General features: G+C 62.7%; 49 protein-coding genes and 1 riboswitch (2 of these 50 cut by a window edge). Of the genes, 26 read left to right on the top strand and 23 right to left on the bottom strand.

The window, feature by feature from the left end; translation table 11 throughout:
- The 4 genes from F0M18_RS01500 to F0M18_RS01485 form a co-directional block, all read left to right on the top strand.
- Positions 1-242, top strand: the 3' end of a protein-coding gene (locus F0M18_RS01500; protein ID WP_149609611.1) for a glutamate-cysteine ligase family protein. It extends 1,240 nt beyond the left edge of the window; 242 of the gene's 1,482 nt are visible here — the last part of the coding sequence; its start codon lies off the left edge, out of view; it ends in the stop codon at positions 240-242.
- Positions 239-1,273 carry a M14 family metallopeptidase gene (locus F0M18_RS01495; RefSeq protein WP_149609610.1) on the top strand — a complete coding sequence of 345 codons (1,035 nt, stop codon included), beginning with the start codon at positions 239-241 and terminating at the stop codon, positions 1,271-1,273. The genes F0M18_RS01500 and F0M18_RS01495 overlap by 4 nt, the downstream gene beginning before the upstream one ends.
- 74 nt (positions 1,274-1,347) lie before the next feature.
- Positions 1,348-1,872, top strand: a complete 525-nt coding sequence (locus F0M18_RS01490; RefSeq protein ID WP_149609609.1) for a winged helix-turn-helix transcriptional regulator — start codon at positions 1,348-1,350, stop codon at positions 1,870-1,872.
- A 308-nt stretch (positions 1,873-2,180) separates the two neighbouring features.
- Positions 2,181-4,529 (top strand): TonB-dependent receptor, encoded by a 2,349-nt coding sequence (locus tag F0M18_RS01485; RefSeq protein ID WP_149609608.1) that lies wholly within the window; start codon positions 2,181-2,183, stop codon positions 4,527-4,529.
- Positions 4,530-4,684: 155 nt separating this feature from the next.
- On the opposite strand, the gene F0M18_RS01480 is transcribed toward F0M18_RS01485, so the two are convergent.
- The 16 genes from F0M18_RS01480 to F0M18_RS01405 all read right to left on the bottom strand — a co-directional run bounded on the left by F0M18_RS01480 (position 4,685) and on the right by F0M18_RS01405 (position 25,510).
- A complete protein-coding gene (locus F0M18_RS01480) occupies positions 4,685-5,956 on the bottom strand; it encodes an O-acetylhomoserine aminocarboxypropyltransferase/cysteine synthase family protein (RefSeq protein ID WP_149609607.1) in 1,272 nt (423 codons plus the stop codon).
- A 91-nt stretch (positions 5,957-6,047) separates the two neighbouring features.
- A complete protein-coding gene (locus F0M18_RS01475) occupies positions 6,048-6,929 on the bottom strand; it encodes a cobalamin-binding protein (RefSeq protein ID WP_149609606.1) in 882 nt (293 codons plus the stop codon).
- On the bottom strand, positions 6,929-7,705 hold the full coding sequence (locus F0M18_RS01470; protein ID WP_149609605.1) for a heme ABC transporter ATP-binding protein: 777 nt from the start codon (positions 7,703-7,705) through the stop codon (positions 6,929-6,931). The genes F0M18_RS01475 and F0M18_RS01470 overlap by 1 nt, the downstream gene beginning before the upstream one ends.
- Entirely contained in the window at positions 7,705-8,742 is a 1,038-nt protein-coding gene (locus F0M18_RS01465) for a FecCD family ABC transporter permease (RefSeq protein WP_149609604.1), read from the bottom strand. The genes F0M18_RS01470 and F0M18_RS01465 overlap by 1 nt, the downstream gene beginning before the upstream one ends.
- Positions 8,739-10,184 (bottom strand): cobyric acid synthase, encoded by a 1,446-nt coding sequence (locus F0M18_RS01460; RefSeq protein WP_149610086.1) that lies wholly within the window; start codon positions 10,182-10,184, stop codon positions 8,739-8,741. The genes F0M18_RS01465 and F0M18_RS01460 overlap by 4 nt, the downstream gene beginning before the upstream one ends.
- A 17-nt stretch (positions 10,185-10,201) precedes the next feature.
- Positions 10,202-10,810, bottom strand: a complete 609-nt coding sequence (cobO, locus tag F0M18_RS01455) for a cob(I)yrinic acid a,c-diamide adenosyltransferase (protein WP_149609603.1) — start codon at positions 10,808-10,810, stop codon at positions 10,202-10,204.
- 11 nt (positions 10,811-10,821) lie between these two features.
- Positions 10,822-12,660: a TonB-dependent receptor plug domain-containing protein gene (locus tag F0M18_RS01450; RefSeq protein ID WP_149609602.1), complete on the bottom strand. Its 1,839-nt coding sequence runs from the start codon at positions 12,658-12,660 to the stop codon at positions 10,822-10,824.
- A gap of 98 nt (positions 12,661-12,758) precedes the next feature.
- A riboswitch (cobalamin riboswitch) is annotated at positions 12,759-12,905 on the bottom strand.
- 235 nt (positions 12,906-13,140) lie between these two features.
- Positions 13,141-13,956, bottom strand: coding sequence for an SDR family NAD(P)-dependent oxidoreductase (locus tag F0M18_RS01445; RefSeq protein WP_149609601.1), 816 nt, complete (start codon positions 13,954-13,956; stop codon positions 13,141-13,143).
- A 46-nt stretch (positions 13,957-14,002) separates the two neighbouring features.
- Entirely contained in the window at positions 14,003-15,133 is a 1,131-nt protein-coding gene (locus F0M18_RS01440) for a DUF819 family protein (RefSeq protein WP_149609600.1), read from the bottom strand.
- Positions 15,130-16,518: a CapA family protein gene (locus F0M18_RS01435; protein WP_149609599.1), complete on the bottom strand. Its 1,389-nt coding sequence runs from the start codon at positions 16,516-16,518 to the stop codon at positions 15,130-15,132. The genes F0M18_RS01440 and F0M18_RS01435 overlap by 4 nt, the downstream gene beginning before the upstream one ends.
- Entirely contained in the window at positions 16,518-17,750 is a 1,233-nt protein-coding gene (locus F0M18_RS01430; protein ID WP_149609598.1) for a metal-dependent hydrolase family protein, read from the bottom strand. Before F0M18_RS01430 ends, F0M18_RS01435 begins: the two co-directional genes overlap by 1 nt.
- Before the next feature lie 25 nt (positions 17,751-17,775).
- Positions 17,776-19,656, bottom strand: a complete 1,881-nt coding sequence (locus F0M18_RS01425) for a serine hydrolase domain-containing protein (protein ID WP_149609597.1) — start codon at positions 19,654-19,656, stop codon at positions 17,776-17,778.
- A complete protein-coding gene (locus tag F0M18_RS01420) occupies positions 19,646-21,907 on the bottom strand; it encodes a TonB-dependent receptor (RefSeq protein WP_188109546.1) in 2,262 nt (753 codons plus the stop codon). The genes F0M18_RS01425 and F0M18_RS01420 overlap by 11 nt, the downstream gene beginning before the upstream one ends.
- A 59-nt stretch (positions 21,908-21,966) precedes the next feature.
- Positions 21,967-22,941, bottom strand: coding sequence for a PLP-dependent cysteine synthase family protein (locus tag F0M18_RS01415; protein ID WP_149609595.1), 975 nt, complete (start codon positions 22,939-22,941; stop codon positions 21,967-21,969).
- Positions 22,938-24,827 carry a CocE/NonD family hydrolase gene (locus F0M18_RS01410; RefSeq protein ID WP_188109545.1) on the bottom strand — a complete coding sequence of 630 codons (1,890 nt, stop codon included), beginning with the start codon at positions 24,825-24,827 and terminating at the stop codon, positions 22,938-22,940. The genes F0M18_RS01415 and F0M18_RS01410 overlap by 4 nt, the downstream gene beginning before the upstream one ends.
- Positions 24,828-24,856: 29 nt before the next feature.
- Complete coding sequence (locus F0M18_RS01405) at positions 24,857-25,510, bottom strand: TetR/AcrR family transcriptional regulator (protein WP_149609593.1); 654 nt, start codon at positions 25,508-25,510, stop codon at positions 24,857-24,859.
- Positions 25,511-25,640: 130 nt separating this feature from the next.
- Between F0M18_RS01405 and F0M18_RS01400 the strand changes: the two genes are divergently transcribed.
- The 6 genes from F0M18_RS01400 to F0M18_RS01375 all read left to right on the top strand — a co-directional run bounded on the left by F0M18_RS01400 (position 25,641) and on the right by F0M18_RS01375 (position 32,328).
- Positions 25,641-26,855 carry an alpha/beta hydrolase gene (locus tag F0M18_RS01400; protein WP_149609592.1) on the top strand — a complete coding sequence of 405 codons (1,215 nt, stop codon included), beginning with the start codon at positions 25,641-25,643 and terminating at the stop codon, positions 26,853-26,855.
- A gap of 14 nt (positions 26,856-26,869) precedes the next feature.
- Positions 26,870-28,030: an alpha-hydroxy acid oxidase gene (locus F0M18_RS01395; protein WP_149609591.1), complete on the top strand. Its 1,161-nt coding sequence runs from the start codon at positions 26,870-26,872 to the stop codon at positions 28,028-28,030.
- Between the two features lie 3 nt (positions 28,031-28,033).
- Positions 28,034-29,299 (top strand): NAD(P)/FAD-dependent oxidoreductase, encoded by a 1,266-nt coding sequence (locus F0M18_RS01390; RefSeq protein ID WP_149609590.1) that lies wholly within the window; start codon positions 28,034-28,036, stop codon positions 29,297-29,299.
- A 100-nt stretch (positions 29,300-29,399) separates the two neighbouring features.
- Positions 29,400-29,912: a DUF501 domain-containing protein gene (locus tag F0M18_RS01385; protein ID WP_149609589.1), complete on the top strand. Its 513-nt coding sequence runs from the start codon at positions 29,400-29,402 to the stop codon at positions 29,910-29,912.
- The gene (locus tag F0M18_RS01380) at positions 29,909-31,171 is read left to right on the top strand and encodes a DSD1 family PLP-dependent enzyme (protein WP_149609588.1); all 1,263 of its coding nucleotides are present in this window, start codon (positions 29,909-29,911) and stop codon (positions 31,169-31,171) included. The genes F0M18_RS01385 and F0M18_RS01380 overlap by 4 nt, the downstream gene beginning before the upstream one ends.
- A gap of 104 nt (positions 31,172-31,275) precedes the next feature.
- Positions 31,276-32,328 carry a 3-deoxy-7-phosphoheptulonate synthase gene (locus F0M18_RS01375; RefSeq protein ID WP_149609587.1) on the top strand — a complete coding sequence of 351 codons (1,053 nt, stop codon included), beginning with the start codon at positions 31,276-31,278 and terminating at the stop codon, positions 32,326-32,328.
- 29 nt (positions 32,329-32,357) lie between these two features.
- Here the strand turns inward: F0M18_RS01375 and F0M18_RS01370 are convergent, their stop codons facing one another.
- The gene (locus F0M18_RS01370) at positions 32,358-34,397 is read right to left on the bottom strand and encodes a TonB-dependent receptor (RefSeq protein ID WP_262500792.1); all 2,040 of its coding nucleotides are present in this window, start codon (positions 34,395-34,397) and stop codon (positions 32,358-32,360) included.
- Positions 34,398-34,410: 13 nt separating this feature from the next.
- Positions 34,411-34,836 (bottom strand): group II truncated hemoglobin, encoded by a 426-nt coding sequence (locus tag F0M18_RS01365; RefSeq protein ID WP_149609586.1) that lies wholly within the window; start codon positions 34,834-34,836, stop codon positions 34,411-34,413.
- Between the two features lie 170 nt (positions 34,837-35,006).
- Between F0M18_RS01365 and F0M18_RS01360 the strand changes: the two genes are divergently transcribed.
- The 3 genes from F0M18_RS01360 to F0M18_RS01350 are packed head-to-tail and all read left to right on the top strand — an operon-like array spanning position 35,007 to position 37,386.
- The gene (locus tag F0M18_RS01360; protein ID WP_149609585.1) at positions 35,007-36,110 is read left to right on the top strand and encodes a phosphoribosylaminoimidazolesuccinocarboxamide synthase; all 1,104 of its coding nucleotides are present in this window, start codon (positions 35,007-35,009) and stop codon (positions 36,108-36,110) included.
- Between the two features lie 38 nt (positions 36,111-36,148).
- Positions 36,149-36,955 (top strand): enoyl-CoA hydratase-related protein, encoded by an 807-nt coding sequence (locus F0M18_RS01355; protein WP_149609584.1) that lies wholly within the window; start codon positions 36,149-36,151, stop codon positions 36,953-36,955.
- 23 nt (positions 36,956-36,978) lie between these two features.
- A complete protein-coding gene (locus F0M18_RS01350; protein ID WP_149609583.1) occupies positions 36,979-37,386 on the top strand; it encodes a TIGR01244 family sulfur transferase in 408 nt (135 codons plus the stop codon).
- A gap of 16 nt (positions 37,387-37,402) precedes the next feature.
- Here the strand turns inward: F0M18_RS01350 and F0M18_RS01345 are convergent, their stop codons facing one another.
- Both F0M18_RS01345 and F0M18_RS01340 read right to left on the bottom strand, forming a co-directional pair.
- Positions 37,403-39,472: a DUF3604 domain-containing protein gene (locus F0M18_RS01345; RefSeq protein ID WP_149609582.1), complete on the bottom strand. Its 2,070-nt coding sequence runs from the start codon at positions 39,470-39,472 to the stop codon at positions 37,403-37,405.
- Between the two features lie 104 nt (positions 39,473-39,576).
- Positions 39,577-41,784: a TonB-dependent receptor gene (locus tag F0M18_RS01340; RefSeq protein ID WP_188109544.1), complete on the bottom strand. Its 2,208-nt coding sequence runs from the start codon at positions 41,782-41,784 to the stop codon at positions 39,577-39,579.
- Between the two features lie 229 nt (positions 41,785-42,013).
- Here F0M18_RS01340 and F0M18_RS01335 point away from each other — a divergent pair, with 229 nt between their 5' ends.
- Complete coding sequence (locus tag F0M18_RS01335; RefSeq protein ID WP_149609580.1) at positions 42,014-42,736, top strand: NUDIX hydrolase; 723 nt, start codon at positions 42,014-42,016, stop codon at positions 42,734-42,736.
- Positions 42,733-43,389 carry a cytochrome b/b6 domain-containing protein gene (locus tag F0M18_RS01330; RefSeq protein ID WP_149609579.1) on the top strand — a complete coding sequence of 219 codons (657 nt, stop codon included), beginning with the start codon at positions 42,733-42,735 and terminating at the stop codon, positions 43,387-43,389. The genes F0M18_RS01335 and F0M18_RS01330 overlap by 4 nt, the downstream gene beginning before the upstream one ends.
- A 46-nt stretch (positions 43,390-43,435) precedes the next feature.
- Here the strand turns inward: F0M18_RS01330 and F0M18_RS01325 are convergent, their stop codons facing one another.
- Positions 43,436-43,915 (bottom strand): c-type cytochrome, encoded by a 480-nt coding sequence (locus tag F0M18_RS01325; protein WP_149609578.1) that lies wholly within the window; start codon positions 43,913-43,915, stop codon positions 43,436-43,438.
- A gap of 216 nt (positions 43,916-44,131) precedes the next feature.
- Here F0M18_RS01325 and F0M18_RS01320 point away from each other — a divergent pair, with 216 nt between their 5' ends.
- Positions 44,132-45,850: an FAD-dependent oxidoreductase gene (locus F0M18_RS01320; protein ID WP_149609577.1), complete on the top strand. Its 1,719-nt coding sequence runs from the start codon at positions 44,132-44,134 to the stop codon at positions 45,848-45,850.
- 25 nt (positions 45,851-45,875) lie between these two features.
- On the opposite strand, the gene F0M18_RS01315 is transcribed toward F0M18_RS01320, so the two are convergent.
- Positions 45,876-46,796: a LysR family transcriptional regulator gene (locus tag F0M18_RS01315; RefSeq protein WP_149609576.1), complete on the bottom strand. Its 921-nt coding sequence runs from the start codon at positions 46,794-46,796 to the stop codon at positions 45,876-45,878.
- A 121-nt stretch (positions 46,797-46,917) separates the two neighbouring features.
- Between F0M18_RS01315 and F0M18_RS01310 the strand changes: the two genes are divergently transcribed.
- The 3 genes from F0M18_RS01310 to F0M18_RS01300 all read left to right on the top strand — a co-directional run bounded on the left by F0M18_RS01310 (position 46,918) and on the right by F0M18_RS01300 (position 49,765).
- Positions 46,918-48,258 (top strand): aspartate aminotransferase family protein, encoded by a 1,341-nt coding sequence (locus tag F0M18_RS01310; RefSeq protein WP_149609575.1) that lies wholly within the window; start codon positions 46,918-46,920, stop codon positions 48,256-48,258.
- Positions 48,259-48,288: 30 nt separating this feature from the next.
- Positions 48,289-49,260, top strand: coding sequence for an AEC family transporter (locus F0M18_RS01305; RefSeq protein ID WP_262500791.1), 972 nt, complete (start codon positions 48,289-48,291; stop codon positions 49,258-49,260).
- Positions 49,261-49,378: 118 nt separating this feature from the next.
- A complete protein-coding gene (locus tag F0M18_RS01300; RefSeq protein ID WP_149609574.1) occupies positions 49,379-49,765 on the top strand; it encodes a PilZ domain-containing protein in 387 nt (128 codons plus the stop codon).
- On the opposite strand, the gene F0M18_RS01295 is transcribed toward F0M18_RS01300, so the two are convergent.
- Complete coding sequence (locus F0M18_RS01295; protein WP_149609573.1) at positions 49,762-50,898, bottom strand: acyl-CoA dehydrogenase family protein; 1,137 nt, start codon at positions 50,896-50,898, stop codon at positions 49,762-49,764. The genes F0M18_RS01300 and F0M18_RS01295 overlap by 4 nt on opposite strands.
- A 133-nt stretch (positions 50,899-51,031) precedes the next feature.
- On the opposite strand from F0M18_RS01295, the gene F0M18_RS01290 reads away from it, so the two are divergent.
- The 7 genes from F0M18_RS01290 to F0M18_RS01260 all read left to right on the top strand — a co-directional run.
- Complete coding sequence (locus F0M18_RS01290; RefSeq protein WP_149609572.1) at positions 51,032-52,459, top strand: aldehyde dehydrogenase family protein; 1,428 nt, start codon at positions 51,032-51,034, stop codon at positions 52,457-52,459.
- Between the two features lie 15 nt (positions 52,460-52,474).
- Positions 52,475-53,965: a glycerol kinase GlpK gene (gene glpK, locus F0M18_RS01285; protein ID WP_149609571.1), complete on the top strand. Its 1,491-nt coding sequence runs from the start codon at positions 52,475-52,477 to the stop codon at positions 53,963-53,965.
- A gap of 3 nt (positions 53,966-53,968) precedes the next feature.
- Entirely contained in the window at positions 53,969-54,154 is a 186-nt protein-coding gene (locus F0M18_RS01280) for a hypothetical protein (protein ID WP_149609570.1), read from the top strand.
- Positions 54,151-54,963 carry an FkbM family methyltransferase gene (locus F0M18_RS01275; protein ID WP_262500790.1) on the top strand — a complete coding sequence of 271 codons (813 nt, stop codon included), beginning with the start codon at positions 54,151-54,153 and terminating at the stop codon, positions 54,961-54,963. The genes F0M18_RS01280 and F0M18_RS01275 overlap by 4 nt, the downstream gene beginning before the upstream one ends.
- A 72-nt stretch (positions 54,964-55,035) precedes the next feature.
- A complete protein-coding gene (locus tag F0M18_RS01270) occupies positions 55,036-55,593 on the top strand; it encodes a nitroreductase family protein (protein WP_149609569.1) in 558 nt (185 codons plus the stop codon).
- A gap of 45 nt (positions 55,594-55,638) precedes the next feature.
- Positions 55,639-56,571, top strand: a complete 933-nt coding sequence (locus F0M18_RS01265) for a peptidyl-prolyl cis-trans isomerase (protein ID WP_149609568.1) — start codon at positions 55,639-55,641, stop codon at positions 56,569-56,571.
- Positions 56,568-57,501: the 5' portion of a HupE/UreJ family protein gene (locus F0M18_RS01260; RefSeq protein ID WP_149609567.1), read on the top strand. The gene runs 68 nt beyond the window's last position; 934 of the gene's 1,002 nt are visible here — the first part of the coding sequence; the start codon lies at positions 56,568-56,570; its stop codon lies beyond the right edge, outside the window. Before F0M18_RS01265 ends, F0M18_RS01260 begins: the two co-directional genes overlap by 4 nt.

Raw genomic sequence — 57,501 nt, 5'->3', positions numbered from 1 at the left:
GCATGTTGCCGGTGGCCCGCGTTGGCCTGGGTACAATAGGAATCAGCGCAGCGGAGATAGATCGTTACCTCGGCGTTATCGAAGAACGCCTGCAGAACAGGCAGACGGGGGCCGTTTGGCAGCAGCGCAAGTTGCAGAAATTGAAACAGCAGATGCCCGCAGACAGGGCTATGCACGAACTACTGGAGAACTTTATCGGCCTCAGTGCGCAGAACCTGCCTGTGGCCCGGTGGCCTGTATGAGACGATTCAAGTTTGTACGCGATCCCGACCCCAAAGACCTCGGCTACAACATCGAGGAATTTCTGCACTGGATGGATGGGCCCACCTGCTTCCTGCTCACCGGTGATGACCCGTCCCGAACACGCGCCCTGGTGACCCTGCTACATGGCAATGAACCCTCGGGCACGATTGCACTTTACCGCTGGCTGAAAAGCGGCCGCCGGCCGGCGATCAATATCGTCTGTATCGTGGCCTCGGTTGGCGCCGCGCTGGAACCCCCTGTTTTCAGCCACCGCATGCTGCCGCGGGCGCGGGACCTGAATCGCTGTTTCCGTCCGCCTTTCGACGATGCCCAGGGTATCCTGGCAGAGGAGATACTGGAAATTCTCAATCTGCACCGTCCCGAGGCGGTGGTCGATATGCATAATACCTCCGGCTCCGGGCCCGCCTTCGGAGTGTGCACGTATATGGATCGCCAGCACGATGCCCTGGTGTCACTGTTCACCCAGCGCCTGATTATCTCCAATCTCGGTCTCGGGGCACTCATGGAGCGCAGCGAGGCGGATTGCCCCACGGTGACAGTGGAGGTAGGTGGCCGCCTGGATGACGAAGCCCATGAACTGGCCTTCGAGGGTATGTGCCGGTATTTCCAGACCGAGGTGGTGCTCAGCCCGGGTGATACCGACTGGGGCCTGGAACTGTTGCGCGACCCGATTCGCCTGGAGCTCAATGACAATGTCACCCTGACCTACGCGGAAGAGCCCTGCGACAACTACGACATCACCCTCAAGCCCGACATTGAGCACCACAATTTCGGTGGCGTGAAGCCCGACACACTCCTGGGCTGGGCCCGCGCACCCGAGAAGCAGTTGTTCAGCGCCCTGGACGCCGGTGGACGCTGCGCGGTGACGCAACTGGTGCGCATCGAGAATGGCGAGATGTACCCGGCGCAGCCGCTGAAGCTGTTCATGATTACCAACAATGCCGCCATCGCACACTCCGATTGCCTGTTTTATGCCGTCTCTGACGATGGCTCCACCATCTGTGCATGATCGTGTGAGTGCTCGCCATTCCATTACCGAATGAGTGTGCTACATTGGCAGCGGACGTACGCTGAGATGACGCAATGCGCTGGGACGAAATTGACAAACAAACCTGTTCAGTAGCCCGGGCCCTGTCTGTCGTGGGCGAGCGCTGGACCATGCTGATCATCCGCGACGCCTTTCTCGGCACCCGCCGCTTCGACCAGTTCCAGGGCAATCTGGGCATTACCCGCCACCGTCTTTCCGAGCGCCTCGGCAAGCTGGTGGATGCCGGCGTCCTGGTCAAGGTGCCCTATAGCGACCGTCCCCTGCGTCACGAATACAGGCTCACCCGCAAGGGCCTGGGTCTGTACCCGGTATTGCTGACTTTGGCGCGCTGGGGTGACGAATGGATGGATGGGGGTGAAGGCGCACCGCTGGAGTATGTGCATCGTACCTGCGGCCACAAAACCCACGCCGTGCTCACCTGCAGCGAGTGCAACGAGCCACTGCGCCCGGAAGAGGTCACCCCGCAACTGGGTCCTGCACTGTTGCCGCTGGCAGAAGCATTGCGACGCGACGGTGAGTCCATCGACGAGATCCCTCCATTGCTCAAACGCTCCGTGTAAGGGGCCGTTCGCGGCTGTGGCCGCTCCTACAGTTTATCTGTCGCGTCTGCCCAGCGATTCTCCGTGCAATCAGCGTTGCTGTGGCGCTTCGAAACCGCATTCTACCCCGTAGGAGCGGCTACAGCCGCGAGGAGACAGCACCACAATGCGCGAGGCTGCTGCCGACATACCCATCCCGCCTGCGCTTTTTATATGAAATAGTTACTACGCGCGAAACTTTCAGTTTGGCCGCAGGGGTATAAACTGTTGCGACAACAATAATAAACAAGAAAAAACAGCTATCTCCGCAAAATATAGGGAACACCGCAATGTTTAAGTTCAAGAAAACCATACTGGCTGCGGCCATGATTTCCATCGTGCCCGCCGCGCAAGCTCAACTCGAAGAGGTACTGGTTACCGCGACCAAACGCACCGCCTCGGTGCAGGATCTGCCGTTCTCGGTGAACGCGCAGACGGAAGCGGATATCCAGCGCTCAAACGCCACCACCCTCGAGGAACTCTCCCGCAACGTTGCCGGGCTGTCGATCCAGAACCTCGGCCCGGGCCAGAGCCAGGTGGCCATCCGCGGCGTCTCGGCGGGCCAGATCGTTCGCGACCAACCCGGCGTCAAGGAACAGGTGGGTGTATACCTGGATGAAACCGTTATCTCGCTGTCCTTGTTTACCCCCGATCTTGACTTGTTTGACCTCGACCGCGTAGAGACCCTGCGTGGCCCGCAGGGCACGCTGTTCGGTTCCGGATCAATTGGCGGTACCGTGCGGTTCATCACCAAGCAACCGGTGCTGGAAGAAATGGAGGGCCAGATTGAGGCCAACGTCAATACGGTTGATGACGGCAGCGAGGGCGGCCACCTGAAGGGTGCCATCAATATTCCCATGGGAGAAACCCTGGCGCTGCGCCTGGTGGGTTACGGCACCCAGTATCCGGGTTACATCGATGCACTGGGCGAAGGCGGCAGGGTCGATGAGGATGTCAATGACGGCTCCCGCAACGGCCTGCGTGCGGCGCTGCTGTGGCAGCCCACGGACAACTTCTCGATCACACCGCGAATCGTGTACCAGGAACTGGAGACCGACGGTTACAACCGTCAGGAAACCTACAACATGTTCGCCAACCCGTTCACCACCACACGACCGGCGATTCAACTGGATGATCTTGAGCAGTACCTCCTGCTCGACGAGGCCTTCGACGATGAAACCACGATTGCTGACGTCGTCGCGACCTGGAGCCTCAATGCGGTCGATTTGACCTATGTGGGCAGTTACACCGATCGCGATATCGTCGTCAGCCGCGATGCCAGCGCGCTGACCGGCAGTATTACTATCGATTTCGGCTTCGGTGAAGACGCCGCACAGTTGCCATCCAACCTCCGGGATACCACCGAGCTGGAACAGATGACGCATGAATTCCGCGTCAGTTCCAACGGCGACTCCGCGCTGCAATGGGTAGCAGGCGTATTCTATTCTGATACGCAGCGTGACTATGGCCAGTTCCTGCCAACAGCGGGTTACGATGACGCCATCGATGCCGTCAATGGCCCAGGCTCGGCAGATGATACCTACGTGAACGGGTTCGGACCGAACTCTCCATTCAATTCCGAGTTGAGTTACGACATCGAGCAGACAGCCGTATTTGGTGAAGCCACTTATAGCTTCACCGATCGCCTGGATGTCACGCTCGGTGGTCGCTGGTACGACTTCGAGGAAACCCGGGATATTATCCAGGACGGTATTTTCTCCTCCTACGCAGACCAGACCGATGAAACCAGCTCGGATGGTTTCACGCCGCGCATCCTCGCTGCCTACGATGTGACTGATGCGGTCACCGTCAACGCCCAGGCGTCACAGGGCTTCCGCCTCGGTGGCGTGAATGACCCCCTGAATACGCCGTTGTGTTCCGACAGCGACCGGCGCATTTTTGGTGGTTTCCAGGACTACGACGACGAGACGCTGTGGAACTACGAGATCGGCGTCAAGAGCATGTGGGATAACATCCGCCTGAACGCCGCGGTGTTCTACACGGATATTGAAGACCTGCAGGTAACACTGGATGCTGGCACTTGCTCCTCGCGCGTATCTTTCAACGTCGAGGAAGCACACACCATGGGTGCAGAGCTGGAACTGACGGCTTATGTGACCGATGCCTTTGTGGTGACCTTCGCCGGTAGTGTGCTGGAGGCGGAGTTTGACTCCACCGTCCGCGACGGCGACGGCAATGTCGTCGGTGGTGTAGAGGACGGCAACCGCCTGGCCTCCGTGCCTGAATGGCAGTTCTCCGTTTCAGGCACCTACAACTTCGGCAGTATCCTCGGTTCAGAAGATTCCTACGTTTCGCTCTGGTGGCAGGCGGTCGGTGATCGTATCACCCAGCCGTCCGACCAGTTGCCGGGTGCCGGTACTTTCCAGGCGGGCAGGCCGTTTGCGGGCATGACCGGTGACGAGGTCTACACCGTGGAGACCGAGCTCGACTCCTATGACCTGGTCAACCTGAGTGCCGGACTGAACTATGCATCCTGGGACCTGGTGGTGTACGTGAATAACCTGACTGATGAGCTGGCCCTGCTGTCGCTCGACCGGGAGCGTGGCGGTACTGCCCGCGCCGGACACCGGGTGAACCAGCCACGTACCTACGGCCTCACTGCGCGATATAATTTCTGATCGCACAGCAACCCCAAAAAAACCGGCTCTGTAAAGAGCCGGTTTTTTTATGCCCGCTTACCTGACACCCCCTGTAGGAGCGGCCACAGCCGCGATTTTTTTGCTTCCTGACGATCGCGGCTGTGGCCGCTCCTACGGGGCGCGCTTCACACGCTTTACTTCGCCGCTTCCAGCGCCTGCTCGATATCGGCGATGATGTCGTCCACATGCTCGATGCCGATCGACAGACGCACCATGTCTTCGCTGACACCCGCTGAAGCGAGTTCCTCCGGGTTCAGCTGGCGGTGGGTGGTGCTGGCGGGGTGGCAGGCCAGGGACTTGGCGTCACCGATGTTGACCAGGCGCAGGATGAGTTGCAGCGCATCGATGAACCGGGTGCCCGCTTCTATGCCACCGTCGATGCCGAAGCTGAGAATGCCCGCGGCATCACCGCCACAGATTTTCTTGCAGGTCTTGCGATAGGGGCTGTCTTTGAGGCCGGCGTAGTTGACCCACTTTACCTGCGGATGCTTCTGCAGGTACTTGGCTACCTTTTTCGCATTCTTGCAGTGCTGTTTCATGCGCAGGGACAGCGTCTCCAGCCCCTGCATGATCAGGAAGGCATTGTGCGGCGACAGGGCGGCCCCGGTATTGCGCAGCGGCACCACCCGGCAGCGGCCGATGAACGCCGCTTCCCCCAGCGCCTCGGTATACACCACGCCATGATAGGAGGGGTCCGGGGTGGTCATCACCGGGAAGCGGCCGCTGCCGGCCCAGTCGAATTTGCCGGAATCGACAATGGCGCCACCAATGGAGGTGCCGTGGCCGCCGATGTACTTGGTCAGGGAGTGCACCACGATGTCGGCGCCGTGGTCGAAGGCGCGGCACAGCAGCGGTGTGGCCACCGTGTTGTCAACGATCAGCGGTACCCCGGCGGCATGGGCGATATCCGCCCACTTCTCGATGTCCACGACATTGCCCGCCGGGTTGCCGATGGATTCGCAGAACAGGGCCGTGGTGTTCTCGTCGATCAGCGAGGCGACCTTGTCGTAGTCGTCGGCATCGGCAAAGCGCACCTCGATGCCCTGGCGCGGGAAAGTGTGCGCAAACAGGTTGTAGGTGCCGCCGTAGAGCTGTGAAGTGCTGACGATATTGGACCCTACCTCGGAGATGGCCTCGATGGCGTAGCGGATCGCGGCCATGCCCGAGGCCACCGCCAGCGCGCCCACGCCGCCTTCCAGTTCAGCCAGGCGCGCCTCGAGCACGGCGTTGGTCGGGTTCATGATACGGCTGTAGATATTGCCCGGCACTGCCAGGTTGAACAGGTCGGCGCCGTGCTGGGTGTTGTCGAAGGTAAACGAGGTGGTCTGGTAGATCGGGGTGGTGGCGGCGTTGGTGGTCGGGTCGCCGTCGTAGCCGGCATGCAGGGCGATGGTTTCAGGTTTCATAGTGTTGCCTTATTGGTTAGGAGTCGTGTTGCGGGTTGATCGGGGTCAGGGGAGCTTAGCAAAAGCTGGACCCGGCGCAAGCGCCGCCGTCTCAGCGCCCCTGCTCACGCTGGCGTACACGGTCCAGTTTTGCGCACAGGTGTGTGGCGCCCTGGGCAATACGCACCGTGGGTCGCTGGATCAGGTCCGGGTGCACGTGTAGCAGGGCGTCACCCTTTACCGCTCGCAGGCTGGGATACTGGAGCCAGTCATCCAGCCACTCGGGCCTGGATTGGCCCATGCCGCTGGCGATGATGGCGTCCGGGTCAGCAGCCAGCACGGACTCAAGGGCGACGCGCGGTGCAATCTGCGGGGTGTCAGCAAAAATGTTACGGCCTCCGCAAAGCTCGATAACACGACTTATCAGGTGCTCGCCGTTAACCGTTTGCAACGGGGAATTCCAGATCTGGTAAAACACGCTGAGCTGCGGACCTGTCGCCGCCTGACGCCGCAAGGCGGCGATGGATGATTCAAATGCCAGGGCTTCGCGTTGCGCGGTGGCGCTGGTCCCGGCCAGCTCGCCAAAATCCCTGATGCTGTCGCCGATGTCGGCTAGCGAGCGCGGCTCACTCACGTACACCACCAGCCCCAGGCGCTCGAGCTGCGCCAGCGCCGACATGCCGTTCCCCGAACCCCACAGCACCACCAGGTCCGGCGCCAGCGCCACCACGGATTCCAGGCTCCAGCTGAAGGCGCTGCCCACCTGCGGCAGTGACCGTGCGGCGGCGGGATAATCGCTGTGGCTGACCACGGCCACCACCCTGTCGCCGGCCCCCGCGCTGTAGAGGTTTTCCACGATATGCGGCGCCAGCGCGACAATCCGTGTGGCCGGCTGCGGCAGCGTGACCGTGCGCCCCAGGGCATCCGTGACCGACGGTCCCGCCAGCGCCCACGCCGGCAACACACTGAACAGCAGGAGCAGGGCGCGCAGCATTACTGGATCACCAGTGGTGAGCCGTTGCCGGGGTGGGGGTGCACCATTACCTGCACGTCGAAGACCTCGGCGAACATGGCTTCGTTGAGCACGGTCGCGGCCGTGCCGTGACTGTGCTGGCGCCCTTCCTGTAACACCAGCAGGGTGTCGGCGTGGGATGCCAGCAGGTTGAAATCGTGGGTCGCCAGTACGATGGCACAGCCACTGGCTGCCAGCGCGGCCACCTGCGCCATCACCATGCGCTGGTGGGCCAGGTCGAGTGCAGAATTGGGCTCGTCCAGCAGCAGCAGGCGGCAGGGGCTGTCTTCACTGCGCCAGACCTGGGCCACGGCGCGCGCCAGTTGTACCCGTTGTTTTTCGCCGCCCGAGAGTTGCGTGTAGGGGCGCCGGCGCAGGGCGGCGGTGTCCGTTGCCGCCAGTACCTCGTCGACGATGGCGAGGTCTACCTCCCGGCCCGAGGCGTGGGGCATGCGCCCGAGCAGGATCACCTCTTCCACGGTGAAGGGGAAGTTGAGGGTGCCATGTTGCGACTGCATGGCCAGTGCGCGGGCGCGCTCCAGCGGACTCCAGTCGGCCAGCTTGCGGCCATTGAGCAGGACCTGCCCGGAGTCTGCGGCAATGCCGCCGGCGAGCGCGTGCAGCAGGGTGCTCTTGCCGGCGCCGTTGGGACCGATCAAGCCCAGTATCTCCCCGGGGCGCAGGGTGAAATGGATATCGCGCAGCAGGCTGGGCCCGTAGGGCGCTGCGTTGACCGCGGTAACCGTCAGCACGTCCATTACTGCATGCCGTAATCCCTGCGCCGATGCAGCAGGGAAATAAAGAACGGCACGCCGATACAGGCGGTGACGATGCCCACCGGCAACTCCGCGGGTGCGACCAGGGTGCGTGCCAGGATGTCGGCAAACACCAGCAGGATGGCGCCTGCCAGGGCGGCCGCGGGCAGCAGGTAGCGATGATCAGGGCCGATCAGCAGGCGCACGATATGCGGTATCACCAGCCCGACGAAGGCGATGGTGCCGGCCAGTGCCACGCCGGCGCCCACGGCAACCGCCACGGTGACCACAATCCAGGTCTTGGTGCGCTCCACGTCAATGCCCAGGTAACGCGCCTCGGATTCGCCCAGCAGCAGGGCGTTGAGTGCCTGGGCATGGCGCGGCAGTATCCACAGCACCACGGCGGTGACCACCATGGCGGTGACGACCCGCGGGTAGTCGGCACCGTCCAGCCCGCCCATGCGCCACAGGCTGATGCGGCGCAGCACTTCGTTGGACGAGGACAGCTCCAGCACGTTGCCCAGCGCCCCCGCCAGTGCCGTGATAGCGATGCCCGCCAGCAACATGGTGGCCACCGAGGTGCCGGTGTCGGAGCTGGCCAGTCGATAGACCACCACCACCGCGAGCATGCCGCCGGCGAAGGCGCCGAGAGAGACCAGGGTCAGGCCGCTGATGCCGACTATCCAGCTGCCGGCCCCGGCGATGACCAGGCTGGCACCCAGTGACGCGCCGGCGGTGACGCCGATCAATGACGGGTCCGCCAGCGGGTTGCGAAAGATACCCTGCATGGCGGCGCCGCTGGTGGCCAGCAGGGCGCCCACCAGTGCCGCGAGCAGAGCTCGCGGCAGCCGGATCTGGCCGATGATAATCGCCGCGTGATCCGGGTACTGCGCACTGAATACATGCCCCAGCGCCTGTAGCAATTGGCCCGCGCCCAGGCTGACGCTGCCCAGGGCGAGTGCGGCCAGCAGGGCCAGCGGCAGCAGGACCAGCAATAATATGATCAGGCGTCGGGCGCTGTGTGCACGTGACAGCGTCATGCGGCCTCGAAGCAGGCCGGGAACAGGCCCGGCAGGTCCAGGTGCTGTTCGATGCAGTCCGCCAGCCGCTCCAGTTCCTGCTCGCGAATGCTGTCGCGGTCTACTGCGCGGGCCGTTTCCAGCCCCGCCCAGCGCAGCAGCGCTGCGCAGGCTACGGGCGTGTCCAGCAACCCGTGCAGGTAGGTGCCGGCGATCTGCCCATCGGCGGAGACGGCGCCATCTTCCCGGCCGTCATCCAGCAACGCAAAGTGCGGCACGGCCTGGCCGCGGGTGGTCTGCCCGCAGTGAATCTCGTAGCCGGCGAGGCGGGTGCGCAGCAGCTCGCTGTAGCCGCCGGCCTGGCGCAGGATCTTGCCGGCCTGCAGGGTGCTGCTGACATCGAGCAGTTGCAGGCCGCGGCTGCTGCCGGCTTGCCCCTCGATACCTTGCGGGTCGTGGATGGCGTCGCCCAGCATCTGCAGTCCGCCGCAGATGCCCAGCAGCTTGCCGCCGTAGCGCAGGTGGCGCTGCAAATATTGCTCCCAGCCGTTGTCGCGCAGCCAGTCGAGATCGGCGCGCACGTTTTTACTGCCGGGCAGGATGACCAGGTCGCCGGGGGGCGGCGCCTGCCCCTGGGCAACGTAAACGACCTCCGCCTGCGGGTGCAGGCGCAGGGCATCGAAATCGGTGTGGTTGGAAATTCGTGGCAGGGCCGGCACCACTACCCGGATGCGCGCCGCGTCCTTGTCACCCTGGCTGACATCGATGGCGTCCTCCGCGTCCAGCCGCAGGTTGTGCAGGTAGGGCAGCACGCCAAGCACCGGCTTGCCAGTGCGTTGTTCCAGCCAATCGAGACCCGGTTCCAGCAAGGCGATGTCGCCGCGGAAGCGGTTAATCACAAAGCCACATACGCGTTTCCGCTCGCTGGCCGAGAGCAGCTCCAGCGTGCCCACCAGTTGCGCGAACACGCCACCGCGATCAATGTCGGCGACGATGATCACCGGCACATCGGCGCGCTCGGCGAAGCCCATGTTGGCAATATCGCGATCGCGCAGGTTGACCTCTGCCGGGCTGCCGGCGCCTTCCACCAGCAGATACTCGTGGCGTTGCTGCAGTCGCCGCCAGGCGGCCATTACCGTGTCCATCGCCAGTGTCTTGTACTGGTGATAGTCCATGGCATCCATGTGCTGCAGCGGCTGCCCGGCCAGCACCACCTGCGCGCGCTGGTCCGAGGTGGGTTTCAGCAGGACGGGATTCATGTCTGTATGCGCCGGGATGCCGGCAGCCTGGGCCTGCAGTGCCTGGGCGCGGCCGATTTCGCCGCCCTCGGGTGTCACTGCGCTGTTCAGGGACATGTTCTGCGGCTTGAAGGGCGCCACCGATAGCCCGCGGCGAGCCAGCACGCGGCACAGGCCCGCCACCAGCACGCTCTTACCGGCGTCCGAGGTGGTTCCCTGCACCATCAGCGCGCCGGGCACGGTCAGTAATCCACGCCCTTACGCGCTTTGATGCCGGCGGTGAAAGCATGTTTGATCTCCTTGACCTCGGAGACCGTGTCCATAATCTCCTGCAGTGCGGAGCCGCCACCGCGCCCGGTGACCACCACGCTCTGTTCACGCGGACGGTCCCGCAGCGCCGCAATCACTTCATCTTCGGGCAGGTAGTTGTATGCCAGCATATAGGTGAGTTCGTCCAGGACCACCAGGTCGTAGGACGGGTCGCCCAGCATGGGCAGGGCCACTGCCCAGGTATCTTTTGCAGCTTTGATGTCGGCTTCGCGATCCTGGGTGTCCCAGGTGAAGCCGGTGCCCATCTGGTAGAAACTGACCTGCGGGCAGTGTTCCTTGAGGTAGATTTCCTCGCCGGACAGTTGCTGCCCCTTGATGAACTGCACCACGCCCACCTTGTGGCCGTAGCCGAGGGCGCGCATGACCATACCGAAGGCGGAGCTGGATTTGCCCTTGCCGTTGCCGGTGAGCAGGATGGCGACGCCGCGCTCTTGATCGGCAGCCTCGATATTGGCATCGACCTTTGTCTTCTGCTTCTCCATCGCCGCCTTGTGCTTGGCGTTCTTGCGTTCGTCACTCATGCCGCATTCTCCTAGAAGCTGTAGCGCACACCGGCATAGGCCGCGGCGCCGCTGGTGTTGAAGCCGCGCACTTCCTGGTAGTCCTCGTCCAGCAGGTTCTCCACGCGCCCGAAGAGCTCGAGGCTCTGGAACAGGGTGAAGCTGGCATTGAAGTTGATCACCTCGTAGTCGTCCAGCGGCTCTCCATCGGTTTCGTTGGCGTCGCGCGCCAGTCTGGCGTGAACGCCGAGCTTCAGGCGATCTTCCAGACCCTGCCAAGTCAGGCCCAGGTTGGCGAGGTGCTCAGGCCGGCGCGCGGCGACATCGCCATCGCTGGTTTCTGCGTCGTTGTAGGTGTAATTGCCTGTCAGCGCCAGGCCTGGCAACAGCGGCCACTCGGCGATCAGCTCGACACCCGATGATTCGGCTTCGCCACCGCCCTGCAGGTAGCCACTGAAATTGACCAGGTCAAAGAAGATGGGCTTGTCCAGGGTCTGTTCGAAGTACACCGCTTCCAGGTAGAGGCCGTTGTTGCCGAACCAGGAAATCGCCAGGTCGTAGCCCTCACTTTCTTCTGCATCCAGGGTCACGCCATTGCCAAAGTCACCGGCATTGTAGCCGATCTCGTACAGGCTGGGCGCCCGGAAGCCGGTGCCGTAGGTGCCGCGCAGCTTGATCTCGCCACTGCTCGCCGGGATCAGGTAGGCACCGCTGACACGCCATGTGGTGTAGTCGCCAAAGTCTTCGTTGTCGTCGTAGCGGGCGCCGGCGGTGACGAAGAAGCGGTTGGACAGGTCGCCCTGGTATTCCAGGTAGTAACCGTCCTGGTCGCGCTGCTGGCGCCCGCCGCTGTCGTCCCGCGTATCGGTGCGCCAGTCGGCGCCGTAGACCAGGCGCGTGGCGTCACTGGCCGCAAAGCTGCCCAGGTAGCTCCATTTTTCCAGCTTGCCCTCGCCGCCGAAAGCGAAGCCGCCGTCGCTGTAGTCGCGGTTCTCGGTGTCGCTCTCACTGTAGGCCAGTTCATTGGCAAAGCGCTCACCCTGGTGGCGTATGCCGCCGCGCCAGGCCTGTTGCTGGTATTCGCTGGTACAGTTGTTGGTGGGCAGGAAGCTGCTGTTGAAGCAGTTGTCGTATTCGCTTTCACCGTCCACGTCGCGGCCGACCAGTTCCAGGCGCAGGCTGTCGGTAGCGTTCCAGCCCAGGCGCCCGTGCACGGTGGTATTGCCGTAGCCGTCGTCGTCACGGAGGCTGGTGTCGTCGGTGCGGGCGTTGAAGCCATCGGTGTCGTAATCGGTCAGTGACAGGTTGCCGTCGATGCTGTCGCCACCATAGCCGACGCTGGCCGCATATTGCCGGGTGCCATAGCGGCCGCCCTCGGCGCTGATGTCTCCGCCGAAGCCATCACCGGCCTGGGTGGTGGTCATGCTGACCACGCCGCCGGAGTCGGCGCCGTACATCAGGCCCTGCGGTCCGCGCAGTACCTCCACGCGGCCGATACCACTGCTGAGCACCTGCTCCATGCGCGGCAGGAACTGCGGGCTGGAGGTGTCGCTGACATCAATGCCGTCAATGAGCAGCAGCGTGCGGTAGCCGTCGGCACCGCGAATGCGCAGCGTCGACACCTTGCCAGCGCCGCCGGTATTGCTGACGCCCACGGCGGGCATGGTACGCAATACGTCTAGCATGGAGTTGAAGCCCAGGGCGCGAATGTCCTCACCGTTGAGCACCGATACGGAAGTGCCCACCTGTCGCAGTGGCATCTCCACCCGCGAGGAGGTCACGATGATCTCTTCCAACTTGTCGTTGGCCAGGGTAGGTAGGGTCACCAGTGCGCCGAGCGCGGCGGCTGGCAGTATGTTTTTGTAGTACATGTCGATCCTCAATGCCGAAATAATGTAGGCGATTGAGGGAGGGGATCAGGGAACGCGATGGGGGCATCGTGCAACCTTTAATGAAGCCCTCCGCTCCATCGGTGCAAAATGTCCAGGCAGGTTTCGGGCTCACAGTCTTGCAACTGCATACCGTTGCGGGGGCAGCGGTGGCGTTTCACCACACTTCCCATTTAACCTACCCAGCAGCGTTCACTGCGGCAGGCACCTGGTACGGGCGGGGATTGTGGGGGCGCCCCGGTGTTTTGTCAATCAGGGACCGTGGTGGCGGTGCAAGCGATGCACCTTTTTGTCACCCACCGCGCTGGCGATCTGCCGGCGCCCGGAAACACCGCGCTTCGTCACCCCCGCGCAGGCGGGGGTCCAGTAAGTAATTCATATATGGATTCCGCGAAGGCGAATCACCGGCTGAGCGGGAATCACGGTTTGTTAGAAATGCCTGCGTTTCCCGACGCACACCCGCTAGCGAATAGCCACCCCGGTCAGGCGCATGATGCGTTTGATGAGGCCAGGGTAGGTATTCGGAAACCAGCGCGCCAGGCGGTCGTTCCAGATCCCGTTGCCGATGAAGATACGCCCCTTGCCCTTACTCACGCCTCGCAGAATCAGTTGCGCGGCGCGCTCGGGCTTGACCCCCTGTTGCAACTCCTCGTGAAAGCGCTGTGAATTCTCGCCCTGGTAATCCGCATTCCGGGTGATGTCGGTTGCCACGGCACCGGGATGCACACAGTGGATGGACATATGCTCCAGGCCGCGAACGGTGTGTTCCACCCGCAGGGCCTCGGTAAACCCGCGCACCGCGAACTTGGTCGTGCAGTAGGGCACCAGGTAGGGCAGGGCGAGAATACCCTGGGCGCTGGACAGGTTGACCAGCGCTGACTGCGGCCTTTCCAGCAGGTCGGGATAAAATAGCTGCGTCGTATGCACCACGCCCCAGTAGTTCACCCCGGTAATTTTCTCCAGGTCCTGTTGCGTGAGCTCGGGGAAGGTCCGGTCGCCCAGGGCGATCCCCGCGTTGTTGATCAGCACATCCACATGATCATATTGCGCCAGTACCTGCTCGCGAAACGCCGCCACGGCGGCGCGGTCACTGATATCGACCCGTGCCGAAAGATGCCGTCCCGGCAACGCCGCCATGAGTTTATCGGTCTGCCCCAGGTCTGCCACGTCGCAATAGGCGACATCGGCGCCCCGGCGCGCCAGTTCCAGCGCCAGGGCCTGCCCGATTCCTGAGGCGCCGCCGGTTACCACCGCTACTTTTTGCTTGAAGTCTCGCATCTGCTCAATCCATGGGTGCCTGGGGTCTTCTCAGCGCTCAGTGGCCTCAGCCGACGAATTTAGCCAGGGCTATACCAACGATATTGGCGATAGCATAGCCAAGCAGCCCGCAGAGAATACCCGGGGTGGTGAGGTGGTGCCAGCCCCGGGACACGGCCATGGCCGCCGCCGAGGGTGGGCCGAGGATGCAGGCATTGGAGGCGATCAGCACCTCGCTGCCGCTGAGGCGCATGAGTCTTCCAAACAGTGCCAGCAGGACAAAGTGGCTGGCCAGCAGCAGCGCGCAGAACAATACGACGTCGCGACCTTCTGGCCCAAAGGCCAGCGCAAAGTCGACCTGGGCACCCAGCACGGCGAAGAACAGGTAGATCATGACCTGGCCAAGCTCATAGTGTCCGTGCAGTTTCTGCGCCTGCCGCGGCAGTAGGCTGGCAAAGGCCACGCTGAGTACGGTAATCACCAGGTATTTGACGGCGCCCTGGCCGCTGAGCACGTACAGCCACTCGCCAAGCGCGACGATCATGGCGCTGAGGGCCAGCGCAGCGGCGAGGGAGAAAGCGCTTACCTGGCTTTCCGGCCTGCGCAGCGGAACGTTCGCGGATGCATCCCGCTGTTGCGGTGGATTGAGCAGACGCCACAGGGGACGAATGCCGGGTAACAGCAAAAGGAAGGCCAGGTAGCTCAAGCCGACGGTATAGGCGGCTGCGACCATCACGCCCATGAAGGGGTCGGAGGCCTTGCCCATTGCGGCGGCGACGGCGGCGGTATTGGCGCTGCCGCCGATAAACCCGGCAGTCATGATCCCCAGCCAGACGCCGCCGTCTTTGCCGGGTGTGACCACGCTCAGCGCAATCAGCGCGCCGATGACCGTGGCCAGCGCAGCGGCCATGAAGGCGATGAGCAGTCGCCCCGACTCCCGCCATATCTGCACCAGATCAGCACGAAACAGCAGCATGGGAATCGACAGGGGCAAGAGGTAGTGGCTTGCGAGCGTGTACAACTCGGACTGCCGCGGCAGCACCTGCAGTGCACCGAGCAGGGCGCTGAGCAAGATGATGCTGAGAATGCCGAACTGGGCCAGCCGGGGCCGCGTCTCCATCCATACACCCAGCGCGAGAATGCTCAGCAGTACGGCCAGCACCAGGGGATGGTTATCCGCGGCGATGAGGCTGCTCATGAGGCGGCAGGGATTGTTGCCGGGCAAACGCTGTCTGGCTCCCGCCAACTGTCACCGAGGGCGAGATGGGCAAAGCCTTCGACGGCTTGCGTGTAGTCCCGCATTGCCGGAGACAGTTCAGCCTGCACCAGCGAGCTGAGTCGCGCCAGGCGTAGCCCCTCGCCATCGTGTCGCTCAGCCAGCAGCGCCACCGGCGTCATGCTGACGACTCCCGGCAGGGTCATGCTGCGTCCTGCCACCTTTCCCTTGACCAGTTCCAGGCGGGCGACGGCGCTCAGCACCGATGCCGGGTGGTGAATCAGCGGCATAAGGTTGCCGAGGCTGTAGATGATGGGCACGTGGCGCGCCGGGTCGCGCCGGGTGCGGTAGTACTCGATGGGCTGCACCACGTGGGGGTGGTGGCAGACGATCAGATCGGCGCCGGCCTCGGCGAATTCTCGCGCCCACTGCAGTTGCTCGGGGTGTGGGTAGATCTCAAATTCCAGGCCCCAGTGCAGGCCGAGTATAACCACATCGCAATTCTGTTCCCGGCACCAGCGGATCTGGCGCGTAATCGCCGCGGTATCGGGGTTGCGTTCGAGGTGAAAGGGCACAAAATTGACCAGGTAGTCCTTGCCCTCCGGGAAGGGACGGAAGTTCACGCTGAAGGTGAAGGCCACCCAGCCGATGCGGATGCCGTTGACCTCGATGATTCTGCCCTGCGCCGCGTCGGATTCCTCGGGATTGATGCCGACCCAGTCGATGCCGTCGCGCTCCAGACGCTCGAGCGTGACATCGATGCCCGCCTGGCCGCAATCCAGAATATGGTTGTTGGCGAGCTGCAGCATCGAGTAGTGGCGTCCCTGGTGGCCGATGAAGGCCTCGTACTGCTCGGGTGTCACGTTGATCTCGGGAGTCTCGCCCGGCTGGATTAACGTGTCTTTCGGGGCAGTGCGACTGAGCGTCGACTCAAAGTTGGCATAACGGATATCGGCGTCGAATACCAGGTCCGCGATATCGGTATACAGGCTGTCCCTGGAATGCTCCAGCCCTTTGGTTGCAATGAGGTCGCCGACCGCACTCATCGAGGCGCGATGCTCTGCTTCAAAACCGGCCGGGAACAGGTCGGGCGGCGCCTGGCGCGCGCTGGCGAAGTGCTGCTCCAGGCGCGAGTCGCGCATGGCCCGGGTAATGGGATTGCCGGTCTTGTGAATCCAGTAGGACCAGAAATAGGTGCTGTCCATCTCCAGTAACAGGTCCTGGGGATAGCGCCACAGGGGCGTATGCCGCGCCAGCCAGCCGAGCGTGTCGACGCAGAGCTGCTGGTGCCAGAGGAAACGCATCAGCGCCCTGGCATCCGCGGGTAGCGGGGCCGGGCGTAGCGCGCCGTAGTCGATGGCCGTCATCACAGTGCGTTACGTTTGAATTCACCGCCCTTGAGGATCACCGGCATACGCGCTGGATCCTGGAAAATGGTCAGGTCATCCAGGGGATTGCCATCCAGAACCACCAGGTCTGCCAGGGCATCCGGGGCCACGCAGCCCACCTCGCCGTCCAGTTGCGCGATCTCGGCATTGATGGATGTCGCCGAGCGCAGGATGTCGATGGGCTTGCTCACCTCACTGCGATACACGAACTCGTGGCTCTGCAGGTGGTGGTGATCGGTGCCGAAAATGTCGGTTCCCATGCCTAGTTTTACACCAGCCCTCTGGCAGTTCTCGATGCTTTCCAGCGCCCGGGCATAGATCGGCTTGACCTTTTCCAGACTCTCCGGGTGCATGCCGAGTGTGGGACCGTGGTCGAGGATCTCACGCACCACGGCCAGTGTGGGTACCACGTAGCTCGCTGGTGCCTCGGCGATCATGCGCGCAGTGTCATCGGTGATATCCATGCCGTGATCGATTGACCTCACACCGTTGCGCACGCTGCGCTGGGCACCGTCGTCTGAGAGGCAATGCACCACCACATACTTGCGCCGCGTTTCTGCTTCTTCAACAGCGGCGCGTATTTCAGCATCGGTGAATTGCGGCATCCAGATCGGGTCGGTGGGAGAGGTGACGCCGCCGGAAATAAATAGCTTGATATGGTGGGCGCCCTTGCGCAGTTCATCACGGCAGAGTTTGCGAACCTGGTCGGCACCATCCACTACCTGGCATATAACGCCTGAATACGCGCAGGCGCAGGGCTGCTCTTCATCGTGGCGCCGGAAATCGCCGTGGCCTCCAGTCTGCGACAGCGCCTTGCCGCCGTAGAGAAAGCGCGGTCCGTCGATCAGTCCCTGGTCGATGGCCAGAGAGAGCCCGACGTCGCCGCCGCCGGGGTCGCGCACCGTGGTGAAGCCACGCTGCAGGGCACCTTCCAGAATTCTCGTGGCATGGGCAACCAGCAGGGGCTTTGGCATACGGTCAAGCTGGTTTAGATTGAAACTTGCGGAGTAGGCGTGAAAATGCAGATCCAGAAGCCCCGGCATAAGAAAGCGACCGCCGAGATCCAACTCGGTGGCACCGCTCACCTTTGCGGTACCGGTGCACACTTCGCGAATTCGCTCGCCTTCGACAACCACGCTGCCACCCTGCAGCAGTTCCTCATTCGTGCCATCGAAGATGATCGCGTTCTTGAGTATGAAAACATTGGACATGAGACTGACTCCGGGTTTGATACCGTCAGGAAAGATACTGGAAACCGAGTATGTTCCAGTAATAGTACAACCAGGCCAGCCCCAGCAGGGCCAGACTGGCGATCGTGTAGCGCAGGCGTGCCCAGGACCCCATCAGCAATCGCTGCCGCCAAACGACAGCGTTCTGTTTGACCAGCCATAGCGTGCAGGCAGTGGCCAGGAGCGGCAGACAAAGCCACATTTTGAATAGCAGGGGTATCTTCTGTAGCAGTGAGCCGCCGACGATTGCCAGTGTTATACCTCCCAGGACAAAGGTCAGCATATGCAGTGCTGCGCTCCAGATCAGGACACGTTGCGCGCGGCGGGTACCGCCCGCGAGTGCGGCGTAGTGAGCGCGCTGGTAATAGCGTCGCAATAGCAGGTGCAGTGATGCCAACAGGCCTATAAGCAGAAATGCCAGGCTGAAGCCGGTAGTCGCATAGGCTGGCAGCCGGAATGTGGCCACATAGGGTTCGCCATCGACGGCGAAGCCGCTTGCTCGTCCGCTGGTATCGCGCAGGAAGGCCAGTCGGCGTCCCGATTCAGCAGCCTGGAACAGATCGTCGTCCACGGGGAGGTAAAGCGTGTCGTTAATGCTCAGGCCATGGTCTGTTGCGGTGACGCGCTGGCGTGAGAACAGTGCATTGACCTTGTCCAGACCGCTGAAGTTCGCGCGCCAGCTCTGGTACTCTCCGGCGAACTCCACAAGGTCGGTCTTGGCCAAACTGCGTGTCTCAGCGCGTTCCGCTGGATAGAAAGTCCCGTAGAACAGTTGCTTGAACTGCTTCATGGCCTGCCCATACCCGGGACCACTGAAGGAGGCGAAGACGACTGTATTGTCTTCGGGAAGTACCGCGAAGTGGGTGGCGAAGTAAAAGGTGCCACCGTCATGGCCGATGGCCGGCGTATTGGCGGGGTAATGCAGGAAACCCAGTCCGATACCCTTGATGCGGCGATCGTAAGTGAACTGCTGTGCCAGCAGGGCATCGACACTTTCCGGCTCGAGGATGCGTCGGCCACCCAGGGAGCCTCCATTGATAAGCGCCTGGCCGAAGCGCAGCATATCCGGTGCGGTAGCGGCCATGGAGCCTGCTGGTGCGAAGCTGGAGATCAGCTCATAGGGCTGGGCCTGGTAGCTGCCGTTGGAACGTTTATAAGCTACGGCCATGTGCGGCGACAGGGCATCCGGCAGCGGTTCTACAAAGGTAGAACTGGTCATACCGAGCACATCGAATATGTGCTCCTGGATATAGTCCTCGAAGCGCTGGCCACTGACATTGGCGACTATCAGGCCGGCGAGGGCAGTGGCATAGTTTGAATAGGCCGAGATTTCTCCCGGCGGGTTCACCCGCTGCGGCTGGTAGCGTTGCATGGCCTCCCTGAGCGGCTTGATCTGCTCCGGTTCCAGCGTGATCAGGTAGCCCAGGAAACCGTCTTCGAACCCTGCCGTGTGGGTCATGATGTGGCGCAGCGTGACCGGCTTACCCGGCCAGCTGTCTTCGATTTCCACCTGTTCAAGATAAGCGTTGACGTCGGTGTCGAGGTCCAGGCGGCCTTGCTCTACCTGTTGCATCACCGCCACCCAGGTGAACAGCTTGGACACGGAACCAATACGGAACAGCGTCTGTTGACCATCCACGGCAACGCTGTTGGCTACGTCCTGCATGCCGAAACCGCGTGTCATGACCGGCTGCCCGCCACGCGACAAGGCCAGAACCGCAGACGCTGTGTGCTGTTGCATGAGCAGGCTGTTCATCGCGCCGTCAGCAAACGCGGTAAGCGTGGCGGGCTGGTCCAGGTCCGCCGGCGCCAGTGCTGCCACTGCCTGGCACCACAGCCCCAGGCAGGTGAACAGCAGGTGACGCCAGTATTGGCGCTTAGAAGTCATAGGAGACGGTCAGGCCGACGGTTCGCGGCTGGCCTATCACCACGCGGGCGAGATCTGCCTCTGTGGAGAAAGGACTGCCGTAGACAGCAGAGTTCATCTCCGCTTCCTCGTCAGTGATGTTCCGCCCCCAGAGAGTGAACTGCACAGCGTTCACAACCAGTCCCGCACGCAGGTCCAGCAGCCCGTAAGACTCCAGTACATAGTTGTCACCGAAAGGAGTCAACGCGCTGTCGAAGCGTGTGTCACGGTCATCGACATAGCGATAATTGATCGTAGCGAAGCCTTCCATGCTGTCGCCCAGGCCGAAGCGATATTCGGCGAAGGCATTGGTGGCCCACTCAGGGGTCAGCGGGAGGGCGTCGCCATCGAGTCCGCCGATCACCAGGCTAGGTGTGTCTTCCGTCAGTTGGGCATCGGTATAAGTGGTGTTGAGCCCGAGTGTGAGTCCGGCGACGGGCAGCCACATAACCTCCAGTTCCAGGCCTTCCGAGGTGGCGCCACCGCCGTTGGCGCGAACACCGGCACCGCCGATAATCTGGGTAATCTGTATATCGTCCCAATCGATGTAGAAAAGGGTGGCATTGGTCTGCAGCGAATTCTCCAGCCAGGCGCCGCGATAGCCGATTTCGAAATTGGTGGTTTCGTCACTGTCGAAATTACCGAGGTCGCCAGTAGTAGCCAGCACCGGGTTAGGTCCTCCGGCACGATAGCCGGTGGCAACGCGCGCGTAGAACATCGCGTTATCCGTGGCGTCCCACTTGGCGCTTACCATCCAGGTTGTCACATCCTCGTCAGAGTCGCCGGGCGCAGCGATGGGTGTTGTCGGGTCGACGGGGTTGATGGCCAGGCCAAGGGCATCCTGCTTATAGTCCTGTTCGTTCTGAGACCACCTCAGACCTGCCGATAGTTCCAGCGCATCGGTCAGAGACCAGTAGAGTTCGCCAAATACCGCGTACTCTTCATACTCGAGATCGAGGTTGATGTCGGCCAGTACCGGTAGAAAGTCAACGGCCCCGCCCAGGTCATCGGACCAAAAGTCCAACTGCTGAATGGTGTCAGATTCCTGCTTGGTGTAATAGAAACCACCCAGCCAGTTGAGGCGCCCATCGCCATTGCTCGCCAGGCGAATTTCCTGGTCGAACTTTTCGGTAGCGATATCTACGCGGAAACGAGCGGTGCCGTCATCCGGCAGCGGCAACACCGCAAGGGTCGGTGCGTATTGGGCGAACTCATCCGTGATACGCTCGGAGTCGAGGTCCTGGTAGCTGGTAGCCGAGAGCAGGCTGGCGAAACCCAGGTCCCACTCGATCACACCGGTGAGCAGTTGAAAGTCCTGTTCAAAAGGCTCCGCGGTCCGGGTGCTGGTGACATAGTCGCCATAAACGGGTTTGCCGCTGTTGGGGTTGAAGTCCACCTGGGTGCGGCCGTCCATGTCGATGGTCTGCTGTATGCCGGTGAGTGTGAGCCGCAGCGCATCGGTCGCGTCCCAGGCCAGTGCCAGGCGACCGCCGGATTGCTCACCCTCGTTGCTGTCGTCCTCGCCTGTACCGACATTATCCACCCAGCCCGGCAACTCCTTGATGTAGCCACTCGCGCGCAGTGCGACGCTGTCGCCGAGAGGCAGGTTGATCACGCCGTTCACGCCGTAGCCGTCGGAACCCTCGCTAACGTCCGAGTATTCTGCTTCAACCCGGCCTTCGATGCCGTCGGTGGTTGGCTTGCGGGTGACATACTTGAACAGACCGCCGAGCGCGCTGGCACCGTAAAGTGTGCCCTGCGGTCCGCGCAGTACTTCAACCCGGTCTAAGTCGATGGTGGCAAGGTCGGCCGCCAGGCCGCCGCCGCCTGAATAGGCGGAGTTGGAACTGAGCGCGGCTTCATCGAGGTACACGGCCACCGTGGGCGTGGGCTCGGACCCGGTGGCGATGCCGCGCATGGTGAGGGTGGACTGCCCGGGTGTACCCTGGTTGGCGTACTGCACACCTGGCAGGCTGGTGGCATAGTCCTGCAGGGAGAAGGCACCGATATCATCAAGGAATTCGCCGGTAAAGGCGCTGACGCTGTTGGGCACGTCGCTCAGTGCCTGTTCACGCTTGGAGGCGGTCACCACGACCTCTTCCAGCATGGGCGCGTCCGCGCCAGTCTGGGCGTGTGCCTGATTGTTGGCCAGAAGCACTGCGTGAGCCGCGAGCAGTCCACTTACCATCAGGCATTGAGCGGTGGGTTTGAACTTTCCAATGGTGCGTTGCATCGCGTTTTCTCCACTTTGGTTAGCTGATGTATTGGGTAGCGTGTTCTGTTTCATCGTGGTCATCCCTCGTGTTGTGGCGTGTCCGACCACAGGTTCGTCGACAGGTATTTGAGGCCTGAGTCACAGGCCAGGAAGGCGATGCGGGAACCTCGTTCCTCACTTTGCAGAAGCCTGGTGGCCGCGGCCAGGTTTGCACCGCAGGAGAAGCCGGCAAAGACGCCTTCCGTTCGCGCCAGTTCTCGCGCCGCCTGTATGGATTCCTCTCCGGTGATAGACAGGAAGCCATGCAGCAAAGCGGGATCGAGTAGTTCCAGCTCAGGCATGGAATAACCGCCGCCTTGAATAGGGTGGGATTCTGGTGATGTCACCTGCCGGCCCAGCGCTTCTGCCCCCGCTGGTTCGACGGCGTAGCAGCGGATGTTCAACCCGTGGTCGCGTACGTAACGGGCGATGCCTCCCAGCGAACTACCCGAACCCACGAAGTCGCAAACGGCATCCAGCTTGCCGTCGAGATCGCGCAGTAGTTCCGGCATGGTGTTTTCGTAGTGAGCGCGTGCGCAGGCTTCGCTCAGGAACTGATCTGCCCGATAGGCGCCGCGCTCTCGGCACAGTTCCAGGGTGCGCGCTTCCACCCTCGCCAGGTCCTCACCCGAGACCTGGCCCACGACTGACCCCGGAGCCTGCTCCACCAGCACCACCTCAGCTCCCAGGGCGCGCATCATATTGGCTCGCTCAACAGAGTTGCCACGTGACATCACGGCGATAAATGGGTAGCCCTTCTGGGCACAGACGATGCTGAGACCGGTGCCCATGTTGCCACTGGTAAGCTCGATTACCGGTTGACCGGGCTGCAGTGAACCGTCCTGCTCTGCGGCCTCGATGATGGCCAGCGCGGCGCGATCTTTCTTTGAGTACCCGGGGTTTAGATATTCGAGCTTGGCATACAGATCACCTTCAAGCCGCGCGGATAGCGTGCCGAGATGGACCAGGGGTGTGTCGCCAATGGTGCCGAGGATGGAACGGTGCAGGGTCATTGCATGCCACCTCTCTGCTGAGGCGTGGCTTCGACCGGGAGCAGTAATCGGCTGGCCTGTGCGGTGCCGAAGGCAAACTGGTAACGGGGTTCGCCCCTGGCCGGAGTGCGCGCAAACTGCACTGCATCCGCCCCGGTCAGCGAGATACGCAATCGGTCGCCGGCCCGGAAACGTACGGAGGTGGCCAGCAAGGGCAGGGTGATGCGATGCAGCGTATCGGGGGTGAACGGTTGTTGGTGCTCTCGTGCGAAAGAGCGATTGGGCCCGTCGGACCTGTAGGGGCAGGTCCGGCAGCTCGGTGCACGCGCGTGGGTGAGCCTGGTCGCGCCTTCTGTAACATAGGTGACCCTGCCGTCAGCGGATACATGCTCCATGTAAGCGTGCACTGCGCCATCGGCATGTGAGGATGCCAGGTGCAGGTCGAGAACCGGGGTGCCGGTAATATCCATCGCTGTTGGCAGGGGCGGAGACGTAAAGCTCAGGCGACGGCCGCTCAGGTCGCGTCGGTCTTCATATACGACGTCGGAACCGCCTAGCGGTGTATCCCAGCGGGTCCTGCCCAGGTGGCTGGAAGTGGTGCTGAAGTCTACCGCGTAGGTGACCTCTCCGGGCCTCACCGCGTCATTGGTATCGCACAACATGCCATCTTCGCAAAACTGCAAGACCCGTTGCGCCAAGCCGCTGGGGGGCCAGGTGTTGCTCTCTTTCCACCCCCCGTTGAGGGTGTAGTAACGAATGCGCTGTGTTGGCGCTTCGCCCTGCGCGGCCAGGTGGTGAGAGAAAAAATCCGCCATCTGCTTGAGTTGCTGCGCCCGCGATGGCTCCGCCGATGCGGCCACGGGCTTGAACGGGTCGGTATCGTGCAGGCCGCCATGTGACAGTGTGCCGATGGTGACTTCCTGGGTGTTATTTGGCAGCGAGAGCAACCGCGCCAGTGCGCCATCGGCGGAACCTGCATCCAGCCAGCCCGCGAGTGCGAATATCGCGATGTCAGTGCGCGCAATAACGTCGGCCCTGCCGTAGGAGGCAATGTCCCGCCAGGTGAGAGTCGGGTTCCGCCACAAGGGGTCATTTCGATAGGGCGTCTTCTCGGTTGTTTCCAGCACAGCGGGCGTTTGCCGTTGCGCGGCCAACGCCGCAACCGGCTGGCCTTCCACTTCGCGCACGCCACTGACCAGCATATTCAGCCACCGGCAATTGTCACCGGGTTTGCAAAGTCCGGCGTTGGCGTCCAGCCCGTGGTTCAGCGCCTGCCAATCGCGCATGAATTTGCTGTTCACCACGCCGCCGAGTGTCGACAGGTAATACTGCGAATCAAATACCATGTAGGTTGGAGCGATGGCCTTCAGCGCGGGGTGGCCCTGGCCGGCCATGGCCTCCGCGGTCATGCCATCGTAGGATACGCCGAACGCACCGACATTGCCGTTGGACCAGGACTGGAGGGTGATCCAGTCTATAACCTCGGCGTAATCGGCAGACTCCTGCGGCGCGATAGGGAAGGGCTTCTCGCCCTCCGACGCGCCAGTGCCGCGTGCATCTGCGATCACCACCACAAATCCGCGCTGGGTGAAGTAACTGGTATCGTCACGCAGGCCCAGGGGCGGAAGCACGCCCAGCGCACTGAGGCCTCGAGCCAGCAAGGTGAACTCGCCGTTGCGCCAGTAGCGCGTGGCTCGGAGCAGCGCGGGCCGATGCTCACCGGGCGCGATATCCGTGGGCAGCCAGACATCCACGGCGAGTCGGGTGCCATCGCTGGTGGTCACGTACTGGCTGGTGAGTCGCGGGAACCCGTGTTCGGTGGATGTTTCACCGGGTAGTGCGGTGGTCCACCCGGCGATAGCGATTACCAGTCCGGCGATGGCCGCCAGAGCCAGCAGAGCTGCCAAAGTCCTGATCAGCAGGCGCGCCAGCACGGTCAACTGCGCCCATAAATCTTGAGGAAATTGGCTACGCCGCGACGCAGCAGCGGCTCCGGTATGCTGCTGGCGGTGCCAGTACCGCCGCTTCGCAGGGCGCTGCCACCTGCGCCCTGGGTCAATGACAGGAAGTCCTGTACGGCGAGATCCAGCGCGTCGAAGTGTATCTCGCCATGCCTGGAGAGACCCTCTATAACCTGGGCGATTGTCGTGAGCAGGGATTGCATGCCGACTTCGTACTGCCAGCGGATCAACTCCGCCAGGTCACCGGGCGCAGCCAGCATCATTCGGTGCAGTGCCATAAAGTCCGGGTCCATGAGCACCGCCGCGGTCGCCCGGGCCAGGGCGAGAAGTTGCTCCTCAGCAGCTGCTTGCGGATCGGGGCGGTTTATCTTGTCGCTGAGGGCGCTGACTTTGCGCTCTATCACTTCCCGGAACAGTGCTTCCTTGGCGCCGAAGTGCTTGTATATCGTCGTTTTGGAGATGCCGCTGACCTCGCTGATGCGATCGATGGGCACGCCGGCAAAGCCATCTTCGAGAAATAGCTGTTCAGCTGAGTCAAGAATTGCAGCTCTTTTTTTCAGCCACAAGGGGCGCTTCGCCTGTTCGTGCTTGCTGAGCGTGGTCTCGGGCGTGTCTGGGGTGCCGGCCAATTGCTATCTCTGTTGCAGTTGTTATGTTGTGTACTGTACAGTACACCAAAGATTTCGGCCTTGCAATGCCGTGATACTGCAGCCGGCGCAGGCCTCGACTACACTGGGCACTTAAAAAGGATAATCCGTTTTGCTCTACGCCATGCTGTCCCACAACGGGGCTTTCCCCATTATTGCGCTGCTGTTTGCCGCGGCGCTGGCCCTGCTTGCCGGGCGACTCCGGGCGCGATGGCTGGCAGTGCCCGTGTGGGTGCTCGCCGGCTTCGCTGCACTGTTTTGCGCTGCCGGTCTCTATGGCAGCTGGCGCATTCACTCCATCACGGCAGCCACGCCCGCACCCGGTGAAATGGTGGATGTTGGAGGTTATCGAATGCATATTCTCGCCGAGGGCGCCTCACCGCTCGGGGCAGCGCCGGTAATTTGGATAGCGGGGCAGCACAGTGCCGGTTTTGCTTTGAAGCACCTGCACGATGGCATCAAGGCAGACTACCGCTCCATCCTGTTTGATCGACCCGGTGCCGGGTGGAGCGAAGCCGGTCCATTTCCGCGGCGCACCGCGCTGGAGGCGGCGGAACTGCACACGCTGCTCGAACGGGCTGGTGAGCGCGGCCCCTTCGTTGTGGTCGGTCACTCCTATGGCGGGCTGCTGGCAGTAAATTTCGCGAGGCGCTACCCGGAACAGGTGGCGGCGCTGGTGTTGCTAGACGCCACGCCTCCCGACAGCCTGGTGTATGGCGGATTTGACGGCCTGGCGATGGTGTCACGGTTGGGAATGCTGCAGGCCCTGGCACGCAGTGTGGGCGTGCAGTCTGACTTGCTGGACGTAATGGCATCGCGCAACCCCCGCGCCGCGGACCAGTACCTGCCTGTGAAGGAGGCGCTTGGCGAAAACCTTGCACTGATTAATCGCGCAGAAGCCGGCCCCAAAGCCGGTTGGGCGACCGCGTCGATTTTTTCCGAGGGTGCTCATCCGCAGGTGCTCGACACTGCGTTCGATCTCGTTGTTTACGATGGCGAACTGGGCGATATGCCGGTTTATGTCGTGCTGCCGGGTACGTTGCAGAGCCTGGACTGGGACGATGACGAGGCGGTTACCGCATTCCAGGCGGCCACGGGTATGCCTGCGGCGGACCTGTCCCGCTTTGCCCATATTTCAGAGGCCATGCGCTACCGCTTTTTGCAAGTCTCCAGCGCCGCGCGCCTGTTGCGGGCACCCGCGGGTACCGGCCACCTGTTTCCATACGAAACCCCGGGCTTCGTGATCGATCTTGTTCGCCAGGCGGTAGCGAGCCCGGTACCAGCAGATGACGCCGTTGGCGGAGCTAACGCTCCGCAACGGCGATAAAGGTGCCATCGGCGATGGTATCACTGGAGCGCTGCCACAATATCGCTGACCTCAGGCGTCGGGCCAGGGCCCGACTGCCGGCGCCGATGTTTCATTACATCGATGGCGGGGCCGACGATGAATGGAGCTTGCGGAACAACACCTCGGCCTTCGATGATTATTTGCTGCAGCCGACCTACCTGCGCGACGTCAGCGAGATCGACCTGTCGACCCGGGTGCTGGGCCAGGACCTGGCCCTGCCATTCTTTCTGGCGCCCACGGGGATGTCGCGGCTGTTCCATCACCATAAGGAACTGGGAGCGGCCAGGGCTGCCGAACGCTTCGGTACGATCTACAGCTTGTCGACCCTGGCCACCACCAGCCTCGAAGAGATTTCCGCCACTACCAGTGGCCCCAAGATGTTCCAGATATACATCCTGCGCGACCGCGAATTGACACGTGAATTTGTGCAACGCTGCAAACAGGCCGGCTACCAGGCGCTGTGCCTGACGGTGGATACTCCGCTGGCGGGAAACAGGGAGCGGGACCACGTCCACGGTATGACCATGCCGCCGCGTATCACGCCGGCCAATTTCCTGAGCTATGCCAGCAGTTTCCACTGGCTCTATCACCTCATTCGTGACCCTGATTTCCGGTTGGCCAATGTGGCGCACAGGGTCGATGCCCTGGGAAAGGGCGCCATGGGTTTGATCGAGTACGTCAATGGTCAGTTCGATCGCACAGTATGCTGGGATGACGTGGGCTGGCTGGCGCAACAGTGGGATGGCCCACTGGTAATCAAAGGCATGACCAGTGCCGATGACGCTCGACGCGCATTGGATGCCGGCGCCACCGCTGCGATGCTGTCCAACCACGGCGGACGCCAATTGGATGGTGTGCCCGCCCCAGTGGATTGTATCGCACCGATCCGAGACGCAGTGGGCGACCGGCTCGAGCTGATCGTGGATGGCGGGATCCGACGCGGCACACATATTCTCAAGGCGCTCGCGCTGGGCGCCGATGCCTGCTCCATTGGCAGGCCCTATCTGTATGGCCTTGCCGCGGCTGGGCAGGCGGGAGTGGAGCGCGCGCTGGAGATACTGGAATTGGAACTGGCGCGGGATATGGCCCTGCTCGGCTGTGCCAGCATTGCCGATCTCGATGCGGGATATGTGAAGCACAGGAGCGAGCGCTAGGTCATGGCCACACCCTCTACAAACGCCCTCGGCGGCCCCTATGACCTGATTATCGTGGGCGGCGGCATTATCGGGCTGTCCATTGCCTGGCAGACCGCACGCAGGTCTGGGTTGAAGATCGCCGTTCTGGAAAAGGGCGCCGGCGTGGGGGAGGGCTCCACCGGTGCATCCTCGGCAGTGTGTCGCTTTCGTTACTCGCTGGATGAGGTGGTCACCCTGGCCAAAGACGGCATTGCCGCATACCAGAACTGGCGCGAATTTACCGGCCTGGCAGACCCCAATGCGCAATACCAACGCGAGGGCGTGCTCTGGTTACCCGGCACCGACGAACACTGGGCCGAGACGCAGCACCGGCGTATGCAGTCGCTGGGGGTTGCCACCGAGGTGCTCGACGCAACGGAACTGCGCGAACGCTTTCCCGCTGTTAATCCCTGCGGCCTGGCGCCTGACTTCGACAGCGGCGAAGGCCACCGTTGTATCGACGGCGCCCGCAGTTTCCTCGAGGTGGATGGCGGCTACATGGACCCGGTATCCGCAGCCCAGGATCTGGTCACCGCCTGCCGCGGCGCCGGTGTAGATGTGTGCTTCAACGTCACCGTCAGCGACGTAAGATGCCAGGGTGGCCGCGTGGCAGGCCTGGTCCTGGCATCCGGTGAGCTGCTCGATGCGCCGCTGGTGATCAATGCCGCCGGCCCCTGGTGCCGGGATCTCTACCGTGCTGCTGGCCTGGACCTGCGCTGGGACATTCGGCCCGTGCGCATCCAGGTGCTGCATCGCGACCGGCCCGCAGTATTGCCGGGCCATATTCCGGTCACTGTTGATATGGCCAGCGGCATCTACTTCCGCACCCAGAACCGCGGCCAGCAACTTATCGTGAGCTCGGTGCGGGAGGAGGACGAGCGTGAACACGTGGAGGCCCCGGACGACTTCAACCGGGTGCCCGATACAGAGTTCGAGCTATACAAGATGCACGCCTTGCACCACCGGCTGCCTGACTTACCCTATCAGGGAAAAGTGACTGGATATTGCGGCCTGTACACGGTCAACCACGACGACGTGCATCCGGTGCTGGGCCCCACCGAGGTCGAAGGCTTCTGGGTAGCCAACGGATTCAGCGGCCACGGTTTCAAACTGGCGCCCGCGATCGGCTCAATGCTGGCGCAGGCGATCACGGGCACGCGCTGTGAGTTCGATACCAGCGTGCCGCTGTCATTCCTGTCGGTCGACCGTGAGCCGATCGCGCTGGACTCGAAGTCGGTGCTGGCCTGATTTGCCGGCGCTGGCCAGGCGTTTGCCACAGCGGATGCACCTGCCACCTTCCCGGCTTTGGCGTAGAATAGGGCGCTTTCCTTAAAGGGAGTAAACAGCGGTGGTTTCGGAGCAGGACAGAGTGGCGGTGGCGCAGCTTCTCGGGCGTGAGCCGCGCGGGCTGGAAGATATTCCCGTCCGCGGGGCAGATGGTGCGCCGCAGGTCATCCGCGTCGCTTCGCTGGTGGATGACAAACCCTTCCCCACGTTGTTCTGGCTGGTGGACCCGGCGCTGAACTATCGTATCGACGGCGAGGAGGCCGGCGGCCTGATCGCCAGGTTGCAGGCGCGCATTGACGCGGATGACGCCCTGCAGACAGCCATGGCCGACGACCACCGCCGCCACATCGCACTCCGGGAAAGCTACATGGATGCGCAGCTGCGAGTGCGCATTGACGAACTGGGCTTCAGCACCGTGTTCGCCGACAAGGGTATCGGTGGCATCGCCGATTTCACCCGCATCCGCTGCCTGCACACCTGGTATGCCGCGCATCTGGTAACAGCCAATACCGTGGGCAGACTGCTGGATGCGCACTGGACCGGGCCGCTTGAAACGGACGGGGCTGTATCGTGAAGCGCCGCACGCTGCTGCTCGCGGCCCTGGGCGGCGCGGCCGCCACCGGGCTGGCGCTGCGTCCGCGCGATGAGGGCGCGCCGCACCAGCCTTATTTTGAGGGTCTCAGCAGCGCCCTCGATGCGGCCGGCGCGGGCACGCCGCGTCTGCTCATCGACAGGCAAGCGCTGCACCGTAATATCAGCACGCTGCGTGGTCATATTGGCGACCGCTACGCCTACCGTATTGTCGCCAAGTCACTGCCCTCGGTGCCCTTGCTGGAGGAGGTCATGCAGCGCTCCGGCAGCAACCGCCTGATGCTGTTTCACCAGCCGTTTATCAACCGGGTGGCCGCGGCGCTGCCCCATGCCGATATCCTGCTGGGCAAGCCGATGCCGGTGAGCGCTGCCGCCCGCTTTTATGCCCAACTGGGCACAACCACGTTCCAACCGGAGCAGCAGCTGAGCTGGCTGCTGGACACACCGCAGCGGGTGGCGCAGTACGCCGCCCTGGCCGAGCAACTGGCGGTGGACATGCGCGCCTGTATCGAGATCGACGTGGGCCTGCATCGCGGCGGCGTGCAGGACGATGCCACGCTACTGGCGATGCTGGACGCGATCACCGCCGCACCGCGGCTTCACTTCGCCGGCTTCATGGGTTATGAGCCCCACGTGGTGAAAGTGCCCGGTAGCGCGCTGAGCTATCGCGATCGTGCCATGCAGCGTTACAGCCACTTTGTAGCCGTGGCGCAGCGCCACCTGGGTGCGCGCTGGCCGGAGGACGCCATACTGAACTGCGGCGGCAGCCCTACCTACCAGCTCTACGATGAAGGCGAATTTCCCTTCAACGAACTGGCGGCCGGTTCCTGCCTGGTCAAGCCCACGGATTTCGATATCCCCACGCTCGCGGACCACGAGCCCGCGGCCTTCATCGCCGCACCGGTGCTCAAGGCAAGTGCAGGGGTGCAGATACCGGGCCTGCCGCTGGGCGTGCTGCAGCAACTGTGGAATCCCAACCGTCGGCGCACGGTGTTCACCTACGGCGGCTACTGGAAAGCACAACCGGTGTCGCCCGCGGGGCTGTCCGTGAACCCGCTGTTCGGGCGCTCCACCAACCAGGAAATGCTGAATGGCTCGCCCGCGACTGGCCTGGCCGCGGATGACTGGGTGTTCCTGCGGCCGACGCAGAGCGAATTCGTGTTTCTGCAATTCGGCGATATCGCGGTATTCGACGGCGGCGCCATTGCTGCCTACTGGCCGGTGCTGGGGCAGCAGGCCTGAGGCCATCCTTTGCCGCAGATCATGTTATCGGCGGGCGCAAGTGGTATATTAGGCGCCTTTTTTGCGGCCCGTAGCGGGCCGCAGCAGTAACAGGCCAGGGGATTATGACAGCCAACACAGACGATCTGCGGATCGGGAAAACCAACGAACTGATTTCGCCCGAGCAGTTGATTGCCGATATTGGCATCAGCGACAACGCGGCGGAAACCGTCGCCAATGCGCGACGCACTATTCACAATATCCTCACCGGCGAAGATGACCGCCTGCTGGCGATTGTCGGTCCCTGCTCCATTCACGACCCCGATGCGGCGCGTGAGTACGCAGCGAAACTGCAGGCCGAGGCACAAACCGTTGCTGACGACGTGTTCGTGGTGATGCGCGTATATTTCGAGAAGCCCCGCACCACGGTCGGCTGGAAGGGCCTGATCAACGACCCGGACCTGAACGATACCTTCCAGATCAACAAGGGACTGCATCTGGCGCGGCAACTGCTGGCCGACCTGGCCGAGATGGGCCTGCCCAGCGGCACCGAGTACCTCGACCTGATCAGCCCGCAGTACTATGCCGACCTGATTTCCTGGGGCGCCATTGGCGCGCGCACCACCGAGAGCCAGACCCATCGCGAGTTAGCCTCCGGCCTGTCCTGCCCGGTGGGTTTCAAGAATGCGACTGACGGCGATATCCAGGTGGCCATCGACGCCATCAATTCCGCCTCCAAGCCGCACAATTTTCTCTCGGTAACCAAGCAGGGGCATTCGGCCATCTTCCAGACTGCCGGCAACGAGGACTGCCACATTATCCTGCGCGGCGGCAAGCACCCGAACTACGATATGTTTTCCGTGGACGACGCCAGCAGCATGTTGACCCAGTCCGGCTTGCCGCAGCGCATCATGATTGATGCGTCACATGCCAACAGCCGCAAGATTCCGGCGCGACAGATCGACGTTGCCTCGGATATCGCTACCCAGGTGGCGCGCGGCAGCACCAGTATTTTCGGCATCATGCTGGAGAGCAACCTGGTGGAAGGGCGGCAGAACGTGGTGCCCGGCGAGGCACTCACCTACGGGCAGAGCATCACCGACCCGTGCATTGGTTGGGAAGACACACGCTCGCTGCTGGAAGAACTGGCTACCGCGGTGCGCCTGCGCAGGGGCTGAGACAGCCCCGTTGGCGAATTCGCTAGCGGCTAGAAGTTGTAACCGAGCTCCACGTAGGCCCCCAGCGGCTGGCCGACAAAGTAGCGGTAGTCGCCAAAGGCGTAATCACCCCGTTCGGCGTAATCTTCATCCAGCAGGTTGGTGACGCGCAGGGTGCCGCGCCAGCGCGGTGTGAGCTGGGAGTCCAGCCGTAGGTTGAGCAGGGAATGTCCGTCATACTTGTGTTCGTTGTCCGCGTCCAGGTAGTGAGACCCTAGATACACCCACTCCAGTTCGGCAACCGCATCGGCGCTGAACTCCCATCCCAGCCTGGCGCTGCCGAAGCGTCTTGGCGCGGTGTCGATATCGTTGCCCTTGATGTCACCGGACGAGCCCAGCAGTTCGACGCGGCTGTCGTAGCGGTGCAGCGCAAAGCTGGCGGCGCCGTTCAGGTACCAGTTGTCGGCGAAACGATAATCCAGGCTCAGTTCCATACCGTGGTGCCGGGTGCTGGCGCCACTGACGTTCTGGCGGTCGCTGTCCTGGAAGATCACGTCATCTTTTTCCATGTAGTACACCGAGGCATCGTAGGCCAGTGCGCCACCCAGCTCACCGCGCAGGCCGAGTTCAATGTTCTGCAGTGATTCCGAGTCCAGGTCTGCCACGCGCTGCCCCGCCTGCAGTCGATACAATTCGGTTGCCTGCGGCGCGCGAAAGCCGCTGGCCAGGCGCGCGTACACTACCTGCGCATCGCCGAGGGCATAGCTGGCGCCGGCGTTGATTGACAGGTTGGTGAAGCTGTCATCGCGGTCTGCGGGACGGTAGAAGCGGCAGGCGGTGGCCTCGGGTGCGCAGGCCGGACCGTCGCCGGTGCGGTTGTTGTAATCGTAGCCGGTGTAATCCAGGCGCAAGCCGCCGGACAACTCCAGGCTGCCGCTGCGCCAGGTGGCCTGGCTGAACAGAGCCGCATTGAGTGCATCCACCTGGTAGTCGTAGTGCACGCCCGCGGGCTGGTTGGGGCTGAAATCGCCATCCTGTATCTCGGTCAACCAGCCGTCGGTGTAGTCGATGTCCACGCCGTTGGCCAGCGCCCAGTTGCCCAGCTCACTGTGCACCGCCGCCTGCAGGCCGAGGCTGGTGTGGCCGTTTTCCTCTACCGGTTGCCACGGCAGGAAGTGCATCAGGAATTCCATCTCGTTGTCGCGCAGGTAGGGAGTGAGCACCAGGGTGTGCGCGTCACCCAACGCGCGGCTGGCGCGGCTGTAGGCGCGCAGCGACCAGACGTCGCGGTAGGCCTCAGGGTTGGGGTTGCTGTCCTTGAGGTCTTCGTCCTCGTAGGCTTTGTAGCCGCGAATAAATCCCGCCGTCTCCTGGTTCAGGTTGGCGTAGTCGATCACGCTGGTCACGTTCCAGGTGTCACCGCTGTAGTCATGACGGGCAGTCAGTTTCTGCTGGTCATAGCCGGAATCGTCCTTGTAGCCACCGTCGGTGGTGCCATTGATGCGCAGGCTGATGCCATGTGCACCGTTCTCGGCACCGTAGGCATACTTGCCGCGGTAATAGTCGTAGGGTCCGGCTTCCACGCTCAGGTTGTTGATGTCCGCCGGCGCCGCGCTTATCACGTTGATCACGCCGTGCAGGGCATTGGAGCCATACAGGGCGGTGGCGGGGCCCTTGATCACCTCGATGCGCGAGGCCTGCTCGGTATTGGCATCAAACAACTGGTTGATATTGCAGAATCCCGGCGCGCGCAGGCTGATCGAATCGGCGGCCATGAAAAACGCGCCGCAGCTACCGGCGCCGGTGAATACCGGTGAGCGCAGGCTGGGCAGGCTCTCCTGGCCATTGCCACGGCTGATCCAGGCGCCCGGAACGCGCTGCATGGCCTCGGTAATGTGCACATGGCCGGTGAGCTCGAGTGCGTCGCTGTTGATCGCAGACCAGGACAAGGGCAGCGCCGCGGCCTGCTGCTCTACCCGCGTCGCGGTAATCAGCATTTCCTCGATTGTGGTGTCGGTTTGCACCTGTGCATGGGCAGGAAAACTGGCGCAAGCAGCGAGCGCCATCCAGGTCGGCAGTGATTTCTTCATGAGTAAAAGCTATTCAGTGAGAGGCGATAATGTTGGGGTCGGTACTGGCGGCGGGGCCTTCGCGGTTGCGCACCGCGTCGGCAATACGGAACAGCGGCACTTTCAGCATGTCGACCAGTTCCTCGCTGGCGCCAATGCGCTCCAGCGCCTTGTCCATGCACAGCAGCCACTGGTCGCGTTCCTCGGGGCCGATATGGTAGGGCTCATGCGGCTCGGTCATGCAGACGCTGCCGTACTTTTCCGCATAGCGCGGCGGGCCGCCCATCCAGCCGGTGAGGTACTCAGCCAGTTTCTCCTTCATCGGCGCCAGGTCGCGGGCATGCATGGCGCGCAGGGGCGCCACCTCGGGCAGCTCGTCCATGATGTCGTAGAAGGCGTTGGTCAGCTCGCGTATGCCGTCCTCGCCGAGAATCTGGTAGGGGGTTTGTGCTTCGTTCATCCGCTTTCCTCGGGGCCGCCACAACGCGGCCGGGACGCTAGTTTACACAGTCGCAGCGCGGTTGTCGGCAGGGGAGGACAGGTGTTCACAACGGTATCCTCTGCTAGACTCTTGCCCCTTCGGCACACAGCGCCTGCTGCCCTGGCAGGCCCCGGACATGGAACCCAAAAATGAGTCTCGCCAACACCGTACTGGCCGTTAACGACGACCTGCCCATCCGCACCGGCGCTCCGGTGCACAGCGGCAAGGTGCGCTCGGTATACTGGCTGACCGAGGAGGACAGCGCGCGCTTGATCGCCGAGCGCGGCTACGATGTGGCGGCGGATGCGCCGCTGGCCATCATGATTATCTCGGATCGTATTTCCGCTTTCGATTGCATCTGGCACGGCGAGGGAGGCCTGCACGGCGTACCCGGCAAGGGTGCGGCGCTCAATGCTATTTCCAACCACTGGTTCCAGTGCTTTCGCGACCAGGGCCTGGCGGACAGCCATATCCTGGAGATTCCCCATCCCCTGGTGTGGATCGTGCAGAAAGCGCGCCCGGTGATGATCGAGGCAATCGCCAGGCAGTACATTACCGGCTCAATGTGGCGCGCCTATGCCGGGGGCGAGCGCGAGTTTTGCGGCATCCGCCTGCCGGACGGCCTGGAAAAAGACCAGAAACTGCCAGACCTGCTGATTACCCCCTCGACCAAGGGCATTCTTACCGGCATACCCGGTGTGCCGGCAGTGGATGACGCCAACATCACGCGCCGGGATATCGTGGATAACTATGCGGCGTTCAATTTCAGCGCGGCCGTTGATGTCGAGCGCTACGAGCAGCTGCTGCAGGAAGGGTTTGCGCTGATCGCTGCCCGCCTCGCGGAGCTGGACCAGATATTCGTCGACACCAAGTTCGAGTTTGGCTATGTCCATGACAAGGCCGGGCGCGAAAAACTGATTTACATGGATGAAGTGGGTACGCCGGATTCCTCGCGCATCTGGGACGGCCCGGCCTGGCGTGCAGGGAAGATCCTGGAGAACTCCAAGGAGGGGTTCCGGCAGGTACTGCTCAATCATTTCCCCGACCCGGACATACTGCTCAACAAGGCGCGCATGGATGAGCGAGCCGCGCTGGCACGGGACAATGCCCTGCCATTGCAGGTGCTGATGGATGTGTCGGCCACCTATACCGGCATCGCCGAGAAAATTACCGGCCGCCCACTGGCCCTCGCCGAAAATCCCAAGGCCGAGATTATCGAGGTGCTGGGCGGCCAGTTCGGCCTCGTCGATTGAACAGCCTGGCATAAGCAACCCGACAGGACGCACAGTACATGAGCGATATCACCTTCGAGAAACGCGGCCCCCAGGCCTGGATTACGCTGAATCGGCCACAGGCGAAAAACATGCTCAACGGCGCCATGTTTGCCGCACTGGCGGACGCCTGGGACGAAGTTCGCGAGGACAAGGCCATTCGCGTGGCAGTGCTGACCGCCGCCGGGGATGAAGACTTCTGCTGCGGCGGCGATCTCGGCGACGTGATCCCGCTGTGGACGGGTGCGAGACAGCCGGCCAATGAGCTGGAGCAGCGCCTGCAGTCTGATCCGCTGATAACCGACAAGGTCATGCTCAAGGGCAAACCCTTGTACAAGCCGGTTATAGCCGCGATCAACGGTCGCGCGCTGGGTGGCGGTACCGAGTTGCTGCAGGCGACAGACATTCGCATTGCCGCGGATCACGCCCAGTTCTCACTGCCCGAGCCCCGGGTCGGTATCGTACCCGGAGCCGGTTCCATGGTGCGCCTGGCGCGGCAGCTGCCCTGGGCGCATGCCATGCGCATCTTGCTTGGTGGCGACGCTATCAGCGCCAGCGACGCACTGGCCATGGGCCTGGTTTCCGAGGTGGTGCCGCTTGCTGAGCTGCAGTCGCGGGCGCAACACTACGCGGACAATATCAGCATGCAGGCGCCGCTCGCGCTGGAGGCCATCAAACGCACGGCCTTGGAGACCCATACCCTGCCATGGGCCGATGCCTTTCGTTTCGAGATGGAGCAGGCCGGCGCTGTGATGATGAGTCGAGACGCCCGCGAAGGGCCGCGGGCGTTCAAGGAAAAGCGTCAACCCAATTTCAGCGGCGAGTAGATGACACGCCAGAGGAGAGAATCATGAATGCCTACAAACTGAGCGAATCACTAGCCGTATGCGGCCAGATCACGCCCGGCGCCGTTGCCGATATCGCGGCGGCCGGATACAAGGTGCTGATCAATAACCGGCCCGACGGGGAAGAAAATGGCCAGCCCACCAGTGCCGAAATTGCCGCCGCCGCAGAAGAGGCGGGGCTGGAATATCACTACATGCCGGTGACCGCGATGAATTTCCCCGGCGATCACCTGCAGCAAATGGCCGACCTGTTTGACGACGAGGAACGTCCTGCTTTCGCTTTCTGCCGTACCGGCACTCGCTGCACCAACCTGTGGGTCCTGTCGCGGGAATCCGCGGAGCGCGAGCAGGCTGCGCAATTGGCCAGCAAGATCGGCTTCGACCTGAGCATGGCCGCCCGGGCCATGTCCTGACGCCTGGCGGCCGCGCCTAGGTGCGCGGCGTGTACCAGATCGGCGAACTCCAGGCGCGCTCCTGGATAACCCGCTCGTGGTCTTCGCGACAGCAGTTTTCCAGGCCCTCGGTGATGGTGGCCGGGTCGTCGCAACGTACCCCCGCCTCGGCGCAGATGCGCTGGCTCCAGCGGCAGCTCGGGTTTTCCAGCACGCGGGTGTAATAGAAGGCCTGGGCATTCGCGTTGAAGTTGTCGTCCCGCCACACCGAGCACAGCTGGGCGTGGCCGCTGCCGGTGGTTTCACAGGTATCCAGGTCCACGCTCGCATCGTTGTCGCCGCCGGCCACGTCCAGTACCTGTTCTTTCAGTTCGCCGTCTTCATACCAGCCCTTGATTAACTGGATGCGCTGTAGCGGGTTGCCGGGGTACTTGGCGGTGCCACTGTCGGCCACGGCGGAAACGATGAATGTGGGTGTTGCCGTGTTGTCAGCCGGGGGTGCGAGATCGCCGCCCATGGGCACACCGCCGGCGTAGCCGCGGGCGACCATGTCACGCGCTGCGCAGACATCCTGCGGGTAATCCCAGCCGCCGAAAAAGCGCACTACCGGTCGCGTGCCGCTGGTGGCGTAGGCCTCGCGGCGCTGCATGGCGGCGAACAGCGAGTCCCGGGTATTCTCCTCGGCGTAGAGCACGGCCAGTCCGCCGGGGCCATATTCCAGTTCATCGGCCAGCCCCCTGGGCACGCCCTCGCTGGAGCCCATGCCGGCACCCCCGTGTCCCGGGTGGTTCTTCTCCATGGTGAGGCCGGGCGCGGCAATGTGGGTGTCGGTGGCCGCTATCAGTCCGTACTTGAACGCATTCACGCCCAGTTCCGCCTGTTGCTGCAGGCCTTTTTTCAGGGCGTAACGCAGGAAGTTGCTCTCATCCGGCAGCTTGGTCTGGGGCAGTTTCTCGTCGTCTACCATGAAGCTCAGCCACTTGGCATCGATGCCGCCGGGCGTGCCGGTGTTCTTGCCGCCAAAGCTGTCATAGCCGAGTTTTTCAAATCCGCAGTACTCGTCTTCAGACCAGGTCGGGGTGCGATTGTCACATTCCGAAGACCCCTTGTGCTGCATCACTTCAAACAGAGTATTCCAGCGGGCGCGGCGGGTGGCTTCCGCGGCGGTGACGGGCTCCGCTGGCACGGTGTCTGTGGCCAGGCGGGCGGTTTCAAACATCAGCCCGCCGCTGAGGTTGGAGTTGTGCGGGATGACCACGGCATCGCAGCCGGGCTTGTCCAACAGGCACTCCTGGTCGAGATAATCCCACAGCGTGACCTGGGATTCGGACTCGATCCATGACAGGGCGCGGTCCGGCACCTGGTGGTTTTTGAACACCACGTTGTGGTGCAGGTTCTGGCCGGTGCCCACGGTTCCGGTCCATTCATAGGCGGAAAAGCTGGTGAAGCTGCAGTCGCTGCTGCGATCGTAGGCGTCCTCGGCGGCGCGCTGGATGTCTTTCCAGGTGTCGGCGGCCTGGGCGAAGCAGACTTCGTTGTTGTCGCCGCAGAAACCCCAGCGGTTCTTGCCCTGCAGGCCGTAGGCGGCCAGCGTGGCGAAAGTGAACTGGGGCAGGTAGCGGTGGGCGATGCACACGGGGTGCCAATAGCCGGGCAGCCCTGCGGTGGTACACATGCGTATCTCGCCCATGAATTCAGAGTGATCAGTCACCGCGGTAAAATCCAGCGGCCGATCAATCTGGATACGGCGCAGGGGCTGGTTGTTGTCGTCATAGGGCTGTATGCCCATGACCTCGCCCTTGGCAAATCTGTAGGCGTCGGCGGGGCGGTTGCGCGTGTCCTGGGAATTGGCATCAAACGACCAGGCGGTATGGACGTGGGTATCGCCGAAATGCGGCTGCCGTAACGGGTTGTAGTGATTGCAGGGTTCCCGTTCTTCGCTGGGCTCGTAGTCGCGCCGGGGCAGCGGGAGCGCGACGTCGCTATCGCCCTCAACTGCGCTCTGTGGCGGCTCTGCGGGGTCCGCCGCCGATACTGGCAGGGCGAACAACAGAGAACCCGACAGGGAACCCAGCAGTGGGAGCAGAAGCAGGCTGAATGAGCGCATGGAGGCTTTACCTTTGGATGAATTTTTGGCGCCCACAAGTTTCCAGTTTTTCGCGCACAAGGCAAAGCGGGCGGTATCGCTACTTACACTCGCGAAGGCTTATTTCAGTAGCGATAGCTGAGATCTATTCCCCAACTCCTGGGTTCACCCCATAGCACGGCCCGCGAAGCATGGGGCAGGTTGTCTATGGTGAAGGTCACATATTCCTCGTCCAGGGCATTTTTCACCCAGGCCGAGAGACTGACTTCTCCCCCTGCCAGGTTCACTTGTGACAGCGTGAGCCTGGCGCCCAGCAGGTCGTAGGCGTCGATATACGTCAGTGCACTGGCGGTATCGCGCGCGTCCATGTAGGTGTAATTGAGGTTGACGCTGATCACACCCGCGGCCACTGGCGGGAACTGGTAATCGAGGTTCAGGCTGGCACTGTGCTCCGGGGCATTGCTGAAACCAAAGCTGCGACGCTCGCCGGTGAACGGGTCGAGTACATCGTCGATCTCGCTGTGCAGATAGGCGTAGTTGCCGCGCAGCAGCAAGCCGTACAGCGGCATGGCGACGACCTCCAGTTCAATCCCTGCCAGTTCGGCTTTCCCCGTGTTGAGCACGCGTGTGTCCGAGATAGTGCCCGGCAGCAGGAAATTCAGCTGCATGTCGTCAAAGCGCGAGTAAAAGATAGCGGTATTGACCCGCAGCGCGCGCTGCAGCCATTCACCCTTGATGCCGATTTCAGCCGTACGATTCTTCTCCTCGTCGAAGCCACGCGAAAAGAACGCGGGGTCCGGGTCACGGGTGTTGAAACCGCCGCTCTTGTAGGCTTCGCCCAGCTTGGCATACAGCAGGGTGTCGTCACGCCAGTTGTGCTCGGCGATCAGCACAAATGAGTTGTCATCGAAGTCCTTGTCGGCATCGGCGCGAAAGTCCGTACTTTCCAGTGGCCCCAGCACCAGGTTGCCGAAGTCGATGTAATTGTCCTGGGTGAACACCCGCTGCACCTCGCGGTTATCCCGGGAGTAGCGCCAGCCAACAGTAAGGGCCCAGTCCGCGGCGGGCGACCATGTCAGCTGGCCATAGGCAGCCATGGCTTCATTGCGAATGCGGCTGTCCTCGGCGCGGATGTTCACCGCCAGCCCGAGGTCATCGGTCTCGATGAGCGGGAAGCTGAATATGTGGTGCAGTGGGAACCAGTTCTCGCGCGCCGTTTCCCGGAAATAGTACAGGCCGGCGACCACCTGCACGCTGTCCGCAAGCGAACTGAACAGCTGCAACTCCTGGGAGAACTGTTCCTGCTCGAGGCGCGTGCGCACATCGTCGAACGCCCCTGGAGACGGGCTGCTGGCGCCCAGGGTGATGGCGTTGAAATCCACCCGGTATTCTGCGCTGGCGCCGCTGGCAAAATCGATATAGCTGGCGTCCTCCAGCTCACGCCAGGCGGTGATCGACTTGATGCGCAGTGGCTGCCCATCCCAGTCCAGCGTCAGGGCGTGGCCGCTGATGTCGGTATCGGTGGGCAGCAATGGGGTGCTGGTGCGCAGACGGTCCATTCGCGCGCGCGAGTAGGGCACGAAGCGGCGGGAACTGCGAATGGCGGCATCGGCCGGCGTACCCGATTCGATTCCCGGCAGCACTGCCTGGGGAGAATAATTGTGAGTCTCCACGCGGGACTTGTCCCAGCTGTAATCCAGGGTGAAGGTGTCACTGGCATCCCAGCGCCAGTCCAGGCGATAGCCCTCGGCGCGGCTGTCGCCGAAATCTCCCCCCGGCCCTGGATTGTCGATATAGCCTTCCTGTTGCCGGTATAGCGCGGCCAGCTTCAGCGCCTGCGTACTCGACAGGGGCAGGTTCAGGGTGCTGCGCGCGTGGAACTGATCACGGTTGCCTGCGCCCAGCCACTGGGTGAAGCCAGGTGCCTGCGTATCCGGCCTGGCGGTGACGAGGTTCAGTGCGCCGCCGGTGGTGTTGCGACCGTACAGCGTCCCCTGCGGCCCGCGCAGTACCTCGATGCGCTCCAGGTCGGCTATCTCGCTGGCCAGGCCACTCGATCGCGCCAGGTAGACACCGTCGAGGTAGACGCCAACCCCGGGGTCCTGGGTAACCTGCACGTCGGTTATGCCGATGCCGCGGATAAACAGGCGCAGGGTCTGGTTGCTGGCGGGAAAGCTGTCCACCACGAAATTGGGGACGTTGGCCTGGATGTCGGCGATGTTGTCGATACCAAGTATGTCCAGCTGGTCGCGACCCAGCGCTGCCAGGGAAATAGGGGTGTCTTGCGCCGATTGCTGCACGCGCTGCGCGACCACGATCACTTCTTCCAGCATGGCCGGCTGTGCTGACGCGGCGACGTCGCTCCCCGCAGCAAGCAGTAGTAAAGGCGCGAGACGTGATAGGTTTAAGCGGTGCGTGCGCATGCCCTGGATGTGAAAAAAGAGAAACAATATCAGACTACCATACCCGGGCATGAGTCAGAACGCGGCGCCACTGCGCAGGCATGACCTTGCTGGTACACTGCGCGGCTATAAATACAGTCATGTAAAGGTAGTCATAGCGATGTCTGACACCCCTGAAATACGCCCGGCCAGCACCGTGGTGCTGCTGCGTGATGCCGACGCCGGCCTGGAAACCCTATTGCTCAGGCGGAACAAGTCACTGGCTTTTGCCGGCGGTTTCTGGGTATTTCCGGGCGGCAGCCTGGACGCGGAAGACCTGGCCGCAGCCAACGATGATGAGGAGCAGGCGGCGCGTATCGCCGCCGCGCGGGAGGCCATGGAGGAGTGCGGACAGCAGCCCCAGCCTGAGGACATGGTTTTGCTGAGTCACTGGACCACACCGGAGACTGAAAAGCGCCGCTTCTCGACCTGGATTTATGCGGCGCCGTTACAGGCCGAGGAAGAGGTGGTGATCGACGGCGGGGAGATCCATGATCATCGCTGGCTGGGCGTTCGCCAGGCACTGGATGAACACTATGCCGGCGAGTTGCGCATCCTGCCCCCGACCATGGTGACCCTGTCCCGCCTGGCCAGTTACAACACCGTTGCAGAGGTGATGGAGATGGAGCGCGACAGCCCGGTGCCCCGGGTCCTGCCGGTGATCACCAAACACGAGGACACCATCGTTGCCCTGTATCACGGCGACGCGGGTTACGAGGCGGTAGACCCGGCGCTGCCCGGCCCGCGGCATCGTGCCACCATGGTCGACGGTGGCTGGCACTACCTGTGCGAAGACGTGGACGATGACATCGTGCCGCTGGTGCCAACCGGGGAGGTGCTGTGAGCAAGGGGTTCGTACTCTGGGATGTGCCGACGCGCGTATTCCACTGGTCGGTGGTGGCCTGTGTCGGGCTGGCCTGGTGGAGCGGAGAGCAGGGGCGCAACGACATACATGAATGGACCGGCTATACACTGATCGTGCTGGTCTTCGCGCGAATCCTGTGGGGCGTTGTCGGTAGTGTGCATTCGCGCTTCAGCGACTTTGTGCGCGGTCCCGGGGCCGTGATCGGCTACTTGCGCGGCCGTGGCAGTCCGACCCCGGGGCACAATCCCCTTGGCGCACTCTCGGTGCTTGCCTTGCTGGCGCTGCTGTTGGCGCAGGGCATCAGTGGGCTGTTCAATTCTGACGACATCCTGTTTTCCGGGCCACTGTATTACGCCGCGAGCACGGATTGGCGCGATACCATGGGCGTGGTGCACGAAGTCGCCTTCGACCTGTTACTGGTCCTGGTCGCCCTGCATGTGCTGGTGGTGGCCTATCACCAGTTCATGCGCAAGGACGGAATGATCACTGCCATGTTCACTGGCCGGGCACCGGGCAGGGTCGGCACTGCCGCCCCGGTTGCGGCGTGGAAGGCGCTGGTGTTGCTGGCGCTGGTGGCGGGATTGCTGTGGCTGGGGCTGGAGCAGGCGCCCCAGCCGCAGCCATTGTGGTAGGCCATCAACTGACGGCAGCGGGGCCGGGCCGGCCGCTGCGCGGGCCCTAGTACAGGTAGTCCTTGGACTTGTACTCGTCGTGGCAGGACTTGCAGGTCTTGCCGGCTGCACCGGTGGCCTCCGCAATCGCCTGGCGATCCCCGGAATTGGCTGCCCCCTGCAGGGCGACTACGGCATCCCGCATATCCTGCAGCTTGGCACTGAAGTCTTCCTGGTTGTCCCAGATTTCCGGCTTGGCGCGGGTGGTGCCCTTGTCGGTGCCGGGGCCGAAAGCACGGGATACGTCCATGCTGCCCAGCGCCGCCAGGTCACCGGCGAACATCTTGACCTTGGCATCGTCCCAGGGCATTTCGCCTTTTACCATCGAACCGATAGGCCCGAAGTTCATGGCCAGCAACGTGAAGTAGGACTGGCGATAGGACTGCATCGGTTCCTTGTCGTTGAGGTGGGCGGCAACCTGCACCGAGGCGGCGAGGCAACTGGCGCCGGCGATAGACAGAAGTAGTTTGCGAGTCGAGCGTTTCATATTGGCGTCCTGGTGGGTAGTGAAAGAAAAATGGTAGCGCAGATGAGTGTAGGCAAGACCCGCCGACTTGCGCAAGTCGCGTGCAGTTAAACCACGGCCAGTCAGCCTGTAAGCCGCGGCCAATATGTTAAACCTGCCCTGTGTTAAGCCGCGCGACTGCTCCCTTGGCTGCGCTGCTGGGCTACCATGCGCCCATTGATGTTGCGGGAAGAACCAATGAGCACAGAACAACAGTGGGACTACAGTTTTGATGTCATCGTAGTCGGCTCGGGCAACGGTGGTATGACAGCCGCCCTGTGCAGTTACGAAATGGGCACCAAAGATGTGCTGGTGATCGAGAAGTCCGACCTCTACGGCGGCACCAGCTCCGTCTCCGGTGGCGGTGTGTGGATTCCGGGCAACCGTTATGCCGCAGCGGCTGGCGCGGAGGATTCCTTCGACAAGGCCAAGACCTACCTGCGGCAGCTGATCACCGAGGAAGAGGTGCCGGAGTACCAGCTGGATGCCTTCCTGGAGAATGGCCCCAAGATGGTCGACTTCCTGCACGAGCGCACGCGGGTGCGCTACGTCACCCTGGAACACTACCCGGATTACTACACCAGCCTGGAAGGCGCGATGGAAGGCCATCGCTCCATGGAGCCGGAGACTTTCGACGCCAGTGAACTGGGTGACGAGTGGCGGCGACTGCGGCGCACCCACCAGATGATGCACCTGGGCGGGGTTATCGGTATCACCCAGGTCGAGGCGGCGGAAATGGTGGGGCAGCAGCCGGGCTGGTGGAAGTCGACACTGAAGCTGTTTGTGGACTACCTGCTGGACATTCCCTGGCGCCTGAAAAGCAAATATCATCGCCGGCTGGCGACCGGCTGTGCCGGCGTGGCGCGGCTGCGCGCCTCCATGCTCGACCGGGATATGCCGCTGTGGCTGAACACCAGCATGACGCGCCTGGTGGAGGAAGATGGCAAGGTGGTCGGCCTGGAAGTGACCCGGGATGGCAAGCCCCTGCGCCTGCAGGCCCGCAAGGGTGTGGTGCTGGCCGCGGGCGGTTTCGAGCACAACCAGGCCATGCGCGAACAGTACCTGCCGCAGCCGACCGATCATCGCTGGAGCGCCGGGGTAATGGAGAACACCGGTGATGCGCACAACGAGGCCATGCGCCTGGGCGCGAAGATGCACCGGCTCGATGAGGCCTGGTGGTGCAATACCATCAGTGTGCCCGGTGAGCCGATTCCCCGCCTGTCGGTCATGGAACGCTCCTACCCGGGCTCGGTTATCGTCAATCCCGCCGGCAAGCGCTTCAGTAACGAGTCGCAAAACTACATGGCGTTCCAGCTGGAGACCTTCGCCAAGCACTCCGAAGAGAGCCCGACCTATCCCACATGGCAGATCTTTGATGCCAATTTCCGCGCCAACTATTTCGTCGGGCCCTTGTTCAACAGCAAGTTCCGTCCGGACTGGCAGGTGCCCAGGCACTTTGAGTATGCCCAGGGCGGTTTCTATGCCAAGGCCGACACCATTGCCGGGCTGGCGGCAAAGATCGATGTGGACGGCGCCGGACTCGAACAGACAGTCCGGGATATGAATGAGTATGCGCGTACCGGCGTCGACCCCGAGTGTCATCGCGGCGAGTCCGCCTATGACCGCTACTACGGCGACCCGCGGGTGACGCCCAATCCCTGCCTCGGCCCGGTGGAGAAACCGCCGTTCTACGCGGTGCGGCTGGACCCCGGTGATTTCGGTACCCAGGGCGGCATGGTGATTACCGCCAATGCCGAGGTGGTGCGCGAGGATGGCTCCGTCATCGAGGGTCTCTACGCCTGCGGTAACTGCAGCGCTCCCACGCTGCCCTGTTATCCCGGCCCCGGGTCCACCCTCGGACCGTCAATGACCTTTGGTTACCAGGCCGCCAAGGCGATCACCGGGTACCAGGATTAATCCCGCCCCAGCCTGGCCCCTGCGCTCAGGCTGCGTGCGCGTTCACCAGCGCGTCCAGCAGCGTTTGCACTACGCGCGAGGGTGGCGGCGAATGGCGCACGATGGCGCTGAACTGGCACAGGTACTGGAAGGTATCCGGTAGCAGCGGCCGCATCATTCCCCGGGCCACAAAGCCCTCCGCGTAGTGCTCCGGCAGGTAGCCGAGGTAGCGTCCTGACAGGACCAGGTGTGCCACGGCTTCCTGGTCGTGGGCGGTGGCGTGGCGCTGCAGGCCCAGTTGCCGACTGGTTTCCATGTTCGGCGAGTGGTAGCCGATGCCGACGTAGCGGGCGCGGCGCACGTCCTCCGCGCCCAGGGTATTTTCCCCGGTCGTAAACAGCGGATGGTCCGCAGCGCAGTAGAGGTACATCTGTTCATCGAACAGGGGGTAGTAGTCGAGGCTGGCCGAGGGCCGGTGGTTCGGGATAATGCCCAACTGGAAGCGGCCCTCCATTACCCCTCGCTCAATCGCATTGATCGGTTCCACGTGGATTTCCGGGCGCACTTCCGGTGCCTCGCGGTCAAACTCCGCGAACGCGCGATCGATATGGCAGGCCGGGTTGGATGCGGTCTTGTCGAAAATGGCAATGGACAGCGTTCCGGTCAGCTGTTGATGCAGGGCGTCCACGTCGTGCTGGAACTCTTCCATGGCGGCCATGATACGCGTGGCGCTGTCGAAGACCTGTTCACCTTCGGGGGTGAGGGCAAAGCCGGCGCGACCGCGGCGGCACAGGGTTACGCCCAGTCGGGTTTCGAGGTCCTTGATATGCCGCGAGATAGTGGAGCGATTGATATTCAGCTCCAGCTCGGCAGCGGAAAAACCACCGCACTGTACCACCGCGCGAAACACCCGCAGCAGCCTCAGGTCGTTGTCACTGACGTTACCCAGTAATGCCTTGCGCGCCATGCTTTGTCCTCCCGCTGTCAATAGATGAATAATAATGAAACTTTAAGTTGATAGGTATTGATTTGTGAAACAAAAAACCGGTCGTAAAATGCGCGCTGGCGCAACAAACGAGCATACCGAGATGACCACCATGCAAGAGATACATCGTCCCCTGACCCGCGAAGAGCTGGAAGCACACTGGATGGCCTATACCGGCAACCGCCAGTTCAAGGACGATCCACGCATGATCGTGGGCGCAGAGGGGGCCTACTATATCGACGACAAGGGTCGTCGCATCCTCGACGGCCTCTCGGGGCTGTGGACCTGCGGCCTGGGACATAACCGCCAGGAGATTACCGATGCGGTCACCCGTCAGATGCAGACCCTGGACTATTCCCCGGCGTTCCAGTTCGGGCAGCCGCGGTCCTTCGAGCTGGCCAACCGCATCAAGGAACTGACACCTGCGGGGCTGGACTACGTGTTCTTTACCAACTCCGGTTCCGAAAGTGCGGATACCTCGTTGAAGATGGCCCGTGCCTACTGGCGGCTCAAGGGCCAGCCCACCAAGACCAAGCTGATTGGCCGCATCAAGGGTTATCACGGGGTCAACTTCGGCGGTATTTCCGTCGGCGGCATTGGCGCCAATCGCAAACTGTTCGGCACCGCCGTGGATGCTGACCACCTGTCACACACCATGTTGCCGGAAAATGCCTTTACCAAAGGCATGCCCGCGAGCGGCTGGCAGCTGGCGGACGAGCTCAATGAGCTGATCGCCCTGCACGACGCATCGAACATTGCCGCCGTGATCGTGGAGCCACTGGCTGGCTCCGCCGGCGTGATCCCGCCACCGGCGGGTTACCTGCAGCGGCTGCGCGACATCTGCGATGCTAACGACATACTGCTGATCTTCGACGAGGTCATCACCGGCTTTGGGCGCATGGGCGCCATGACCGGCGCCGACGCCTTCGGTGTGGTGCCGGACATCATGAACCTGGCCAAGCAGCTGACCAATGGCGCCATTCCGATGGGCGCGGTGGTAGCGAAAGACGAGATCTACCAGACCTTCATGCAGCAGGGCGGCCCCGAGTACATGCTGGAGTTTCCCCACGGCTACACCTACTCGGCGCACCCGGTGGCCTGCGCTGCCGGCATCGCGGCACTGGATCTGCTGGAACGGGAGCAACTGCCGCAGCGGGTGGCGCAACTGGCGCCGCATTTCGAAAACGTGCTCCACGAGCTGCGCGGCAAGCCGCACGTGACCGACATCCGCAACTACGGCTTTGCCGGTGCCCTGACCCTGGCCAGCTATCCCGGCGAGCCCGCGCGTCGGCCCTACGAGGTGGCCATGCGGATGTGGGAGAAGGGCTTCTACGTTCGCTACGGTGGCGACACCATTCAGCTGGGCCTGCCTTTCATCCTCGAGACGTCGGAGATCGACAGCCTGGTGAGCGCGCTCGGCGAGGCCCTCGTTGAAATGGCATAATGGGGTCTCACTGCCTGCCGAAGCCGCCGTTTGTCCCCAGACTATGCCACAGCGCTGTTCCTGACCTGTCTCAAGGTCTCCCTGCCGACCTTCGGCTGGGTGATTGCCGGCGCCGTGCTGGCGCGCCTGGGCTGGCTGAGCGAGTCGCTTAACGACCGCATCTCGCGGCTGTCATTCCGCTACGGTCTGCCGCTGATGCTGTTCGCGGGCGCTGCCAGCGTGGACTATGCCAGTGTGCTGGGCGCTACCTACCTGCTTGCTGGGGTCCTCGGTACGCTGCTGGTCACCGCAGTGAGCTGGTGCTACAGCATCTGGCGCGGTCACCCCTTGCGCGAGCGCGGCATATTTGTGCAGGGGGCATTTCGTTCCAATCTCGCGATCATGGGGCTGGCGCTGTGTATTTCCGCCTACGGTGAACGCGGGGCCCAGCTGGCCGCGCTGGCGGTGGCGGTGATGACCAGCCTGTACAACATCCTCGTGGTATTCGTGCTCAACAGCACACTTGGCGGCACCTCCTCGGTACAGGCTGCGCTGCTGGGTATCCTGCGCAACCCGCTGATCATAGGTATCGCCGCCGGCGCCGCGCTGGCGCTGTCTGGCCTGCCGGTTCCCGCCGTTGTCGAACCTGCCAGTGTCTGGCTGAGCGCCTTTTTCCTGCCGCTGATGCTGGTGTGTATCGGCGGGGCCATGAAGCTGGGCGAGCTGCGCCAGTCCGGAGCCCTGGCCTGGGAGTCCACGGCCTGGCGCCTGCTGGTGTCTCCCGCGCTGACCGTGATGCTGGCACTCCTGATTGGTGTGCGCGGGGAGGCGCTGGGCGTGCTGTTCCTGTTGGTGGGAGCGCCGGCGGCGGCATCGGGCTACATCATGGTGGTGGCCGCACGCGGCAATGGTGTGCTGGCGGCCAATATCGTGGTCCTCAGCACCCTGTTGTCTGCGCTCAGCCTGACCCTGGGCCTGTTTGTGTTGTCTTTACTGGGGCTGGCCGGCGATATCGGCGCGTAGTGGCGCCCGTTCAGCCGCGCCGCCAGCCAAAAAGTCCAGAAATCACCAATTCTGTGATGACGTTCCTTGCCAGCCTGTGAAAAACTGTAGCCAGAGTCAGGAATCAGGAGTTTAGAGCATGACCTACGACTACACGAACAGGCGCCAGCACGAGCGCGTTGAAGTCGTTCAGGCGATTTTCATCGAGGTCGTGGGGCGCGGCACACGCAAGGAATCAGAGAACCCGATCCTGCGTTGTGAAACCGTGGACATCTCCGTGGGTGGACTCAAGGTATTCGTGCCGGAGGAAATTGCCGCGGGCGCCCGGCTCAACCTGGCTGTGCCCATGGACGACTGGAAAGAGAACCTGGAACTGGAAGGGCAGGCTAAGTGGAGCCGGCCCGCTGATGGCAAGGCCGGATACTGGGTCGGGCTGGAACTGATGGATTCCAGCCGCGAGGACATGGAGCGCTGGTTCAAGGTGGTGCATTCACTGGCGCCCAAGGTGCGCGCCGGCGAGGGCTAGCGCCCGAGCATGGACCGGGCCACCAGTTCGCGCATGATTTCTGAACTACCGCCGTAGATGCGCTGAATCCGCGCGTCGGTGTAAAACCGGGAAATCGGGTACTCGGCCGTGTAACCATAGCCACCGAACAGCTGCAGGCACTCATCGATGGTGCGGCACTGCATTTCGGTTGAGGCGTATTTCAGCATGGCGGCGTCGTCCGCCGTCAGTTCCCCACTGGCGTACTGGTTGGCGCACTGTTCGTAGAAAGCGCGGTTGAGGCTGATCTCGGTTTTCACTTCCGCCAGCGTGAAGCGCGTGTTCTGGAAGCTGGACACGGTCTGCCCGAACGCCTTGCGCTCCTTGACGTAGTCTACAGTCAGCGCCAGCGCGCCCTCGGCGGCGGCGACCGCTTGTGCGGCGATGCCCAGTCGCTCCCGCGGCAGTTCGGTCATCATGATGACGAAACCCTTGTTCAGTTCGCCGAGCAGGGCATTGGCGGGCAGGCGCACGTCCTGGAAGAACAGTTCCGCCGTGTCTGAGCTGTGCTGGCCGATCTTCTCGATTTTCTTGCCGCGCTCGAAGCCGGGCAGGCTGGCATCCACGAGGAACAGCGACGTCCCCTTGGCGCCCTTGCCGGGGTCGGTAATCGCCGCCACGATGACCAGGTCGGCGTGGATGCCGTTGGTAATAAAGATCTTGGAGCCATTCAGGACCCACTCGTCACCGTCGCGCACGGCGTTGGTGCGGATGCCCTGCACATCGGAACCGGCCCCGGGCTCGGTCATGGCCAGGGCGCCTACCGCCTCACCAGTGACCATTTTCGGCAGCCACTGCTGCTTTTGCTCCTCGGTGCCGAAGTGCTCGATGTAGGGGGCAACAATATTGCTGTGAATGCCGTAGCCGCTGCAGAAGCCACCATAACCCATGCGTGACAGCTCCTCGATCATGGCCAGGCAGACCTGCGGCGAAGTGCCGGCACCGCCGTATTCCTCACCCACGTCCGGGCACAGCAACCCCGCCTCACCGAGCGTATTCCAGAGTGCACGCGGCACCATGTGGTCGGCTTCCCATTGCTCGAAGTGTGGTTCGATTTCCTGCTCAAAGGCACGGCGTGCCATGTCGCGAAACAGGTTCAGTTCTTCTTTGTCCATGCTCTGTTGCTCTTTGTCGACTGCTTAAAAAACGCTCGCGATTGTACACCCCGGTAGGGTGATACCCAAGCGCGTCGGCGATGCTACACTTAGGCTCTTTTTTTCGACAACCGAGCCAAGTGGGAGATAAACCATGCGCGACTACAGAAAGTTTTACATCAACGGCCAGTGGGTAGACCCCGTGACACCCCAGGAACTGGAGGTGATCAACCCTGCTACCGAAGAAGCCTGTGCGGTCATTTCCATGGGTTCCGAGGCCGATGTCGACCTGGCAGTTGCCGCGGCAAAAACCGCCTTCGAGAGTTACGGTCGTACCAGCAGGCAGGAGCGCATTGAACTGCTGGAAGCCTGCGTTGCCGCCTACCAGAAGCGCTATAACGACATAGCCGAAGCCATTCGCGAGGAGATGGGCGCACCGCAGACCCTGGCCGTGGGTGCACAGGCGCATTGCGGCCTGGGCCACCTGGAGGAGGCCCTGCGGGTATTGCGCGATTTCGAGTTTGAGGAAGATCTCGGTGAGCACCGTGTATTCAAGGAGCCGATCGGCGTCTGCGGCCTGATTACACCCTGGAACTGGCCGGTTAACCAGATCGGCTGCAAGGTCGCGCCGGCGCTGGCGGTGGGCTGCACCATGGTGCTCAAGCCCAGTGAAGTGGCCCCGCTTTCGGCCTACCTGTGGGCTGAAGTCATGCATGAAGCCGGCGTGCCTGCCGGTGTTTTCAATATGGTCAACGGCGATGGGCCGGTGGTGGGCGCGGCCCTGTCGCGGCACCCGGACGTCGATATGATGTCATTCACCGGCAGCACCCGTGCCGGCACCCAGGTGGCGCAGAATGCCGCGCCCACGGTAAAGCGCGTGACCCAGGAACTGGGCGGCAAGTCGCCGAATATCGTGCTCGACGATGCCGACCTTGAAGCGGCGGTAACCCGTGGCGTGCTGCACATGTACAACAACACCGGCCAGTCCTGCAACGCCCCTTCGCGGATGCTGGTTCCCGCTGACAAACTGGCAGAGGCCGAGGCGATCGCGACCAGGGTCAGTGAGTCCGTGGTGGTGGGAGATCCCGCCAGCGAAGACACCACCATGGGGCCGGTAGTCTCCGAGGTGCAGTTCAACAAGATCCAGGCCCTGATCGAAAAGGGTATCGAGGAGGGTGCCAAACTGGTGGTCGGTGGACCGGGTCGTCCCGAGGGCCTGGAAAAAGGCTATTTCGTACGCCCGACCGTGTTTTCCGAAGTGAACAACGAGATGACCATTGCCCGCGAGGAAATTTTCGGCCCTGTGCTGACGATGATTCCCTACGACAGCGAGGAAGAGGCGATCCGCATAGCCAACGATACGCCCTATGGCCTCGCCGGCTATGTGCAGAGCGATGACGTCGATCACGCCCGCCGCGTGGCTGCCCGCATCCGCGCCGGCAATATTCATATCAACGGTGCCTCGGGCGGCTACAACGTGCCCTTTGGCGGCTACAAGCAGTCCGGTAACGGGCGCGAGTGGGGCGCGCACGGTTTCACCGACTTCCTGGAAATCAAGGCGGTGGAAGGTTTCGGCGAGTAAGCGGGAGGCAATGCCATGGCCGAGTTCGTATTGGCAATAGACCAGGGTACGACGGGCAGTACCGTCGCCCTGATGGATTCGGCGGGGAAGCTTCGCGCCAGCGTCAATCGCGAGTTTCCCCAGCTTTACCCGCAGCCGGGCTGGGTGGATCACCGCCCGGCCGATATCTGGAGCTCGGTTGTGAAGTGTATCCGTGCGCTGCTGCGCAAGGGGATTTGCAAGCCCTCGGAGATCGTTGCCATTGGCATCACCAACCAGCGCGAGACCGCCCTGCTGTGGGACCGGGATAACGGTGAGGCGCTGAACAATGCCGTGGTCTGGCAGTGCCGGCGCACCACGGCCTTCTGTGAGCAACTGAAGGCCGACGGGCACGAGAAAATGATACGCCGTAAAACCGGGCTGCTTCTCGACCCGTATTTTTCCGCCAGCAAGTTTCGCTGGCTGCTCGACAATACCCCCGGCGTGGGCCGGCTGCGGCGTGAGGGTCGCGTGGCGGCGGGCACTGTCGACAGTTACCTGATCTGGCAACTTACGGCGGGTGAGCGTCACGTGACCGACGTGTCCAACGCCTCGCGCACCTCGCTGATGAACCTGAAAACCCGGCGCTGGGACAGCCAGCTGCTGGAACTGTTCGACGTGCCGAAAGCCATCCTGCCGGAAATCGTGCCGTCCAGTGCGGTGCTGGGACATACGCGTAATGTGCCGGGTTTGCCCGATGGCATTCCCATCGCCGGCGTGGCCGGCGACCAGCAGGCCGCGCTTTTCGGCCAGGCCTGTTTTGCGCCGGCCGATGCCAAGTGCACCTTCGGCACCGGTTCTTTTATCGTCATGAATACCGGCGCTGAACTGCTGCATTCCAAGGCGGGCCTGCTGACCACGGTGGCCTGGCAGCTGGGCGAGCGCGGTAAGCCGGTGTATGCGCTGGAGGGCGGGGCGTTTGTGTGCGGGGCTGCAGTACAGTGGCTGCGCGACGGACTGCAGCTGATAAAGCGCGCGGCCGACGTGGAGTCGCTGGCGCGCACGGTTCCGGATCATGGTGGCGTTGAGTTTATACCCGCCCTGACTGGCCTGGGCGCGCCACACTGGGCACCGGAAGCCCGGGGCACGCTGAGCGGGCTGACCCGGGGCAGTGAGCGCGGGCATATCGCACGCGCCACGCTGGATGCCATGGCGCTGCAGAATGCCGACATACTGCGTGCCATGGAAGCCGATATCGGCAAGCGCATGAAGCCGCTACGCGTGGATGGCGGCGCTGCCGCCAATGACCTGCTGATGCAGACACAGGCAGATGTGCTGGGTCGCAAACTCATTCGCCCCCAGGTCATCGAGACCACGGTAGCCGGCGCCTGTTACCTGGCAGGGCTGGGTGTAGGCCTGTGGAAGACGCCCGCCGAGATCAAGAAAATCTGGCAGGCAGAACGCGAATTTTCGGTGGCCATGAATGCGACGGCGAGACGCAGGCGGCAGGCATCCTGGGAGGAGGCGCTCAAGCGCACATTGCTCTGACCCATGGCTGACGTGATTCCTTTCCGCAAGCCGGGGCTCAAGGAGAAGCACCGGGGCAAGACGCTGTGCCGCCACGGCCACCACAAGTGGGTGGTGGATAAAGCGAAGCAGTTCGATGTGAAGCAGGGTCGCCTGGTCACCGTCTATCGCTGCAGTCGCTGTGATAAGACCCGGGTAAAAGCCCATTGAGCAAGCTCTCGCACCAGTGTGTGTCCCTTGATGTTCCCGGGCTGACGGCGCACGTTTCCCTGTATGTCCATGGCGAGCGCGATCGCTTTGTTTCACAGCGGCTGCGGGAAACAGGTATCTGGGAGCCCTATGAGAGTGAGCTGGTGCTCAGCCTGCTGCAGCCGGGTGATGTGTTTGTCGATGTGGGCGCCAATATCGGCTACTTCTCTGTGCTGGCCGCCACGCGCGTAGGCGGCGGTGGGCGGGTGTACGCCTTCGAACCCGATGCCGACAACTACCGCCTGCTGTGCGCCAGCGTGCACGCCAACGGTTTCGACGCCATTGTGCAGGCTGAAGAGGCCGGCCTGGCAGATTACACCGGCACGGCAACGCTGTATCTCAGCGCGGACAACCTCGGTGATCACCAGGTTTTTGCCACCGATGAGCGCCGGGCAGCAAGCGATATAACCCTGCTCAATGGCAGTGAATTTCTCGGTGCACGGGTGTCCCGCGTTGATCTGGTCAAGATTGACACCCAGGGTTCGGAATACGCTGTAGTCAAAGGGCTGATGCCCTTGTTGCAGAGTCCGGCCGAAACGCCGGCACTGATTGTCGAGCTGACGCCGCTGTCCCTGCGCCAGGGCGGTGCCAGCGGCCGCGCGCTCATCGAGTTGCTGGCGCAACTGCGACAGCCGTTGTGGATTATCGACCACGTGGCGCATCGACTGGTAGCCAGCAGCGCTGCTGAGCTGGCGCAATGGTGCGATGACGTGGACGCCGTGCCGGGGGATGCCGGCTTTATGAATATCCTGGTGGGACAGGCGCCATAATACGATGCCACACGGGGCACAAACCTCGCGCCAGCTGGTATGATATTCGCCCGCTAATTGATGATGTCGAACATGAACGCACAGCTGGATTTCCTGCAACAACGCAATTCCGCGTCCCGCCTGGTGGCGCCAGCCCCCGGCGCCGAAGAGCTCGAGCAGATGTTGCTGGCGGCCATGCGCGCCCCGGATCATGCGCGCCTGCGGCCCTGGCGTTTTCTCAGTATCAGCGGCGAACGTCGCCAGGCCCTGGGTGAGTTGATGCGTGAAGCACTATTGCGGCGTGAGCCGGACGCCAATGCAGCGGCCCTGGACAAGGCCTCCTGCGCACCACTGCGGGCGCCGCTGATTGTGGTGGTGATCACCCGTTTTTTCGAGCACCCCAAGGTGCCGCCGGTGGAACAGCGCATGTCTGCTGCCTGTGCTGCCCACGGTTTATTGCTCGCGGCCGAAGCGCTTGGTTACGCCGGAATCTGGCGCACCGGCAAATCGTCTTTTGATCCCTACGTGCATCGTGGCCTGGGCTTGCAGTCCGGCGAGGAAATTGCCGGCCTGATTTACCTGGGCACCCGGGATGGACCCGCCAAACCGCTGCCGGCGCTGTCGCCCGCAGATTTTTTGCAGACCTGGTGAGGTAACCGTACTCATCGCACAGGGCTGATTGTCAGGAGTTTCATTATGCGTTTTCTGTCCAGGCTGAAGCGGCCGTGGATACATTTTGTGGTTGCGGGTGCCCTGCTGTTCTGGGCCAGGGGTGTGCTGTTTCCCGAGCCGCCAACGGTGATCGGCCCCTTGCCTGAGGCCAGGGTGGAAGCCCTGCAGCAGCAGTGGTTTGCTACTGTGGGCCGCATGCCCAGCGAGGAGCAGATGCAGCGGATGGTCGATGCCGAGCTCGATCGTGAGGTGATGTTCCAGCGCGCCCTGGAGCTGGAGTTGCACCTGTATGATCCGGTGATACACCAGCGCCTGTTGCGCAATATGCATTTTCTGCAGCTCGCCGAGGGCAAGAGCGACGAGGAACTGTATGAGCAGGCGCTGGAGATGCGCCTGCACCTCGGTGACGAGGTCGTCAAGCGGCGCATGATCCAGGTGGTCGAGCAACTCATGCTCGCAGCCAATCCTCCGGCTGAGCCCGCCGAGGAGGAAATGCGCGCGGAATTCGAGAGCCGGCGCGAGGAACTGCGCCGCCCGCCGCGGTACTCCATTGAGCATGTCTATATTAATCGTGAGCGTGAAGCAGAGGTCGACGCGATTATCGGCGAGATCCAGGCGCGCCAGTTAACACCGGAAAGCGCGCGCGAGTTGAGCTCCCCATTCCTGCCGGGGTACCGTTTCAACAGCCAGACGCCGGACCAGCTGGCGCGGCATTTCGGTGCGGCATTCTTACTCAACCTGGAACAGGCCAACCCGGTAGCGGGAGAGTGGGCCGGGCCCATTCGATCCACATACGGCTTGCACTACGTTTATGTCAGCGAGTTTGAACCCAGCCGTGACGCACGCTTCGATGAGGTGCGCCAGTTGTTGCAACGTGACCTGGCCTCCCGGGCGCGGGCGGCGGCACTTGCAGACAGCATTGCAGCCCTGCGCGAAGAATACGAGGTGATCCAATGACGTACTGCCGAACTGCCTTGGCACTGGTGCTGTGCCTGTGTTTCAGTTTCTCTGCGCAGGCGCACCGGTTTGCACCGTCCCTGTTGAAGGTCAATGAAATTGCGCCCGGCCAGTATCACATGGTGTGGAAAACGCCGGTACAGGCGACCAGCAGCGTACCGCTGCGCCCGGTATGGCCTGAGCGCTGCGAAGTGACCCAGGCCAGTGCGCCACAGACCGAAGGCACCGGCAGGGTATCCAGCTGGCAGATGTCATGCACCGGCCTGGGTGATGACGGGCTGGTCGGTGAGACCCTAGGTGTCGACGGCCTGGGGCCGAACCAGGCCTCGGCAATGGTCATGGTCAGCCTGCAGGACGGGCGCCAGTACCAGCAGGTGTTGAATGCAGAGCAGTCCTCCTTTGTGATTCCTGCGGAGTCCAGCGCCGGTGAAGTGGTGAGCGATTACACCTATCTCGGCATTGAGCATATCTGGGGCGGCATCGATCACCTGCTGTTCGTGCTGGGCCTGTTGCTGCTGGTGGGGGGCGGCGCGCGCCTGCTGTGGACGATTACCGCGTTCACCCTGGGGCACAGCATCACCCTGTCGCTGGTGACCCTGGGCTTTTTCGACTATCCGGTGGCGCTGGTGGAGTTCACCATCGCCCTCAGTATTTTCGTGCTGGCCGTGGAGCTGACGCGGGAGGGGCGCAACGACCTGCTCTGGCGCCACCCCTGGTGGCTCGCCGGTGGTTTCGGCCTGCTGCACGGTATGGGTTTTGCCGGGGCGCTCGCGGAGACCGGCCTGCCCCAGGACAACGTGCCGTTGGCGCTGCTGTTCTTCAATATCGGTATTGAACTGGGACAGATCGCCTTTATTGTCGCGATGCTGGCGTTGTGGTGGGTAGTGCGCAAGCCCCTGGCCCCATGGCAGGAGCGCCTGCGCTGGATAC

The sequence above is a fragment of the Pseudohalioglobus sediminis genome (genome assembly GCF_008370495.1).
Taxonomy (GTDB): domain Bacteria; phylum Pseudomonadota; class Gammaproteobacteria; order Pseudomonadales; family Halieaceae; genus Halioglobus.
The sequence above is the reverse complement of the archived record's forward strand: the minus strand, read 5'-3'. Positions and strand labels throughout refer to the sequence as shown.

What these genes read in the sequence shown, in the direction of transcription:
- F0M18_RS01310 (WP_149609575.1), top strand. Translation starts at nt 46,918, where the DNA reads ATGACCACCATGCAAGAGATACATCGTCCCCTGACCCGCGAAGAGCTG.
- F0M18_RS01360 (WP_149609585.1), top strand. Translation starts at nt 35,007, where the DNA reads ATGAGTCTCGCCAACACCGTACTGGCCGTTAACGACGACCTGCCCATC.
- F0M18_RS01420 (WP_188109546.1), bottom strand. Translation starts at nt 21,907, where the DNA reads ATGCAACGCACCATTGGAAAGTTCAAACCCACCGCTCAATGCCTGATG.
- F0M18_RS01490 (WP_149609609.1), top strand. Translation starts at nt 1,348, where the DNA reads ATGCGCTGGGACGAAATTGACAAACAAACCTGTTCAGTAGCCCGGGCC.
- F0M18_RS01485 (WP_149609608.1), top strand. Translation starts at nt 2,181, where the DNA reads ATGTTTAAGTTCAAGAAAACCATACTGGCTGCGGCCATGATTTCCATC.
- F0M18_RS01365 (WP_149609586.1), bottom strand. Translation starts at nt 34,836, where the DNA reads ATGAACGAAGCACAAACCCCCTACCAGATTCTCGGCGAGGACGGCATA.
- F0M18_RS01440 (WP_149609600.1), bottom strand. Translation starts at nt 15,133, where the DNA reads ATGAGCAGCCTCATCGCCGCGGATAACCATCCCCTGGTGCTGGCCGTA.
- F0M18_RS01355 (WP_149609584.1), top strand. Translation starts at nt 36,149, where the DNA reads ATGAGCGATATCACCTTCGAGAAACGCGGCCCCCAGGCCTGGATTACG.
- F0M18_RS01345 (WP_149609582.1), bottom strand. Translation starts at nt 39,472, where the DNA reads ATGCGCTCATTCAGCCTGCTTCTGCTCCCACTGCTGGGTTCCCTGTCG.
- F0M18_RS01430 (WP_149609598.1), bottom strand. Translation starts at nt 17,750, where the DNA reads ATGTCCAATGTTTTCATACTCAAGAACGCGATCATCTTCGATGGCACG.
- F0M18_RS01265 (WP_149609568.1), top strand. Translation starts at nt 55,639, where the DNA reads ATGCGTTTTCTGTCCAGGCTGAAGCGGCCGTGGATACATTTTGTGGTT.
- F0M18_RS01300 (WP_149609574.1), top strand. Translation starts at nt 49,379, where the DNA reads ATGACCTACGACTACACGAACAGGCGCCAGCACGAGCGCGTTGAAGTC.
- F0M18_RS01480 (WP_149609607.1), bottom strand. Translation starts at nt 5,956, where the DNA reads ATGAAACCTGAAACCATCGCCCTGCATGCCGGCTACGACGGCGACCCG.
- F0M18_RS01370 (WP_262500792.1), bottom strand. Translation starts at nt 34,397, where the DNA reads ATGAAGAAATCACTGCCGACCTGGATGGCGCTCGCTGCTTGCGCCAGT.
- F0M18_RS01335 (WP_149609580.1), top strand. Translation starts at nt 42,014, where the DNA reads ATGTCTGACACCCCTGAAATACGCCCGGCCAGCACCGTGGTGCTGCTG.
- glpK (WP_149609571.1), top strand. Translation starts at nt 52,475, where the DNA reads ATGGCCGAGTTCGTATTGGCAATAGACCAGGGTACGACGGGCAGTACC.
- cobO (WP_149609603.1), bottom strand. Translation starts at nt 10,810, where the DNA reads ATGAGTGACGAACGCAAGAACGCCAAGCACAAGGCGGCGATGGAGAAG.
- F0M18_RS01340 (WP_188109544.1), bottom strand. Translation starts at nt 41,784, where the DNA reads ATGCTGGAAGAAGTGATCGTGGTCGCGCAGCGCGTGCAGCAATCGGCG.
- F0M18_RS01445 (WP_149609601.1), bottom strand. Translation starts at nt 13,956, where the DNA reads ATGCGAGACTTCAAGCAAAAAGTAGCGGTGGTAACCGGCGGCGCCTCA.
- F0M18_RS01390 (WP_149609590.1), top strand. Translation starts at nt 28,034, where the DNA reads ATGGCCACACCCTCTACAAACGCCCTCGGCGGCCCCTATGACCTGATT.
- F0M18_RS01395 (WP_149609591.1), top strand. Translation starts at nt 26,870, where the DNA reads ATGGTATCACTGGAGCGCTGCCACAATATCGCTGACCTCAGGCGTCGG.
- F0M18_RS01475 (WP_149609606.1), bottom strand. Translation starts at nt 6,929, where the DNA reads ATGCTGCGCGCCCTGCTCCTGCTGTTCAGTGTGTTGCCGGCGTGGGCG.
- F0M18_RS01495 (WP_149609610.1), top strand. Translation starts at nt 239, where the DNA reads ATGAGACGATTCAAGTTTGTACGCGATCCCGACCCCAAAGACCTCGGC.
- F0M18_RS01280 (WP_149609570.1), top strand. Translation starts at nt 53,969, where the DNA reads ATGGCTGACGTGATTCCTTTCCGCAAGCCGGGGCTCAAGGAGAAGCAC.
- F0M18_RS01470 (WP_149609605.1), bottom strand. Translation starts at nt 7,705, where the DNA reads ATGGACGTGCTGACGGTTACCGCGGTCAACGCAGCGCCCTACGGGCCC.
- F0M18_RS01450 (WP_149609602.1), bottom strand. Translation starts at nt 12,660, where the DNA reads ATGTACTACAAAAACATACTGCCAGCCGCCGCGCTCGGCGCACTGGTG.
- F0M18_RS01460 (WP_149610086.1), bottom strand. Translation starts at nt 10,184, where the DNA reads ATGGTGCAGGGAACCACCTCGGACGCCGGTAAGAGCGTGCTGGTGGCG.
- F0M18_RS01425 (WP_149609597.1), bottom strand. Translation starts at nt 19,656, where the DNA reads ATGACTTCTAAGCGCCAATACTGGCGTCACCTGCTGTTCACCTGCCTG.
- F0M18_RS01415 (WP_149609595.1), bottom strand. Translation starts at nt 22,941, where the DNA reads ATGACCCTGCACCGTTCCATCCTCGGCACCATTGGCGACACACCCCTG.
- F0M18_RS01350 (WP_149609583.1), top strand. Translation starts at nt 36,979, where the DNA reads ATGAATGCCTACAAACTGAGCGAATCACTAGCCGTATGCGGCCAGATC.
- F0M18_RS01375 (WP_149609587.1), top strand. Translation starts at nt 31,276, where the DNA reads ATGACAGCCAACACAGACGATCTGCGGATCGGGAAAACCAACGAACTG.
- F0M18_RS01320 (WP_149609577.1), top strand. Translation starts at nt 44,132, where the DNA reads ATGAGCACAGAACAACAGTGGGACTACAGTTTTGATGTCATCGTAGTC.
- F0M18_RS01295 (WP_149609573.1), bottom strand. Translation starts at nt 50,898, where the DNA reads ATGGACAAAGAAGAACTGAACCTGTTTCGCGACATGGCACGCCGTGCC.
- F0M18_RS01325 (WP_149609578.1), bottom strand. Translation starts at nt 43,915, where the DNA reads ATGAAACGCTCGACTCGCAAACTACTTCTGTCTATCGCCGGCGCCAGT.
- F0M18_RS01270 (WP_149609569.1), top strand. Translation starts at nt 55,036, where the DNA reads ATGAACGCACAGCTGGATTTCCTGCAACAACGCAATTCCGCGTCCCGC.
- F0M18_RS01435 (WP_149609599.1), bottom strand. Translation starts at nt 16,518, where the DNA reads ATGACGGCCATCGACTACGGCGCGCTACGCCCGGCCCCGCTACCCGCG.
- F0M18_RS01315 (WP_149609576.1), bottom strand. Translation starts at nt 46,796, where the DNA reads ATGGCGCGCAAGGCATTACTGGGTAACGTCAGTGACAACGACCTGAGG.
- F0M18_RS01465 (WP_149609604.1), bottom strand. Translation starts at nt 8,742, where the DNA reads ATGACGCTGTCACGTGCACACAGCGCCCGACGCCTGATCATATTATTG.
- F0M18_RS01290 (WP_149609572.1), top strand. Translation starts at nt 51,032, where the DNA reads ATGCGCGACTACAGAAAGTTTTACATCAACGGCCAGTGGGTAGACCCC.